Origin of the sequence: Streptomyces sp. NPDC001848 (assembly GCF_042891915.1) — a bacterium.
Classification (GTDB): domain Bacteria; phylum Actinomycetota; class Actinomycetes; order Streptomycetales; family Streptomycetaceae; genus Streptomyces.
Map to the genome: position 1 here is coordinate 62,936 of NZ_JBIATP010000022.1, position 57,671 is coordinate 120,606.

A 57,671-nucleotide genomic window follows, 5' to 3' on the forward strand; every position below is an offset into this window, starting at 1 on the left:
CCTGCGGCTGGTCCCGCCCGGGGAGGTGCGGTCCGTGGGGACGGCGCCGGACGGGGAGGGGCACGTACGGCTGCGGGGGGCGGAGGCGGCGGGAGCGGAGCCCACGGATCCGGCGCGGGCGGCGACCGTGGGGCACGCGCGCGGCGAGAGCGCCGCGGCCGGGGACGGCCGCACCGGCGGTGAGGCCCACGGCGACGGGACCGCGCCGGACGGACCCGGCTCGGGTCCCGTTCCCCGGGACGGGCGCCCCTCCCCCGACGGCATCCCCGCCGCCGACACACACCACGGCTTCGGCGTCACCGGGTGGGGCGCCTCCGGCGGAGTGATCCCCGGGGCGCAGGAACACGATTCCACGGAGCCGCTGGAGCCGCCCCTTCCGGCACAGGCCGAGAGCTCACGCAAGGGCACCCCGCTGCGCGGGACGGACGTACCGCCCGGGCTGCGCAGGCGCGGCGGGTTCACGGCATGGGCACGCCGGCTGACCGGTGGCCGCGGCGAGCAGGGCGGCACCGGACGGGACGCGTACGAGGAGCGCGGGGACGCCTCCGCGCCGTCCCCGGCGCGGGCGCCCGAGAAGTGGCCGGACCCGGCGGCACTGCTGCTCACCGCGCTCGGCCCCGGTCCGCGGCTGTGGGAGCGCGGCCCGGGGCACCCGGAGGCGCTCACCGTGCGGCTGGGCACGGCGGACCGGGCGGCGCCGGACGGGTCGGGACTGCTGCCGTCGGTGCCGGTGACCGCGGGGTTGCGCGAGGTGGGCGCGCTGGGACTCGCGGGGCCGCGCGCCCGGCTGGCCGGGCTGACGCGCGCGGTGGTGGCGCAGCTCGCCGCGCTGCACTCCCCCGACCTCCTGGAGCTGGTCCTGATCAGCGCCGACCGCGCGCGCCCGCTGACGGAGCGCACCGCCGACTGGTCCTGGCTCGGCTGGCTCCCCCATCTCCGTCCGGCCCACGGCCAGGACTGCCGCCTGCTGCTGGCCTATGACCGCGAACAGGCGACGGCCCGCACTCAGGAGCTGCTGCGCCGCCTGGAGGACCAGCTGACGGACCAGGACGGCCCGCTGGCCGCCCCACCGGAGGACCCCTCGCCACGGGGGGCCGCCCACCGCCCCTCCTGGGCGCGGGACGACGCCCACGCGGGGCCGTACTCGGTGGTGGTCGTGGACGGTGACCCCGGTGGCGCCGACGTGCGGGCGGCCGTGGCCCGGCTGGCCCGGGAGGGGGCGCGGGCCGGGATCCATGTGGTCTGTCTGGCCGAGGCGCCGGCGGCCTCCCCCGCGTCGCCGGTGGCGGAGACGTACGAGGCGGCGTGCGCCGCCTCGCCGGTGTTCCGGGAGTGCGGGGCCGTCGCGCTGCTGAGCGGTGATGTGGCCACGGCGCTGCGATTGCTGCGGGTGGCGACGGGGCAGGGCGCGGACGGCGCGCGCGCACCCGTGGGGCACGGCACGGTCGCCGCCGTGGACGCGGTGTCGGCGGCGTGGGCGGAGCGGTTCGCCCGGGCGCTCGCCCCGGTGCGGACGGACGGCGGCGGTGAGCGGCACCCGCGCGTGTCGGCCCCGTTGCCCCGGACGGCCCGGCTGCTGGACGAGTTGGGGCTGGCCCGGGCCACTCCGGCGTCGCTGATGGCGCGTTGGGCGGACGCGGCGGACGACACCGCGTCACCGGGCGGGCGCGCCTGGGCGGTGCTCGGCGCCGGTCCACGCAGTCCGGTGAGCGTGGACCTCGCCGCCGAGGGACCGCATCTGCTGGTGGAAGGGCCGCCCGGCAGTGGTCGTACGGAACTGCTGCGTGCGGTCGCCGCCTCGCTCGCGTCGGCGGAGCGCCCGGACCGGCTGAGCATCGCACTCGTCGACGGCCGCGACCGCGCGGCGCACGGCGGCACGGGCGGTGACGGTCTGCGGGTCTGCACGGATCTGCCGCATGTCACGACGTATCTGGCGGCCAACGACCCGGTGCGCATGCGGGAGTTCGCGCAGTCGCTGAGCGCCGAGCTGAAGCGCCGGGCGGAACTGCTCGGGCGGCTCGGTTTCGCCGAGTGGCACATGCGGCAGGAGGTGTCGAGGCGGATCGGACCGCAGCGGTCGGGGAGCACGGAGTCGGGGGACCTCGACAGCCCGCCGAGTGTCACGCTGCGGCTGCGGCCGGGGGCGGCACGGCAGCGGGCGGAGGCCGGTCCACCGTTGCCGCGCCTGGTGGTGCTGGTCGACGACCTGGACGCGCTGCTGTCCCCCGCGCTCGGCTCGCCGGGCCGTCCGGCGGCCGGATCGGTCGTACGGGCGCTGGAGGCCGTGGCCCGGGACGGGGAACGGCTGGGTGTGCACCTGGTGGCAGCGGCGGAGCCCGGTGAGCGGACGGCTCAGTGGGAGCCCGCCCGGGCGGCCTCGCTGCGGATCGGGCTGGAGGAGGTGGCCGCGGGCGCGGACGAACCGGGCCCGGGGCGTGGGCGGTTGACACGGGCGGACGGCGGGGCGACACCGTTCCAGGGCGGCCGGATCACGGGGCGGATTCCCCGGACGGCAACCGTGCGGCCGACGGTCGTACCGCTGGAGTGGCACCGCATGGGCGATCCACCGGCCCGGCGCCCGGTGCGGGAACTGGGCAACGGGCCGACGGACCTGGCGTTGCTGGCGAGCGCGCTGGAGCGGGCGGCGCGATCGGTGTCGGCGGTGGAGGTGCCTTCGCTTCTTTGACGCCGTCTCACCCGCACCCGCCGGCCGCCGGGCCGGATCGACGTGGTAGCTGACCGTACGTCACGACGCGATCACAATCGGCCAGTTGACAGTGCAGGCGCTCTTGCCGCCCCGAACCACCCCGCGTAGACCAGAGCGCACGGACAGCAGCTCGAACGTTCGACGAGGGACGGAGAACGGGGCAGTGATGCGCAGCACGAGCAGCACCATCCGGACACTCACAGCCGCCAGGACCGCGGCCGCTGTCATCGCGGGGGCACTGGCACTCACGCTCACCGCGTGCGGCGGGAGCAACGACGACAAGGGCAGCAGCGACAAGAGCAGCGGAAGCACACAGACCGGTGGCGCGACCGTCACCCTCCCGAAGCTGGACGGGCAGAGCCTGGAGGTCGCCGCCGTCTGGACCGGCGGCGAGCAGAAGAACTTCAAGACGGTGCTCGCCGAGTTCGAGAAGCGCACCGGCGCCAAGGTCACCTTCGTGCCGGCCCAGGACCCGATCATCAACTTCATCGGGTCGAAGATCGCCGGCGGTCAGCCGCCGGACGTCGCGCTGCTCCCCCAGCCCGGCGCCATCAAGCAGGCGGTCGAGAGGAAGTGGGCCAAGCCGCTCGGCGCCGAGGCGCAGGCGGAGCTCGCCAAGAACTACTCGCAGGGCTGGCAGGACATCGGCAAGGTCGACGGCAAGCAGTACGGCGTCTACTACAAGGCCGCCAACAAGTCCCTGATCTGGTACAACGCGAAGGTCTTCGAGGGGGCGAACGGCAAGGAGCCGAAGACCTGGCAGGACCTGCTGACGGCGGCGCAGAACATCTACGACTCCGGTGTCACCCCGTTCTCCATCGGCGGCGCCGACGGCTGGACCCTCACCGACTGGTTCGAGAACGTCTATCTCTCGCAGGCGGGCCCCGAGAAGTACGACCAGCTCGCCCAGCACAAGATCAAGTGGACGGATCCGTCCGTCAAGCAGGCCCTGACCACGCTCGCCCAGATCTGGGGCAAGAAGGACTACATCGCGGGCGGCCCGGACGGCGCCCTGCAGACCGAGTTCCCGGCCTCGGTCACCCAGACCTTCACCGGCGGCGACCAGCCGAAGGCAGGCATGGTCTTCGAGGGCGACTTCGCGCAGGTCAACATCGGTGAGACCAAGGCGAGGATCGGCACGGACGCGAAGGTGTTCCCGTTCCCGGCCGTGGGCGCCCAGGCACCCGTCGTCACCGGCGGTGACGCGGCCGTCGTCCTCAAGGACTCCAAGGCGGCCCAGGCACTGGTCACCTTCCTGGCCTCGCCGGACGCGGCGACCATCCAGGCGAGGCTCGGCGGCTTCCTCTCGCCGAACAAGAACGTCGCGGACGCCGCGTACCCGAACGCGGTGCAGCAGAAGATGGCCAAGGCGCTGCTCGCGGCCGGTGACAGCTTCCGCTTCGACATGTCGGACCAGGCGCCGCAGGCGTTCGGCGGCACGCCCGGCAAGGGCGAGTGGAAGGACCTCCAGGACTTCCTGAAGAACCCGACGGACGTGGCGGGGACGCAGGCGAAGCTGGAGAAGGACGCGGCGGCGGCGTACGGGAGCGGGAGCTGATCCGGCGATGACGTCGGCCACGGCGGCAGGGGCCCCGCCGGCCCCTGCCGCACCGAAGAGTCGCAAGAGCGTGACCGGCACCCGCCGGGCCGTGGCAGCGCTGTTCCTGCTGCCCGCGCTGGTGCTGCTCGGCGCGCTCGTGGTCTACCCGATCGGGTACTCGGTGATCCGCAGCTTCCTCGACCGCTCCGGCGGCTCCTTCGCGGGAGTCGACAACTACAAGGCCCTGTTCACGGACGACGGTATCCGCACCGCGCTGAAGAACAACATCATCTGGGTGGTGTTCGCGCCGACGGTGTCGACCGCGCTGGGGCTGGTCTTCGCGGTGCTCACCGAACGGGTGCGCTGGGGGACGGCGTTCAAGCTGGTCGTCTTCATGCCGATGGCGATCTCGATGCTCGCGGCCGGGATCATCTTCCGGCTGGTGTACGACCAGGACCCGGACCGGGGCGTCGCCAACGCGGTGTGGGTGGGCGTCCATGACACCTTCGCCCCGTCGTCGGCGTTCCCGAAGGCGCACCCCGGCCGCGAGTCGCCCCTGAAGCCGGACCGGGGCGGCTTCCTCACCAGGACGACCGTGCACACGGGCGAGTGGGTCGCGCTGCCGCTGGTCGGTGTCGCCCCCGACCAGATGCCGAAGAGCGCGAAGCGGGCGGTGCGGGCCGCGCCTGAGCCGGGGAAGGTCACCGGCACGGCCTGGCAGGACTTCACGCGCGGCAAGGGCGTGGGGAGGCTGGGCGCGGTGGACCCCTCCGAGCAGGGCTACGCGGGCATGCGGATCGAGGCGGTGAAGAACGGCAGGGTCGTCGCCTCCACCAAGGCGGCCGACGACGGCACGTTCGCGCTGCCCGCAGCCGCGGACGGAGCACAACTGCGCCTCCCGGCGAGCAACTTCAGGGAGCCGTACAACGGCGTCGACTGGCTCGGCCCGGCGCTCGTGACCCCGGCGGTCATCGGCGCGTACGTGTGGATGTGGGCCGGTTTCGCGATGGTGCTGATCGCGGCGGGGCTCGCGGGCGTGCCGCGGGAGCTGCTGGAGGCGGCGCGGGTGGACGGCGCGAACGAGTGGCAGGTGTTCCGCCGGGTGACCGTGCCGCTGCTGGCGCCCGTGCTGGCGGTGGTCACCGTCACGCTGATGATCAACGTGCTGAAGATCTTCGACCTGGTCTTCATCATTCCGCCGGGCTCCTCGCAGGACGACGCGAACGTCCTGGCCCTGGAGCTGTACCGCAAGGGCTTCTCGGAGGACCAGCCGGGCATCGCGAGCGCGATCGCGGTGTTCCTGCTGCTGCTCGTCATCCCGGTGATGCTGTTCAACATCCGTCGGCTGAGGCGGGAGGTGCGGCGATGACCACGCAGGTCGGACGTCTGCCCGAGGCGGCCCCGGTCACCGTCGTCAGGGCCAGGCGGTCCCTCGGGGCGCGGCTCGCGGAGGGGGTCGGCGGCGGGCTGCTGCGCGTCTTCCTCATCGTCGTGGGGCTGTTCTGGCTGGTGCCGACGATCGGTCTGCTGCTCGCCTCGCTGCGCGCACCGGAGGACATGAACGCCTCCGGCTGGTGGACCGTCTTCAGCAAGCCCTCCCAGCTGACCTTCGACAGCTACCAGAAGCTGCTGGAGAACGGCGACATCACCAACTCGCTGCTGAACACGGTCCTGATCACCGTCCCCGCGACGGTCCTCGTCGTCGTCATCGGCTCCCTCGCGGGTTATGCCTTCGCCTGGATGGAGTTCCCCGGTCGCGACTGGTGGTTCCTGGGTGTGGTCGGCCTGCTGGTCGTGCCCGTGCAGGTGGCGCTGATCCCGATCGCCGAACTGTTCGGGAAGATCGGCCTGTTCGGCACGGTGTTCGGCGTGATCCTCTTCCACACGGGCTTCGGCCTGCCCTTCGCGGTGTTCCTGCTGCGGAACTTCTTCGCGGAGATCCCTCGCGAGCTGCTGGAGGCGGCCCGTCTCGACGGCGCGGGCGAGCTGCGGCTGTTCGCCCGGGTCGTGATGCCGCTCGGCGGCCCGGCGATCGCGAGCCTCGGCATCTTCCAGTTCCTGTGGGTGTGGAACGACATGCTGGTCGCGCTGGTGTTCACCAAGTCCGGCACACAACCGATCACGGTCGCGCTGCAGACCCAGGTGCGCCAGTTCGGCAACAACATCGACGTGCTGGCGCCGGGCGCGTTCATCTCGATGGTGATCCCGCTGGCCGTGTTCTTCGCCTTCCAGCGGCAGTTCGTGTCCGGTGTCATGGCCGGTGCGGTGAAGTAGCCCGATCGGTACGGCGGTTCGCGGGGTGGACCGGCAGCGCGGTCCACCCTTCGTCGTTCAGCGGAGGTTTGCCCAGTCGGTCCCCCACATGCCGCACGGCGCGTAACCAAACCACTCCATCGGACGTTTTCGGGCAGGTTGTCCGCGCCGATCACCATGGATGCTCTTTGCCCAGGTTCAGTGTCATCGTCCCCGCGTACAAGGTTCAGGCGTACCTGGAGGAATGCCTCACATCCGTGCTGGAGCAGTCGTTCACCGACGTCGAGGTGATCGCCGTCGACGACAGCTCGCCCGACGCCTGCGGGGCCATCATCGACGAGTTCGCCGCCCGTGACGCCCGCGTCCGCCCCCTGCACCTGCCCCGGAACACGGGTCTGGGGCCCGCCCGTAACGCCGGCCTGAGGCAGGCGACCGGCGACTACCTGCTCTTCCTGGACGGCGACGACACCCTGACTCCGCACGCGCTGAGGGACATCGCCGACCGGCTGAAGGAGACCTCCGACCCCGACGTCCTGGTCTTCGACCACGCCCGCACCTACTGGACCGGGAAGACCGTCCGCGACCAGCTCGCCGGTCTTCTCACCGAGCGGGGCCCGGCCCCCTTCCGCCTGGACGACCGCCCGGGCCTGCTGTCGATGCCCACGGTGGCGTGGAACAAGGCGTACCGCCGGGAGTTCGTCGAACGCGAGGGCTTCACCTTCCCGCCCGGCCACCACCAGGACACGCCGTGGACGTACCCGGTGCTGCTGACCGCCGAGACGATCGCCACCCTCGACCGGGTCTGCGTCCACTACCGCCGACGCCGCCGGGGCGGCGTCCCGGTGCCCCACCAGGCGGCCTCCGCCCCGTCGCGACGCCCGGTGCGCCTTGATGACGGGCACACGTTGCCCGCCGGTGCACCGGGCACCGGCAGCCGCCGGCACTTCGACGTCTTCGACCAGTACGACCGGGTCTTCGCGTACCTGGACGCGCACCCGGAGCTGGCCCGCTGGCGGCCGGTGCTGTTCCACCGGATGGCCGACCAGCTGGCCGCGATCCTCGCCCGGCGCGGCCGGTTGCCGGGCGCCTGCCGCGCCGAGTTCCTGCGCCTGGCCCGCGCCCACTACCGCCGCCACCGCGTCCCGGGCGCCCCGTTCCGGCTGCGCCACCTGCTGATCCGCCTGGGCAGCCACCGCACCCACCGCCTGCTGTTCCTGGCCTCCCGCCTGGCGCGCGGGGTGCGGCGCACGGTCGCCAGGTCGAGCCGCCGCCTGGCCGCCGCCGCGCTCCTCGCGCACTACCGCGTCCAGCTGTGTCTGCCGCTGCGCGCCGACCGGGCCGTCTTCACCCGGGACGCGGGCGGTTCCTACGGCTGCAACCCGGCCGCCCTGGAGTCCGCGTTCCGCAACCTTGTCCCGCAGATCCGCACCGCCTGGATCGCCCGCCCCGAGCACCACCACACCGTCCCGGTGGCCACCCGTCGGCTGCGGCCCGGCTCGGCCGCGTACTGGACGGCGCTGGCCCGCTCCAAGTACCTGGTCCACAACGCCGACTTCGACCCCCGCATGGTCAAGCGCCCGGGCCAGGTCCTCGTCCAGACCCGGCAGGGCACCCCGCTCAAGCGCATGGGCCTGGACCTGCAGGACCGTCCGGCCGCCGCCCGCGACACGGACTTCGCCCGGATGCTCCGCACCGCCGACACCTGGGACTACGTCGTCTCCGGCAACCGCCACTCCACCCTCGTCTGGGAGCGCGTCTTCCCGTCCGGCTTCACCACGCTGGAGTACGGGCAGCCCCGCAACGACGTCTTCGCCCGCGCCACCTCGGCGGACGTGTCCCGGCTGCGGCAGACGTTCGGCATCCCCGAGGGCTCGGTGGCGATCCTGTACGCGCCGACGTACCGCGACTACCGCCGCGGCCACCAGCCCTCCCTGGACCTGGAGCGTGTCCTGCGCCGGCTCGGCCCGCGGTTCGTGCTGCTCACCCGCGCGCACCCGGCCTGCGGCGAGCCGCCGGCGCGGACGGTCGAGGGGCGGGTCATCGACGTCACCGGCCACCCCAGCGTGGAGTCGGTCTGCCTGGCCTCGGACGCCCTGGTCACCGACTTCTCCGCGTTGATGTTCGACTACGCCAATCTGGACCGGCCGATCATCGTGTACGCGGACGACTGGGAGGCGTACGAGGCGGCCCGCGGCACCTACTTCGACGTCCGCGCCTTCCCGCCGGGCCCGGTCGCCCGCGACGAGGACGACCTGATCGACATCTTCGCGACGGGCCACTGGTGCGGCTCGCGCTCCGAGCAGCGGCGGGCCGCGTTCCGCGAGCGGTTCTGCCCGTACGACGACGGGCGCGCCGCCGAGCGGATCGTGCGCCGGGTGGTGCTCGGGGAGAACGCCTGGCAGCCGGCGGTCGTACCGCTGTCGCACCGTCATCCGGTCCCGTCCGCCGTCGCCGGCCTGCCGGCCCCGCCGCTCGCCTCGGTCCCGGTGCCCAGCCACGGCGTACCGGTCGAAGAACGCCTCTGATCCCCTGCCCGGCCCCGGAGGCCCGCGTGCCGCGCAGGCCCACCCCGGCAGGATCCGGCCCGAGAGAAAGAGCAGAATGCCCCGCTTCAGCATCATCGTCCCCGCCTCCGGTGTCGCCGGCCGTCTGTCCCAGGCGCTGGACTCGGTCCTCGCCCAGTCCTTCGGCGACTTCGAGCTGATCCCGGTCTGCGACGCGCCCGACTCACCCGCGGGGGTGGTCGCCGCCGCGTACGCCGAGCGGCACAGCAGGGTGGCCCCGCTCACCTCGCCGCCCTCCGGCGGCGCCGGCGTGGCCCGCACCGCCGGGATGGGGGCGGCGACGGGGGCGTATCTGCTGTTCCTGGAGGGCGACGACGTCCTGGTGCCCGGGGCGCTGGCGGCGATCGACGCGCGGCTGAGGGCGACGGGCGACGTGGACGTCCTCTACTTCGCCCACGAGCGGGCGCACTGGTGGGACCCCGAGACCTCCACACCACCGCTCGGCCCGACGCCGGACGGGGCGTTCACTCCCGGGCAGGCGCCTGGGCTGACGGGGGTGGCCGTGCCCGTGTGGAGTGCCGCCTACCGGCGGGCGTTCGTCACCGGGCACCGGCTCGCCTTTCCCACCGGCCACTGCGCCGACGTCGGCTGGGGTGGCCTGGTCACCCTCACCGCCGAGCGCCTGGCGGTGCTGCGCACGGTGTGCGTACGGCATCTGGTGAGCCGGCAGGGCAGCCCACTGCACACCCCCGGCGAGCACCAGTTCGATCTCCTCGACCAGGTGGAGCGCGTCCTGGTACGGGCCGCCGAACTCCGCCTGCCGGCCCACCGGGCGCGACCGCTGTTCGAGCAGCTGTTCTCCGCGGTGCTGCGGACGGCCGCGCATCCGGAGCTGCTGCCCGCGCACCGCCACCGGGCGTTCTTCCGACGAGCCGGCCGCCTCCACCGCCGCCACCGCCCGGCCGGCTTCCGGCCGCCGGCGGGCAGCCTCGGTGTGCAGCACCGGCTGCTCGCCTCCGGCGCCTACGGCGCGTTCCGGGCGCTGCGGGCCGCCAACCAGGGCGCGGCGAAGGCGGCCAGGAAGGCACCCCTGCCGCACATGCCGCGCACCCGCGCCCGCTACACGCTCCAGCTGCACCGCCCGCTCGACGAGAACCTCGCCGTGTACTGCGCCTACTGGGGCCGCGGCTACGCGTGCAACCCGGCCGCCATCCACGCCAAGGCCCGTCAACTCGCCCCGCACCTCCGCTCCGTGTTCCTGGTGGAGCCGGACGCGGTGGGCAGTGTGCCCAAGGACGTCGAGTACGCAGTGATCGGCAGCCGTGCCTCCTGGGACGTGCTGGCCCGCGCCAAGTACCTGATCAACAACGCCAACTTCGCCGACGGCGTCGTCAAGCGCCCCGGCAGCGTCCACCTGCAGACCCAGCACGGCACCCCGCTGAAGAAGATGGGCGTCGACCAGTCGCCGTACCCCGTGGTGGCGGCGTCGACCGGCAGCTTCGCCAGGCTGCTGGCGCGTGTGGACCGCTGGGACTACAACCTCTCCTCCAACCGGCACTCCACCGAGATGTGGGAGCGCGCGTTCCCGGGCTCGTACGAGACGCTGGAGTACGGCTATCCGCGCAACGACGTCTATTACACGGCGACCGCCGACGACGTGGCCCGCATCCGCCGCGAACTCGGCGTCCCGGAGGGGAAGACGGCCGTCCTCTACGCGCCGACGCACCGCGACCACAGCACCGGCTTCGAGGCGGGGCTCGACCTGGAGGCGTTCTGCGACGCGGTCGGCGACGACTTCGTGGTGCTGCTGCGCGCCCACTACTTCTACGACCGGGGCGCCGCCCGGGCCGCCGGCCGCGTCATCGACGTCACCCGGCACCGCTCCTCGGAGGACGTCTGCCTGGCCGCCGACGCACTGATCACCGACTACTCGTCGATCATGTTCGACTACGCCAACCTGGACCGGCCGATCGTCGTGTACGCCGAGGACTGGGACGTCTACCGGGAGATCAGGGGCGTCTACTTCGACCTGATGCAGGCGCCACCGGGCCGGGTGGTGCGCACGGAGGAGGAGCTCGCGGCCGTCTTCCGCGACGGCTCGTTCACCGACGCGGAGGCCGGGGCCGTGCGCGCCGCCTTCCGGCAGCGTTTCTGCCAGTTCGACGACGGGCGCGCCGCCGAACGCGTCGTGCGCCGGGTGCTGCTGGGCGAGCCGCCCGCGTCGATCCCGGCCGTGATCCCGCTCGCCGAGCGCATCCCGGCCCCGGCCCCTGCCCTGGTGAGGAGCTGACCGCCGTGCCCCGCTTCAGCATCGTCGTGCCCGTCTTCAAGGTGCAGGGCTTCCTGCGCGAGTGCCTGGACTCGGTCCTCACGCAGTCGTACACCGACTTCGAGATGATCGCCGTCGACGACCGCTCCCCCGACGGCTGCGGGGCGATCCTCGACGAGTACGCCGCCCGCGATCCGCGTGTGCGGGTGCTGCACCTGCCGGAGAACGTCGGCCTCGGCCGGGCCCGCAACGCCGGACTGCCGCACGCCGGTGGGGACTTCCTGCTCTTCCTCGACAGCGACGACACGCTCACCCCGGGGGCGCTGCGCGCGATCGCCGACCGGCTGGAGGAGACCGGGGACCCGGACGTGCTGGTCTTCGACTACGCCCGCACCTACTGGTGGGGCGGCATCCGCCGCAACGTGCTGGCCCGGGTCCTCGCCGAGAGCGGCGAGGGCACCTTCACGGCGGCCGAGCGACCGGAGATCCTGGACCTCCTGATGGTGGTGTGGAACAAGGCGTACCGCCGGGACTACGTCACCGGGCACGGCCTCGCCTTCCCGCCGGGCTACTACGAGGACACGCCCTGGACGTTCCCCGCCCTGCTCAGCGCCCGGCGGATCGCGACCCTGGACCGGATCTGCGTCAGCTACCGGCAGCGCCGCCAGGGCAACATCCTCTCCACCACCAGCCGCAGGCACTTCGACGTCCACGACCAGTACGAGCGGGTCTTCGCATACCTCGACGCCCATCCGGAGCTGGCCTCCTGGCGGCCGTACCTGCGCCGCAAGATGGGCGAGCACTGTCTGGACATCCTCGCCAAGCCGGATCGGTTGCCCGCCTGCGACAAGGGTGAGTTCTTCCGCCGCACCGCCGATCTCTTCCGCACCCACGGCACGGGGGAACCGGTCCCTGCGGAGCTGCGCGTGCTGGAGGGGGGGTACGCCGGCTACCTCCTCCGGCAGCGGGCCGCCACCGTCGCCGGCGCGCTCGGCCGGCGGCGTCGGCAGGCACGCGCGGTGGCGGCCGGGCAGGTCAAGCGCGGCTGGTCCTGGGCGCACGAGCGGCGGCCCCTGGATCCGAACCTGGCGGTCTACTCGGCGTTCAGGCACCGCGGCGTCCTCGGCGACCCGGCCGCGATCCACCGCGCGGCACGCGACCTCGCCCCGCACATCCGCGGTGTGTGGGTGGTGCGCCCGGACCAGGCGGAGCACCTGCCACCGGACATCGAGTACGTGTTCCCGGGCTCCCTCGGCTATCTGCGGGTCACCGCGCGGGCCACCTACTTCGTCAACAACGTGAACTGGCCCGGCACCCTGGCCAAGCGCCCCGGGAGCGTCCACATCCACACCCACCGGGGCACCCCGCTGAAGTACATGGGCGCCGATCTGCGGGACAAGCCGGGCGCCCGGCTGGGGGTCGACGTGCCGCAGATGCTGCGGCGCGCCGACCGCTGGGACTACAGCCTGGTCGCCAACCGCCACTCCGAGCTGGTGTGGGACCGTGCCTACCCCTGCGACTTCACCTCGGTGCGCAGCGGCAGCCCCCGCAACGACGTCCTGGTGGACGCCAAGCCCGGCGACGGGGCCGCCTTCCGGTTCCGGCACGGCATCCCCGAGGAGCACACGGTGGTGCTGTACGCGCCGACCCTCCGGGACTACGTGCGCGGCGGTCACATCGACCGCTTCGACCTGACCCGGTTCGCGGAGGACCTGGGCGAGGGCCACACCCTCGTCGTACGGCTGCACCCCTCGCTCGCGGACGGTCCGGCGCGCGGGATGGGCCTGGCCGAGCTGCACCGGCGGGGCGTGCTGGTCGACGCCACCGACGAGCCGCACGTCGAGGAGGTGATACTCGCCTCGGACGCCCTGGTCACCGACTACTCGGCCCTGATGTTCGACTACGCCAACCTGGACCGGCCGATCGTCGTGCACGCCGACGACTGGGGCGCGTTCCGGGCGGCGCGGGGCGCCTACTTCGACATCACGGAAGAAGCGCCGGGGCACGTCTCGCGCTCGTACCGGGAGCTGGCGTGGCTGTTCGCCTCCGGGTGCTGGCGGGACGAGGAGTCCGCGCGGCTGCGGGCGGGGTTCCGTGCGCGGTTCTGCGCCTTCGACGACGGGCGGGCGGCCGAGCGTGTGGTGCGCACCCTGATGCTGGGCGAGCCGGACGTCCGGACGTCGGTGCCGGCACCGGCGGCGGGCCACAGCGAGGCGCTCGCGCCGTCGCCGTGAACGCGCACGGCCTCGTACGCCGGGAAGGGTGCGTACGAGGCCGTGGGCCGGGCGGGCGTTACTCGATGACGAGCTCGACCGGGACGTTGCCGCGGGTGGCGTTGGAGTAGGGGCAGACCTGGTGGGCCTGCTCGACCAGCTTGCGGCCGGTCTCCTGGTCCACGCTGTCCGGGAGCTCGACGCGCAGGGTCACCGCGAGCGCGAAGCCCTCGCCCTGCTTGCCGATGCCGACCTCGGCGGTCACCGCGGCGTCGCTGACGTCCACCTTGGCCGCCCGGCCGACGAGGCCGAGCGCGCTGCCGAAGCAGGCCGCGTAACCGGCGGCGAACAGTTGCTCGGGGTTCGTGCCCTTGCCGTCGCCGCCCAGCTCCACCGGCAGGGACAGCCCGAGGTCGAGCTTGCCGTCGGAGGTGACGGCGCGCCCGTCACGGCCGTGGGTGGCGGTGGCGACAGCGGTGTAGAGCGCGTCCATGGAAAACCATCCCTCTCGAAGTCACACGGCGGCCGGTCCCTGACTGACCGGCGCCGTTTCACGTGGATAAGTAGAGCACACAATTCAGTTGTGCACAACTAAATGGCGGACAGGAGCTACCCTGTCCGCATGACGACCACGCCGACCCCCCGTACGGAGGCGACCTCCGCGGCCGAGGAGTACCTGCGCCTCGACCGCCAGATCTGCTTCTCGCTGCACGCCGCGTCGCGCGCCTTCAACGGCGTCTACCGCGTCGTCCTGAAGGACCTCGGGCTCACGTATCCGCAGTACCTGGTGATGCTCGTGCTGTGGGAGTACGGCGAGCTGCCGGTGAAGAAGCTCGGCGAGCACCTGCGACTGGACTCCGGGACGCTCTCCCCGCTGCTGAAGCGGCTGGAGGCGGCGGGCCTGGTGCGGCGGGAGCGCAGCAGGCGGGACGAGCGGTCCGTGCACATCCACCTGACGGACGAGGGCACGGCACTGAAGGAACGCGCGCTGCTGGTGCCGCGCCGGATCGCCGCGGCGACGGGCTTCGACCTGGCGGAGATCACCGAACTGCAGAACCGCATCGACCGCCTGACCCGCGCCCTGGACGCGGCGGCGCTGGACGAGACCCCCGGCTGCGGCTAGGGCTTGTGCCGGCGCACGTAGAGTCGAAGTGTGAGGTGGGGCCGTACATACTCCTCACGGGTGAGGAAGTCCCGCTTCACCACCGCCAGTTTGGCGCGTTCCGTGGCGTTCCAGGGAATCCAGGAGGGGTCCAGCGCATAGCGCTCGCTGACCACCCAGACGTACCTCAGCCCCTCGAGCCGCCGCCGCAGCTCCTCGGGCCCGACCTCCCGTCCGTAGAGCGTTCCGCTCTCGGCGGCCGGCACGGCCAGCGCCACGTCCCGGACGCCGCGGAACCCGGCCGGATAGGCGAGCGCCGACCGCCGCTCCAGCGAGGGCAGGAACAACACGGGATCCCCGGCCCGCACCCGCCGCGCCACGGCCGCGGACACGGCCCCGAGATCATCGGGCCGGTGCGCGGCCCGCCGATCGGCCCGCAGCAGGGGCAGCTGTGCGAGGAACCCACAGCAGACGGCGACGACCCCGAGCAGGGCGACACCGGTGCCGGGCACACACCGGCCACCCGGCCGCAGCCGCCCGACCACCCCGGCCATCCGCTCCGCCCCGGCCGCCGCCAGCAACGGCACCCCGGCCAGCGAATACAGCACATACCGGTCGTCGTACAACGGCCGAAGCTGCGACACCCCCATCAGTACCGCGGGCGGAATCACCAGCAGCGGCCCCGCGACCCCCACCAGGGAGACCCTCCGCGGCAACGGTGCCGCCACCGCCAAGACCGCCAGCCCCAGGCACGGCAGAAGCACCCGGTGCGACGGGCCGAAGAACTGTCCCACCAGCCTCTCCACGCTCCGCCCGTCCGGCGCCGTCAGCCACGCCACCTGCTCGGCCTGGCCCCGGGACACCAGCACCAGAGGCAACAGCACCACCACAGCGGCCCCGGCCGCACTCCCCCACCCCCGCCACACGCGCCCCGGCACCCGCGCCAACGCCAACGTGCCGGCGTGCGCAGGCAGCGTCAGCACCGCGAACTCGTGCAGGACACACGTGACGGCGACCACCAACCCGTACGGCCACCACCTCCCGCCCTCCACGGCCCGCACGAGCAGCAGCGTCGCCCCCGCCACCCCGGCCGCGACCAGCGCGTAGGAACGCCCTTCCTGGGCGTAGTGCCCGACCATCGGCGTGACCGCGTACAGCAGCCCGGCCCACAGCCCCACCCGCGGCCGCCCGAGCCGTACCCCCAGCGCGGCGACCAACCCCGCCGCCGCGGCCGCCCCGCACACGGAGGGCAGCCGCAGCAGCACCTCGCCGGGGTGGAGCGCCAGGACCGGGTGCATCAGCAGGTAGTACAGGCCGTGCACCGCGTCCACGCTCCGCAGCAGATGCCAGATCTGCGGCAGCGAGCGGCGCGCCACCTGGAAGGTGGCCGCCTCGTCACGCCACATGCCGTCGCGGTCCAGCCCCCACAGCCCGAGCGTGGACATGACCGCCACGGGTACGAGGACGGCGATACGCTCCCTGCGCCTCAACGGTGACCGGCTCATGCCCGCATTCAACATGCGCGGGTTTCGTACGATTAAATAACTTTTGCCCTGTGTTGACGCCGTATCCACCACACACGCCATACAGACGGCCTACCATCCGGGCTTGATGAGTGCCTTGAAGACTGCCCTGGAACGCCCGGCGACCAGACCGGCACCCTTTTTCCCGCCGCCCTTCTGGAAGAGGGTGCGCCGGACACATCGGTTGCTTCTGCTCGCCGCCGGCTGGCTCGCCACCCGTGCCCTGATGCTCTGGCTGCTCGTCCACGACCAGTACGCCCTGCTCGGCCGGGGCGGCGTCGCACGCGAGGTCTGGAAACTCTACTTCCACTGGTACGGCGTCCTGCGGCACGGCGCCTTCCCCTCCGGCGACCACCTGTGGCAGTACCCACCCGGCGCAGGCGCGGTGCTCCTGTCACCCGCGCTCCTGCCGGGACTGACCTACTTTCAGGCGTTCGTGGTCATCACGTTGTTCACGGACGCCTTGGTCACCCTCGTCCTCGCGTACGCCGGCACCCGCCGGGGCCGCTCCCTGCGCGGCGCGGCGCTGTGGATCGCCGGTCTGCCGCTGCTGTGGCACATCCCGCTCGTCCGGTACGACGTCCAGGTCACCGCGTTCGCGGTGATCGCGCTGCTCACGATGTCGCGCTCCCCACGCATGGGCGGAGTGTTCGCGGCCCTCGGCGCCCTGGTGAAGGTGTGGCCGGCGCTGGCGCTCCTCGGCACACCGCGGGGCCGCGGCACCCGCCAGGCGTGGACGGCGGCGGTCGTCACCGTGCTGACGCTGCTCGCCGTGGTCGCGGTCCTGTTCCGCAACCCGTTCGACTTCCTGCGCCAGCAGGGCGGCCGGGGCGTGCAGATCGAGTCGCTCGGCGGCACGGTACTGATGTTCGCGCGCCACGCCGGGTGGTCGGGCACCACCCGCTACCAGTACGGCGCCGTGGAGTTCGTCGGCCCGCATGTGCACGCGGTCGCCGTCTGCTCGCTCGCGCTGACCGCGGTCGCCTTCGCACTGCTGCTGCTGTGGCGGCTGCGCGCCCGCCGCTGGACGCCGGCGACCCCGTACGACGCGGCGCTGACGGCCGTGCTGCTGTTCACGGTGACGAGCCGGGTGATCAGCCCCCAGTACATGATCTGGCTGGTCGGGCTGGCCGCCGTCTGCCTGACCACACGGCACACCACGCAGCGCCCGGTGGCCTGGCTCATCCTCGCGGCGACCGCGATCAGTGCGGTGGTGTACCCCGCCTTCTACGGGTATGTGATCAGCTCCACCTGGAGGGGCTGTCTGCTCATGCTGGCCCGCAACGGGCTGCTGACCACCGCGGCGATCGTGTCCTTCGTCCGTCTGTGGCGTTCCGGACGCGCGGTCCCGCGGCGAGAGAATTCGGACGCCACAGTGGGGAACCAGGAGCAGGTACCCGTCACTCTTCCCCGCAGGAGGTCGATGGCCTCTTAACAGATAATTACCAGGTGTCCGTATTCTCAGCTCGTGGATGCGATGGGTCACCCTCATGATGCACAGGTCAGCGTCGTCGTCATCGGATACGACGACGCCGCCCATGTGACAGACGCGGTCCGTTCGGCCCTCGCGCAGGGCGGGGTCGTCCGCGAAGTGATCGCGGTCGACGACTGTTCGTCCGACGGCAGCGCCGAGCTGCTGCATGCCCTGGCGGCCGAGGAGCCGCGCGTGCGGGTGATCAGCCGGACCGCCAACAGCGGCGGCTGCGGGACCCCGCGCAACGACGGGATCGACGCGGTGACCGCCCCGTACCTGATGTTCCTGGACAGCGACGACGTGCTGCCGCCCGGCGCGGTGGACGCGCTGCTCATGGCGGCCGTCGCGCACGGCACCCAGCTCGCCGCGGGCCTGTGTGTGCGCCGTGAGCTGCCCTCGGGCCGGGAAGTCCCCTGGCAGCCCGAGCTGTACGAGCAGGCCGCCGTGGTCTCCCACCCCTCCCGGCGCCCCCGCCTGGCCCACGACACGCTGTGCGTCAACAAGCTCTACCGCACCGACTTCCTGCGCGAGCACGGCATCCGCTTCCCCGACGGCCGCTTCCCGTACGAGGACTTCGTCTTCGGCGCGCGCGTCCTGGCCGCCGGCCCGAGCATCGCCGTGATCCCGGACACCGTGTACATCTGGCACGTGCGCCGCTCCGCCCAGCGCCTGTCCATCTCCCTCGACCGCGCCGACATCGACAACTGGAAGGCGCGCATGGAGGCGAACCGGCAGTCGTACGAGATCCTGCTGGGCTCCGGCGAGAAACAGCTGGCGCGGGCGGCACGCACCACCTTCCTGGACCGGAGCCTGCGCATGTACGCGCGGGAACTGCCGTTGCGCGACGACGGGTACCGCAGGGAGTGGTGGCGGCTCACGCGCACCTACCTCGAGGATTTCGACCCGGACGACTACGCGCAGGCGTCCGTGTCGGGGCGGATCCTCGCGCAGGTGGTGCTCGCCTCCGAAGCGCCGCGCGATCTGCACCGGCTCAAGGAGCTCGCGGCCCGTCCGGCGCGGCTGACCCCGCCGTACGCGAGGACGGCGGACGGAACGCCCATCTGGTCCGACGACCTGCCGCAGGTCCAGCTCGAGCACCTGCTGCACCGCCCCATGCAGGAGCTGCCGGTCACGGTCGACGCGGAACTGCGCCCACGCGCGCGTGCCGGCCGGCTGCGGCTGCGCCTGCACGAGCTGTACGGGCGGGTGGAGAACGCCCGTCCGGCCCGGGTGGACGTGGAGTTCGTGCTCCGGGAGGACGAGAAGCGGGTGGGGCTGGCCCGCACGGCCCCGCTCCGGAAGGAGCCGGGCTCCGACGGCTGGACCGCCGAGACACCCGTGGACCTGGCGGCGCTCGGGGCCGGCACCTGGGACCTGAAGCTGACACTCCGCTTCGATGACGGAACGAGCCGTGAGACCGCGCCGCACGCCGTCACGGGCGCCGGCCTGCTGCGCCGCCAGGCGGTGCCGAGCCCGAGGCACGGTGTGCTGCTGGTACAGCCGTACGCGACGCACTCGGGGGCCCTGGCGCTCCGGGTGGCGTCGGGGGCACGGGGAGTGACCTCGGTGGTGCGGCGCAGGCTCCGGCGCCTGCTTCACTTGAGGTGACGGGTGACGGGCAGGGACGCGCCACCTGCTTCACTGGGGTGGCAGCAAGAACACGACAGGCCAACGAGCAAGGAGACGGCCGCATCATGACCTGGCTGATCACCGGCGGTGCCGGTTACATCGGGGCGCACGTCGTCCGCGCGATGACCGAGGCGGGCGAGCGCGCCGTGGTGTACGACGACCTGTCCACGGGGATCGCCGAGCGCGTGCCCGCCGAGGTGCCGCTGGTGGAGGGCTCGACCCTGGACGGCGCACTGCTACGCCGCACGCTGGCCGCGCACTCGGTCACAGGGGTCGTGCACCTCGCGGCGAAGAAGCAGGTGGGCGAGTCGGTCGAGCTGCCGCTGCACTACTACCGGGAGAACGTGGAAGGGCTGCGCGTCCTGCTGGAGGCGGTGACGGAGTGCGGGGTTCCGTCCTTCGTGTTCTCCTCGTCCGCCGCCGTGTACGGCATGCCGGACGTGGACCTGGTGACGGAGGAGACGCCGTGCGTCCCGATGTCGCCCTACGGCGAGACCAAGCTGGCCGGCGAGTGGCTGGTCCGGGCGACGGGGAAGGCGACCGGTCTGTCCACGGCGTCCCTGCGCTACTTCAACGTGGCGGGCGCGGCGAGCCCCGAGCTGGCGGACGTGGGCGTGTTCAACCTGATCCCGATGGTCTTCGAGAAGCTGACGCAGAACGCGGCCCCGCGCATCTTCGGCGACGACTACCCGACGCCCGACGGCACCTGCATCCGCGACTACATCCATGTGGCCGACCTGGCGGAGGCCCACGTCGCCGCCGCTCGCGCGCTCCAGGCCTCCCCCGGCACGGACCTGACCCTCAACATCGGCCGCGGGGAAGGCGTGTCGGTACGCGAGATGATCGACCGCATCAACGCGATCACCGGCTACGACATCGCGCCGACGGTCACTCCGCGCCGTCCCGGCGATCCGGCCCGCGTCGTCGCCTCCGCCGACCGGATCGGCCGGGAACTGGGCTGGACGGCGAAGCGCGACGTGGAGGACATGATCTCCTCGGCGTGGGAGGGCTGGGTCCGCAGGCATCCGGAAGCGGCGCGGCGCTAGGGTCATTCGTTCGGATCAGGCCGTCGCGTTCCTCGGGAGCGCGGACAGTTCCGGGAACGCGACACCGGTCAGCTCCTCGGAGACGGTCCACAGACGGCGGGCCGTCTCCGGGTCGCCGGCCGCCTGGGAGCGGCCGACCAGGGCCGGGGCGCCGCGCATCTCACCGAGCCCGTCGGGGCCGACATAGCTCGCGCCGGGCAGGTCCTGGGTCGCGGCGTACAGGGTGGGCAGCGCTCCCGCCTTGTCGTCCTGGGCGAACAGCCGGTTGCCGACCTTCATCGCGATCCGGCGCAGAGCGCTCGCGTCATGGCCCTGGAGGTTGGTCGCGGCCCAGCCCGGGTGCGCGGCCAGCGCCCGTACCCGTGAGCCCGCCTCGGTCAGGCGGCGCTGCAGCTCCAGGGTGAACAGCAGGTTGGCCAGCTTGGACTGGGCGTACGCCGCCATCGGGGAGTACGCGCCGGTCAGGTTCAGGTTCTCGAAGTGGATGCATGCACCGGGATACCGGTGCATGCCCGAGGACACCGTGACCACCCGGCCCCTGACGTGCGGCAGCAGCAGGTTCGTCAGGGCGAAGTGGCCCAGGTGGTTGGTGCCGAACTGGGTCTCGAAGCCGTCCTTGGTGGTGCCCTCGGGGACGTTCATGACACCGGCGTTGTTGACGAGCACGTCGATGTCGCCCTGCCACTCGCCGGCGAACTCCCGTACGGACGCGAGGTCGGCCAGATCGAGACGGCGCACCTCGAGGCGTCCCTTCGCACCGCGCACGGTGGCGGCTGCCGCCTCGCCGCGCCGGGGATCGCGCACGGCGAGCACGACACGGGCGCCGGCCCGGGCGAGGGCGTCGGCGGTGGCGAGGCCGAGGCCGCTGTTGGCGCCGGTGACGACGGCGGTGCGGCCGGTCTGGTCGGCCATGTCACCGACATTCCACTTGGTCTTCTTCCTGCTCTGTGTGCTCTGCGTCGTGGGCATGCGGGCCAAAGTAGGCGCTGACAACAATGCTGTCAATGTCAACAATGTAGGCGGCAACCACTTGGCCGATACACTGACCGGCATGCACACTCGCCGCCGCTACCACCACGGAGACCTCCGCGCCGCGCTGCTCACCCGGGCCGAGGAGACCCTCCGCGAGAAGGGGCCCGCCGCGCTGTCCCTCCGCGAACTCGCCCGCGACCTCGGCGTGAGCCACGCCGCGCCGAGCCGCCACTTCAAGGACAAGCAGGCGCTGCTGGACGCCCTGGCGTTGGCCGGTTTCCACCGGCTCGCACAGACGATGACGGCGGCCCTGAAGGAGACGGGCGAGTCGTTCGCCGAACGACTGAGGGCCGGGGCCCATGCGTACGTGGAGTTCGCCACCGCCAACGCCGAGTTGCTGGACCTCATGTACGCGATCAAGCACACCCCCGAAGCCTCCGAGGAGCTGAGCGCCGCGTCCCGGCGGTGGATCGAGCAGATGGAGAGCCTGATCATCGAGGGACAGCACCGCGGAGAGGTGCGCGACGGCCCCCTGGAGAGCGTGGGCACCGGGGTCTTCTCCACCCTGCACGGCTACGCCTCACTCGCGGCGAGCGACTCCTTGCCGGCGGAGGTGCGCGCACAGGACCTGGAGGAGCTGGTCGCGTTCATCCTGCGGGGCTGCGCACCGGAGAAGACCGGATGAGACGCCCGGGACCCGAAGGCGGACGGTGAGGGGCGGACGGTGAGGGGCGGACGGTGAGGGGCGGACGGTGAGGGGCGGGTTCGTCCCACGTCCGGCCTGCGAAGTACCCGGTGGCCGCGGGCGGAGTCGGCGCGGATCCCGCGAACGCCGATCGCCGTGCGGGTCCGTCACGCCGGCCCCGCGATCCGGCACACCGCGTCTCACAACGCCCTGAGCGCCCCCGCGGTGGCCCGGGCCAACCCGGCCAGGTACCCCTTCGGCAGCTTCGGGCCCCGTACCACCACCGCTCGCCAGTACAGCGGGCCCGAGATGAGGTCCAGGGCCAGGTCCGTGTCGATCGTTCCGCCGATCTCGCCGCGGGCGACCGCCGCCGCCACGATGCCGCTCGCCACGCTCTCCTGGCCCTCGCGCAGCGCCTTCTGCATGGCCTCGGCGATGTCGGGGTTGCGGGCCGCCTCCGCCTGGAGGTCCGGGATGATCTGGCCCGCCACCGGATGGCGCAGGGCCCGGGACGTGACCTCGTAGAGGAGACGGAGGTCACCTTCGAGGGAGCCGGTGTCGGGGGCCGGCAGGCCCTGGACCGCGATCGCCGAGACCAGGTCGAGGACCAGGTGCAGTTTCGAGCGCCACCGGCGGTACACCGCCGTCTTGCCGACACCGGCCCGGCGCGCGATGCCCTCGATGGACATCCGGGCGTAGCCGACGGCCGCCAACTCCTCGAAGACCGCCGAGCGAATGGCTTCGGTCACGTCCTCCCGCAGGACGGCCGCACCCGCGGGCGCCCTGCGGCGCCGTTTCACCTGGGCAGTGTCGGCGTTCGTCGTCATGCGGACCAGCATAGGGCGTGACGACGAAACGGTTGCGTTCCGACGTCGGATCGGCTTACCCTCGCGTTGCGACGATACGGTCCCGTTCCGACGTAAAGGACGGCAGTCCGGACCCCCGAGAGCGGTACAAGAGCCCTAGAGCCGAGCAAGACCCCGGCAAGAAACGTGAGAAACGCAGGGCGGCGGTACCAGAGGGGGTAACGCGACGGAACACTCGGTACCGGTTGTGCACCCGACCCCCCCGAGCGAAAGCAGCGGATGTGAGCCAGGTCCTCCACACACCGCCCCCGACGGCCACCGACCCGGCCGAGACCCCGGCGCAGCTCGCCGCCCGGTACGGCCTCGCGGTCAGCGGTGCCCGCCCCTCCCTGCCGGAGTACGTCCGCCAGCTGTGGGCGCGCCGCCACTTCATCACGGCCTTCGCCACCGCCAAGCTCACCGCCCAGTACAGCGAGGCGAAGCTCGGCCAGGTCTGGCAGGTGATGACGCCCCTGCTGAACGCGGCCGTGTACTACTTCATCTTCGGTGTGCTGCTCGGCACCAAGCACGGTGTGCCGGACTACGTCCCGTTCCTGGTCACGGGCGTGTTCATCTGGACCTTCACACAGAGCTCGATCATGGCGGGCACCCGCGCGATCTCCGGCAACCTCGGCCTGGTGCGCGCCCTGCACTTCCCGCGGGCGGCGCTGCCGATCTCCTTCGCGCTGCAGCAGCTCCAGCAGCTGCTGTTCTCGATGGCCGCCCTGGTCGTGATCCTGCTCTGCTTCGGGGTGCCCGTGGCCGCCTCCTGGGTCCTCGCGGTCCCGGTCCTGGTCCTGCAGTTCATGTTCAACGCCGGCGTGTCGATGATCGTGGCCCGGATGGGCGCCAAGACGCCGGACATCGCGCAGCTGATGCCGTTCATCCTGCGCACCTGGATGTACGTCTCGGGCGTCATGTGGAGCATCGACAAGACGCTGAAGCACAGCGGCATGCCGCACTGGGCGAAGCTGCTGCTGGAGTCGAACCCGGCGGCCGTCTACATCGACCTCATGCGCTTCGCGCTGATCGACAGCTTCAAGGCGCACCAGCTCCCGACCCACGTGTGGGCGTACGCGACGGGCTGGGCCCTGCTCGCCGGCGTCGGCGGCTTCATCTACTTCTGGAAGGCTGAGGAGACGTACGGCCGTGGCTGATCTCGTGAACGACGGACTGAACGACGGGCCGAACGACGAGCCGGTCCCCACCGTCATCTGCGACGGCGTCGACATCGTCTACCGCGTGAACGGCACCGGCGCGGGCCGTGGCTCCGCGACCGCCGCGCTCAACCGCATCCTGCGCCGCAAGCAGGCGGAGAAGGCGGCGGGCGTGCGCCGGGTCCACGCGGTGAAGAACGTGTCCTTCACCGCGTACAAGGGCGAGGCCATCGGCCTGATCGGGACCAACGGTTCCGGCAAGTCCACGCTGCTCAAGGCCATCGCCGGGCTGCTCCCGGTGGAGAACGGCAAGATCTACACCAATGGCCAGCCGTCCCTCCTCGGCGTCAACGCGGCCCTGATGAACGACCTGACCGGCGAGCGCAACGTCTACCTGGGCGGTCTCGCCATGGGCATGTCCCGGGAGCAGATCAAGGAGCGCTACCAGGACATCGTCGACTTCTCCGGCATCAACGAGAAGGGCGACTTCATCACACTTCCCATGCGCACGTACTCCTCCGGCATGGCCGCCCGGCTGCGCTTCTCCATCGCCGCCGCCAAGGACCACGACGTGCTGCTGATCGACGAGGCGCTCGCCACCGGTGACCGCGCCTTCCAGAAGCGGTCGGAGGAACGCATCCGCGAGCTGCGTCAGCACGCGGGCACCGTCTTCCTGGTCAGTCACAACAACAAGTCCATCCGGGACACCTGTGACCGGGTGCTGTGGCTGGAGCGCGGTGTGCTGCGCATGGACGGCCCGACCGAGGAGGTCCTCGAGGCGTACGAGGCGTTCACGGGCGGCGCCGACAAGGTGAAGGGCGCGGGCGCCGCGGGGCAGGCCGGCGCGCAGAAGAAGGAACCCGCGAGGGCGAAGTAGCATTCTCCTTCACCAGGGCGCGAAACGAGAGCTGTTGTTCGCCTCTCGTACGTGTCTCTTACCTATCTCGTATACGCCTTATACATGTTGTTCCATCAGCAGCAGTGCCGCCGTGGGCGTCTGAAAAGCAGGGAGGCCACGTGCAACCAGGGCTGAGCGTGATCGTTCACGGCCCCGAGACCCAAGGCCACCTGGGCGAGCTTCTCGACGCCCTCACCACCCGGCCCTTCGCCGAGGCCGAGGTGGTGATCGCGGCCGTCGGCGACTGGGCCCGGCAGGAGGCCGAGCGGCGCGCCGCCGACGACCCGCGGATGGTGGTGCTGCCGCTGCCCGAGGGCACGAGCGACGCCGTGGCCCGGGCCGCGGGCGCCGAGCGGGCCACCGGCCGCTGGCTGCACTTCGTGCACGCCAAGGACGGGCTGCCCGTGGGCGCCGTGCGCACGGTCGCCGACCGCACCGCGGAACTCGGCGACTCGGCCGACGTCCTGGTCGTGGACCATGTCCGCTCGACCTGGCAGACCTCGGGGGAGCCCAGCGAGGACCACCGGTTCCTGGCCCGGGCGAGCCGCCGCGGCGTCCCGCTCGCCGACTTCCCGCAACTGCTGCGGCTGACCCCCGTACTGGGCAACCGCGCCATACGCGCCGAGTTCTGGCGAAACCAGGGCATTGCAGACATCGCGGGCGATGACTTCCGTGATGACGAGGCGTACACCGCCCTCGCCGTGCTCCTGCAGGCCGACCGGATCGCCGCCCTCGACCACGCCGCGTACGAGATAAGGGAACTGCGCGAGGAGAGCCTGCCGCCGGTGACCGCCACCCAGCGGTACACCGTGATAGAGCGGTACGAGCGCCTGCACCAGATCCTGGCCGAACAGGGTGCGCCCGAGGGGCCGCGCGCCGTCCTCTACGACGTCATGGTCCGCGACCTGCTGCGCACGTTCGCGCGCAGCAGGATGCCCGACCAGGTGGCGCGGGAGTTCTTCGCCCGCGCGTCCCGGGCCGCCGTGCGCTGGCGGCCGGAGCACCACCAGCGCCCGGGTGGTTTCGAGGGCATCCGCCACCAGCTCCTGGAGGAGAACGCCTACACCCGTTACCGCGCCTTCCAGGCCGCCAACCAGAAGCGGCGCGAGGTGAAGTCGGTGGTCGCCACCGGCAAGCGCGAGGTGGGTGCGAAACTGCGCGACCACCGCTACCGGCGCGCGCTGAGCGAACCCGTCGACCCGAACCTGGCCGTCTTCTCGGCGTACTGGGACCGGGGCGTGGCCTGCAACCCGGCCGCGATCGCCGCGAAGCTCTCCGAGCTCGCCCCGCACATCCACCAGGTGTGGGTGGTCGCCCGCGCCAAGGCGGCGCTCCTGCCGCCGGGCACCGACCACATCATCGCGGGCACCCGCCGCTACTGGGACGTGATGGCGCGGGCCAAGTACCTCGTCAACAACGTCAACTTCCCCAACTCGGTGGTCAAGCGCCCGGACGCGATCCACCTGCAGACCCACCACGGCACCCCGCTCAAGCGCATGGGCCTGGACCAGCTGGACTTCCCGGCCGCCTCCAAGGGCCTGGACTTCGACGCGCTGCTGGCCCGGATCGACAAGTGGGACTACAGCCTGTCGTCCAACAGCCACTCCACCCGGATGTGGGAGCGGGCGTACCCGTCGCGGTACACGAAGCTGGACTACGGCTACCCGCGCAACGACGTCTTCTACTCGGCGACGGCCGAGGACATCCGCCGGATCCGTCAGCGCCTGGGCATCGCCCCGGGCCGCCGGGCCATCCTGTACGCACCCACCCACCGCGACTACGAGGCCGGCTGGACCCCGCGTCTCGACCTCGCCTCCCTCGCCGACCGGCTCGGCGAGGACACGGTCCTGCTGGTCCGCGGCCACTACTTCTACGGCGGCGCGGCCTCCCCGCTGACCGGTCTGCGCCGCTCGGGACGGGTGATCGACGTGTCGTCGTACGACCCCGTCGAGGACCTGTGCCTGGCGGCGGACGCGCTGGTCACGGACTACTCGTCCATCATGTTCGACTACGCCAACCTGAACCGCCCGATCGTGATATACGCCGACGACTGGGAGACGTACGCGAAGACGCGCGGCGTCTACTTCGACCTGATGGCGGAGGCGCCGGGCCAGGTGGCGCGCAGCCAGGAGGAACTGGCGGCCGCGTTCGAGACGGACGCCTGGCGGGACGAGGCCGCGCTGAAGTCGCTGGCCGCCTTCCGGCGCCGGTTCTGCGAGTTCGACGACGGGCGGGCCGCGGAACGGGTGGTGCGCCGGGTGTTCCTGGGCCAGAGCGAGGAGTCGCTGCCGCCGGTGATCCCCGTGGACGAACGCACCCCGGCCCCGACCCCCAAGGAGGCGAACGCGTGACGACGGCCGTGACCGCCGAGTCCCGAACCCCCGATGTGACGATCACGGTCATCGTCTACAACGACGCGGAACGCCTTCCGCGCGCGGTGGAGTCGCTGCTGCGGCAGACGCACACCAACATCGAGGTGATCATCAGCGACGACCACTCGACGGACGACACGCCGTCGGTGGCGCGGCGGCTGGCCGCCCAGGACGAGCGGGTGCGTTATCTGCGCCTGCCGGAGAACAGCGGCGGGTGCAGCGCACCGCGCAACCGGGCACTGGAGATCGCCCGGGGCCCGTATCTGATGTTCCTCGACAGCGACGACGAACTGCCCGAGAACGCGGTCGAGTTGCTGCTGGCGGCGCACCGCGAACGCGAAGTGGACTTCGCGATGGGCGCGGTGCAGCGCGTCCGTGTCGACACCGGACGGCGCACGACCTGGATGGCGCACCTCGTCGCCGAGCGGCGCACCGTGGAAGGCATCGACTCCGAGCCGGAACTGCTCTTCGAGCACCTGTCGACGAGCAAGATGTACCGGCGGGAGTTCCTGGACCGGCACCAGCTGCGCTTCCCCGAGGGGATCCACTACGAGGACCAGCTCTTCTCGGCGCAGGCGTACTGCCTGGCCCGGTCCTTCACGGTCATCCCGGAGCACGTGTACCGCTGGTACATAGCGCCGTACGTGGCGGCCGAGGCGGCCTCGATCTCCAACCAGCGGCACAAGCTGTCGAACGTCAGCGACCGCATCCACGTGCAGAAGCTGATCGACGAGTTCCTGACGGAGAGCGGGCACGAGGGGCTGCGCGAGCACAAGGACTACAAGTTCCTCAAGCACGACTTCCGGATGTACGCCGGTGACCTGCCCTACCGCGACGAGGAGTGGCTGGCCGGTTTCGCGGAGATCGTGACCCCGTATCTGGAGGGGCTCGCTCCCAGCGCCTACGCCCGGCTGCCGCGGGTGGAACGCGTGGTGATCCAGCTGATCCGCGACCGGCGGCTGGCCGAGGCGCAGGAGGCGGCGCGTGGGCTGGGCCACGGGGTGGCTCCCCGGGCGACGTCCACGGACGACTCGGGGGTGTACTGGGGCTCGCAGCTGCCGGCGTCCTCGTGGGCGCGGCGGGAACTGGACGTCTCGGACCTGGAGTTGGAGTACCGGCCGTTCCCGAGCGCGCTGTTCCGGCATGAGATCACGTCGATCGAACCGGGCCCGGGTGCGTCGGTGAACCTGTCGATCCGGACGTACGACCCGGGCCTGCGACTTCCCGTGGGCCCGCAGCGGGCGAGCATCGTGGTCGCGCCGGGGCGGCGCCGCCTGGTGACGGCGTTCCGCCTGGACCCCGTGCGTCCCGGTGTCTTCGAGGGCCGGGTGCGGGTGGACCTGGCGGCGGCGCAGCTGCCGGTACAGGGGTTCCAGGGCATCCGCCATCCCATGCTGCGCCTGGAACAGCAGGGCCTGTTCAACACGGGCGTACTGCTGGCGCCGCTGACGTTCCCGGCACTGACGGCCACGCAGGTCGGCACGCTGCCGCACGAGGTGACCGTGGAGCCGGAGGGCCGCGGGGCGGGACGCCTGCAGCTGCGCTGGCGGCCGGTGGGAGTCACGGCGAAGGTCGGTCCGGTGGTCCGACGGGTCGCGGGGCCGCGCGTGCGGCGCGCTGCGCGGCTGGTACGGAGCGCATTGCGGTAAGGGTGCGGGGCGGCGGGGGCGAGCGGGGATTGCTCGCCCCCCCCGCCCCTGCCCGTCGCGTCCTCCAGGGGCTGGGCCCCTCCAGAGCTAGGCCCTGGAGGGGCCTTTTCAACGCCGGTCGGCCACAACCAGCCCGTCCGGCGATTGAGGACGAGGCCGTTCAGGCCGAAGGGGGGTCTGGGGGCGCAGCCCCCAGGGAGGGGAAGGGTAAGGGCGGCGGGGGCGAGAACCCCCCTAGCGGGCCGCCACCTCGTACAGGACCTGTCCCCCAGGCCCCGAGGCCACCTTTCGCAGCGCCCCGTCCCCCGCCGGCAGACCCCCGTCCGACCGCCGCTGGACCACCCACCGCACCCCGTACTTCCGCAGCACCCCCAGCCGCTCGGCGCGCGAGGACCCGGCCGCGAAGTACGTCCGTACCGCCGCGTCCCGCCGCGCCTCGTCCGGCAGGAAGAAGTCCGGGTAGCCCGGCGCCACCGTGTAGGCCCCGTACGCCGGGATCTGCCGTGCGGGGTTCGTCTTGGCCATCACCACGTCCCCGTATCTCACCCACGGCGTGATCCAGTGGTATCCCACCCAGGGGTCCCGGTACCTCTCCGCGACGGCCCCGGGCAGCGCGCTCCGCCCCGTCACGTACCCGACCGTCTGGATCTGCGTCCACGCCCCCACGGCCAGCGCCACGGCCAGCACCCCGGCCGCCACGTTCCGCAGTGCGCCCCGCGCCGCCCCGGCGACCTCCACGGCCGCCGCCAGCTGCGCCGGGATGAGCACCGCCGGCAGCGCCCGCCCCCAGGAGTAGTGACCGGTCAGGCCGCCCAGGCCGAACACCAGGACGCCCAGGGCGAAGAACAGCACCAGGGGGTCCAGACGGTCCCGCCGCGCCCGTACCCCGAGCGCCACCACCCCGAGCAGCACCAGGCAGAACCGCGGGAACAGGTGCTCGTAGAGCGGACGGTGGATCTCCTCGAGGCCGCCCACCCCGAACAGGGCGAAGAAGTCGTAGTACGGCCACAGCGCGAGGATCACGGCGCCCAGGACCAGCCCGGCGCCAAGACGCAGCCACGTCCTGAGTCCGGCCCGCGCCCCGATCACCGTCGCCAGCGCGCCCAGTGTCGCGACCACGCCGGTGAACTGGTGGCTGAGCAGGATCACCGCCCACAGCGCGCCAAGACCGAGGAACGCCACCCAACCGCCCCGGCCGCCCTCGCTCTTCGGCATCCGCGTCAGCAGCGCCCAGAAGTGGAAGGTCAGCCCCAGTGCGAACACGCTCGGGTACGCCACCGTCAGCGCCAGCGAGTTCAGCCCGATGAAACCGCTCCAGTTGAAGACCTGCGTGCCCCACAGCAGCACCAGGCACAGCAGCGCGAGCGGCGGGGCGAGACGGTGCCGGCTCAGCGTGCGGACGTACCGCCACACGCCCGTCACCAGCAGCGTCAGGCTGATCAGCGCACCGATGCGCAGGACCACCCAGACGGACAGCCCGGTCACCCGGGCCACGACGCCGAGGAAGAGCATCCACGGCGAGTAGTACGGGCTCGGCGTCTTCTCGTCGACCAGTGGATTGCCGGGATCCAGCAGCCGGTGCCGCAGCCGTTCCACGGTCGCCGCGTGCATGCCGAGGTCACCGACCCACGGCAGCCGCACGATGACGAGCAGCATCAGCACCACGAGCAGTGCCACCACCGCCCACAGCGCCACGCCGACCGTGCCGTTCGGCGTCCTCACGGCCGCGAGCGGGCCCCAGGGCCGCCCGAGCCGCTTGCCGTCGGCCCGGTCTCGGGCCTCGTCGGTCCCTCCGGTCCCCTGCGCTGCGACGCTCATCGCGCTCCGGTGCCCCGCTTCGCAGCACCGTGCTGGAACACCCAGGTCCGGTACACCAGGAAGCGGAACGCCGACGCCAGCACGATCGACAGCGCCTTCGCCACGTTGGAGCCGATCGGCCCGTTCATGCCGAGGCCGTGGAAGCCGGCGTAGAACAGGATGGTCTCCATCGCCACGCCGACCCCGCTGAAGACGAAGAACAGCACGATCTGCTGCCGGGTGCGCGAAGCCCGGTCGCGGTAGGCGAAGAAGCGGAAGCCGACGTAGTTGGTGCCCATGGCGATGACGCTGGCGAGCACCGTCGCCGGCGTCGGCCACCACGCCAGGCCGTGCAGGAGGGCGTTGAAGACGAGGATGTTGACCGCGACACCGCTGCCGCCGACGACCCCGAACTTGATCACCTCGGCCGCCAGCCGCCGGACCCGGGAAAGCGCCGGGACGGGGGCGGCAGAGACGGTCTCGGCAACCGGGCGAGCGACCTGGGGCCGCTGCTCGGTGAGGTTCACAGACACGGGTACGGGTCCTCCACTCGTCCGACGATCACGCCAAACCTATTCCGAACGTCCCGTCTAACAGGGGCGAGTAAAACGAAGGGGTGGATTCCCCTAGGTCTTGGCAAGAAAGCGTCAGACTACGTTAGCGGACGAGCGAGTGTGGGCAGGATTCCGGGATACCCAAATGGGGGCGCCCCTCAGCGAAGGGCGCCCCCATCGTCGTACCGGTCCTAGCTGTGCGTCCTCAGCAGGGTCCGCATCGTGCGCATCGCCACCGACAGGTTCGCGAGGTCGAACGAGTCCGAGTTGGAGATCTCGTCCAGCGTCGTACGCGCCCGGGCGAGGATCGGCGCGTTCTTCTCCTGCCAGGCCTTGAAGCGCTGCTCGGGGGTCGAGGTGCCGTTGCCCGCCGCCAGGACCTCGGCCGTCAGCGCCGCGTGGGCCGCGTACAGGTCCTCGCGGATCGCGGCGCGGGCCATGGACTGCCACCGGTCGGCGCGCGGCAGTTCGATGATGCGGTCCATGAGCTGGGTGATCCTGAGTCGGTCGGCGAGGTCGTAGTAGACCTCGGCGACGTCCATGGGGTCCTTGCCCATGCGGTCGGCCACCGAGACGATGTCGAGCGCCGGGAAGGCGGAGGAGAAGCCGGCCACACGCGTGGCGAGCTCGTCCGGGACGCCGGCGCCGGTCAGTTCGTCGTAGATCTTCTGCCACCACTCCAGGTCCGCGCCGCGCAGCAGCTTCGGCAGTTCGCTCCAGACCTGCTCGACGCGCTCGGCGAAGAACGCGACGGTCTCGGTGAGCTGCAGCGGCTGCGGCCGGTTGTTGAGCAGCCAGCGCGTGCCGCGCTCGACCAGCCGGCGGGAGTGCAGCCGGATACGGGTCTGCACGGCGGCGTCGACCTGGGTGTCCAGCGCCTCGACCGCGTCCCACACCGGCGCGGAGCGGAAGATCGCGCGGGCCGCGGTCTGCGCCCGGACGATCTCCTCCAGCGAGGCGCCGGTCTCCTCGCGCATACGGTGCAGGTACGTCGTACCGCCCGTGTTGACCGTGTCGTTGACCAGGACGGTCGTCACGATCTCGCGGCGCAGTGCGTGGTTGTCGATCTGCTCGGCGAACTTCTCGCGCAGCGCGGTCGGGAAGTAGGCGTGCAGCAGGCCGCGCAGGTACGGGTCGTCGGGCAGCGGCGTGTCCAGCAGCTCCCGAGCGACCGTGATCTTCGTGTACGCCAGCAGGACGGCCGTCTCCGGGCCGGTCAGGCCCTGTCCGGCGGCGAGGCGCTCGCGGATCTGCCGGTCGGTGGGCAGGAACTCCAGCGCCCGGTCGAGGTGGCCCTCGCGCACCAGGTAGCGGATGAAGCGCTGCTGCGCGTGCAGCATGTCCTTGGACTGGAACAGGGCGTTGGCGATCGCCACGTTCTGCGCGTAGTTGTTGCGCAGCACCAGGGCGCCGACCTCGTCGGTCATCTCGGCGAGCAGCTGGTTGCGCTGCTTGACCGTCAGGTCGCCGTTCACGACGACCGAGTTGAGCAGGATCTTGATGTTCACCTCGTGGTCGGAGGTGTCCACGCCCGCGCTGTTGTCGATCGCGTCGGTGTTGATCTTGCCGCCGTGCTGGGCGAACTCGATCCGGCCGAGCTGGGTCAGGCCCAGGTTGCCGCCCTCGCCGACGACCTTGACCCGCAGGTCCTTGCCGTCCACGCGGATCGCGTCGTTGGCCTTGTCGCCGACGTCCGCGTTCGACTCCGTGGAAGCCTTGACGTAGGTGCCGATGCCGCCGTTCCACAGCAGGTCGACCGGGGCCTTGAGGATCGCCCGCATCAGGTCGGCCGGGGTCATCTTGGTGACCTTGCCCTCGATGCCGAGCGCCTCGCGGATGTGCGCGTTGATCTGGATCGCCTTGGCCGTGCGCGGGAACACGCCGCCGCCCGGCGACAGCAGCTCGGTGTCGTAGTCGGCCCAGGAGGAGCGCGGCAGCTCGAACAGGCGGCGGCGCTCGGCGTAGGAGGTCGCCGCGTCCGGGTTCGGGTCGATGAAGATGTGCCGGTGGTCGAAGGCCGCGACCAGGCGGATGTGCTCGCTCAGCAGCATGCCGTTGCCGAACACGTCACCGGACATGTCACCGATGCCGACGACCGTGAAGTCCTCGGACTGGGTGTCCAGGTCCAGCTCCCGGAAGTGCCGCTTGACGGACTCCCAGGCGCCGCGGGCGGTGATGCCCATCTTCTTGTGGTCGTAGCCCGCCGAGCCGCCGGAGGCGAAGGCGTCACCGAGCCAGAAGTTGTACTTCTGGGCGACCTCGTTGGCGATGTCGGAGAACGTCGCGGTGCCCTTGTCGGCCGCGACCACCAGGTAGGTGTCGTCGCCGTCGTGCCGCACCACGTCCACCGGCGGCACGACCTCCCCGGCCACCATGTTGTCGGTGATGTCGAGCAGCGCCGAGATGAACGTCCGGTAGCTGCGGATGCCCTCCGCGAGCCAGGCGTCGCGGTCCTTGGCGGGGTCCGGCAGCTGCTTGGCGACGAACCCGCCCTTGGCGCCCACCGGCACGATGACGGTGTTCTTCACCATCTGCGCCTTGACCAGGCCGAGGATCTCGGTGCGGAAGTCCTCACGCCGGTCGGACCAGCGCAGACCACCACGGGCGACCTTGCCGAAGCGCAGGTGCACGCCCTCGACGCGCGGCGAGTACACCCAGATCTCGTAGGCCGGGCGCGGCGCCGGCAGGTCCGGGATGGCCTGCGGGTCGAACTTCATGGAGACGTAGTCGTGCGGCTTGCCGCCGGGCGCCTCCTGGAAGAAGTTGGTGCGCAGCGTCGCCTTGATGACGGTGAGGAAGGAACGCAGGATGCGGTCCTCGTCGAGCGAGGCGACCTGGTCGAGGGCCGCGTCCAGCTCCTCCAGCAGGGCATCCGTCAGCTCCAGGCCGGCCCGCTGCCGCTCCGGCGACATCCGCGCCTCGAACAGGGAGACCAGCAGCCGGGTGGTGTGGACGTTGTTGCGGAGGGTGTCCTCCATGTAGTCCTGGCTGAAGGTCGAACCGGCCTGGCGCAGGTACTTGGCGTAGGCGCGCAGCACCATCGCCTGCCGCCAGGTCAGTCCGGCGCTCAGCACCAGCGCGTTGAACCCGTCGTTCTCGGCCTGCCCGGTCCACACCGCGGCGAACGCGTCCTGGAACCGCTCGCGGCCGTCGTCGCCGAGGTAGTCGCCGTTGCCGGCCACCTCCTTGGGGAGCCGGAGACCGAAGTCGTAGATCCACGCGGTCGTACGGTCCTGGCAGCGCAGCTCGTACGGCCGCTCGTCGATGACCTCGACGCCGATCCGCTGGAGCACCGGGAGCACGGCGGACAGGGAGACCGACCCGCCCCGGCGGTAGATCTTGAAGCGGCGCTCGCCGGGGCCGACGCCGACCGGCTCGTACAGGCTGAGCGCGAAGTCCTTGCCGCCCTCCTCGTCGGTGAGCTGTTCGAGGTGGACCAGGTCGGCGACCGCGGCGCGCGGCGTGTGGTCGGCCTTGTAGCCCTCGGGGAAGGCGTTGCTGTAGCGGCGCTGGAGCTCGGCGGCACGCTCCTCGCCGAGCTCCGCGGTCAGCGCCTCGTTGAAGGCGTCGGTCCAGGAGCGGGCGGCCTCCACCAGGCGGGCCTCGATGCGCTCCTTGTCGGCGTCGGACAGCTGGGGCAGCTCGGTGCCCTGCGGGACGCGGACCACGAAGTGCAGCCGGGAAAGGATCGACTCGGTGTTCCAGGCGGTGAAGTCGACGCTGGTCCCGCCGAGCTCCTCCTTCAGGATGTCGATGATGCGCAGCCGGACGCCGGTGGTGTAGCGGTCGCGCGGCAGGTAGACGAGGGCCGAGTAGTAACGCCCGTACTCGTCCTGGCGCAGGTAGAGCCTCAGCCGGCGGCGCTCCTGGAGGTACAGGACGGAGGTGACGATGGAGCGCAGCTCGTCGGCCGGGGTCTGGAACAGCTCGTCGCGAGGATAGGTCTCCATGATCTGGAGCAGGTCCCGGCCGTCGTGGCTGTTGGGCGAGAACCCGGCGCCCTTGAGGACCTCGTCGACCTTGCGCCGGACGACCGGCACGCGCAGCACGGACTCGGTGTAGGCGGCGGACGAGAACAGGCCGAGGAAGCGGCGCTCGCCGACCACGTTGCCGTTCTCGTCGAACTTCTTCACGCCGACGTAGTCGAGGTACGACGGCCGGTGCACGGTGGCGCGGCTGTTGGCCTTGGTGAGGACCAGCAGCTTGTGCTCGCGCGCCTTGGCGCGGGCGTCGGCGGGCAGGCGCTCGAAGGACGGGCTGACCGGGTGCTGGTCCTTGCCCGCGTGGTGGGGGTCCGCTCGCAGTATGCCGAGCCCGGTGCCGGGGACGGCGGCCAGCGTGTCGTCCTCGCGCAGCTGGTACTCGCGGTAGCCGAGGAAGGTGAAGTGGTCGGCGGCCAGCCAGCGCAGCAGCTCGCCGGCCTCCTCGATCTGCGCCTGCGGCAAGTCGTCGGGGACGGGCTCCTTCTGCAGGCCCTCGGCGATGCGCAGCGCGCAGTCGCGCATCTTCTCCCAGTCCTCGACGGCCTCACGGACGTCGGACAGGACGCGCAGCAGGTCGGAGGTGATCTGCTTGAGGTCCGAGCGGTCGGTCTCACGGTCGATCTCGACGTGGATCCAGGACTCGACGTGCGCGTCGTGCGGCAGCTCGCCGCCGGGCGCGTCGGGCAGCACCTCCAGGAGCCTGCCGGTCAGGTCGCGGCGGACGACGAACTGCGGGTGGATCACGACGTGGATGCCGCGGCCCTGGCGCGACAGCTCGTTCGTCACGGAGTCGACGAGGAAGGGCATGTCGTCGGTGACGACCTCGACGACGGAGTGGCTGCACGTCCAGCCGTTCTCCTCCACGGTCGGGGTGTGCACGCGCACGTTCGCCGTGCCCTGCGGACGGGTCTCGGCCAGCCGGTAGTGCGAGAAGGCGGCGCCGAAGACGTCCACCGGGTCGCGGTCGGTCAGGTCTTCGGGGGCGGTGTGCAGGTAGTAGCGCTGGAGGAACGCGAGCACGGTCTCCCGGTCCGGGGTGCCCTCGTCCGTCGTCCCGGTCGGTAGGTGCCCCCCGACCGGACTGTTCTCAGCTACCCGGGCGGCCCTCTCGAGCAGCTCGGCCTTGGCTTCGTCCAGCTTGGTCTGCATTGTCCTCTGGCTCCTGTCGCGCGCCGTTGCGTGACGTAGAAGGAAGTACGGTCTCTTCTCCGACGTAGCGCCGCGACGCGGGGTGTCCGGTCTGCTTCGACGCTATGCCGCACGGAGAGATGTGCGGGTGGTTATCGGCCATTCCCGGCGCCCGCGGCGACTGTGACGCTGCTCTCGGCGCGCTCGGCGCCTTCCGCGTCCCCGGCGCCCCGGTTGCCCCGGCGGGCGCCTGCGGCGCCCTGTCCGACCGGCTCCGCCTGCGAAGACCAGCGACCGCCGCCCGGTCACGGAGGTGGTCCGTGCTCACCGGGCGCGGGGCAGGGACGACGACGTCCCCGCGAGCTATCGCGCTGATCACGCCACAAGGCTATCGCTCCCCGTGGGGGCCACGTCATGAGCCGTATGTGTACAAAACAGGGGGTCGAACTTTGACGTTCTGCACAGGGGCATCAGGAGCGATGCCGTGCAGGGCGTGCGGTGCGAGCATGGCTGTACCGGCTGTGTGAGCTGTCACGGGGCGGTGCCGGGCCGTGCGCGGCCCCTTGGCAAGCGCCCCCGGCTGAGGCACGTTGCCAGGAGCAACCCGACGCAGCCGTCCGCACCACCGAGGGGAGCGCGGCCACCATGACGCAGAAGATCCTGATCGTCACCGGCGACGCGGCGGAATCACTGGAGGTCCTGTACCCGTACCAGCGCCTGCGAGAAGAGGGGTACGAGGTCCACATCGCGGCCCCGACCCGCAAGCAGCTCCGTTTCGTCGTCCATGACTTCGAACCCGGCTTCGACACCTACACCGAGAAACCCGGCTACAGCTGGCCCGCCGATCTCGCCTTCTCCGAGGTCGACCCCGGGGACTACGTCGCCATTGTCATCCCGGGCGGGCGTGCCCCGGAGTACCTCCGCAACGATCCCGAACTGCGCAAGATCCTCAAGTCGTTCTTCGACACGGACAAGCCGGTCGCCCAGATCTGCCACGGTCCCCTGCTCACCGCGGCGGTGGACGCCCTGCGCGGACGGCGCGTCACCGCCTATCCGGCCCTGGAGCTGGACATGCAGGCGGCGGGGGCCGACTTCCAGGACACCGAGGCGGTCGTCGACGGCACGCTCGTCTCGTCCCGGGCCTGGCCCGACCACCCCGGCTGGATGCGGGAGTTCCTGACCGTCCTGCGCGCCAAGGCGCCGGTGACCTGAGCCCGCTCCGGGTGCGGCGCCCGCCGGGGGCACCGCACCCCCTCCGGCGTTCAGGCCGCCAGCCGCTCCGCCTCCGCGACCGCCTCCTGCAGCGTGTCCACCACCGGCACGCCGACCTCTTCGAGGCTGGCGCGGCTGTGGGAGCCGCCGGTGTACAGCACGGCCCGCGCCCCGACGTGGTGGGCGGCGACCGCGTCGTCGGCGGCGTCACCGATCACCACCGTGCGCGCCGGATCCACGCCGTCGAGGGCCCGTATGTGGCGGACCATGTGCTCCGCCTTGCTGCCGCCGGACGGCCCGGTACGCCCCTGCACCCGTACGAAGTGCGCCTCGATCCCGAGCGACCGGACCATCGGGACCAGTTCCTCGTGCCCGTACATGCTCAACAGCGACTGGCTGCGGCCCGCCGACCGCCATCCCGCGAGCAGCTCCACCGCACCCTCGGTGAGCCCGCAGCGGACGCGGTGCTCCGCGTAGTACCGGTGGAAGACGACGTCCATGAGCTGCCACTCGGCGTCCGTGGGCAGCCGCCCCATCAGCCGCTCGTAGAACCTCGGGACCGGCACGCAGTACAGCGCCCGGTACTGCTCCAGCGTGATCGGTTGCAGACCCAGCTCGGCGAACGCCGCGTTCGTCGCCCCGATGATCGCGTCATTGTCGTGGAACAGTGTCCCGTTCCAGTCCCACACAATGTGCGCGCTTCCGTACGTCCCCATGCCATGAAACGTACCCGGCGGCACTGACAATCACCCGGGACGCGAACCGGCGGCACCGGAAAACGGCAGGTCAGTCGACGGAGCCCAGCAGGTTCGGGATCTCCTGTGTGGCGTACCAGAGCAGTTCGTGGTCCTCGGCGCCGTCCACGACGAACTGCGCGTCGTCGTCCCCCCGGTCGGCCGCCTCGAGCGCCTCCGCCGCCGCGGCCACGTCCGCCTCCGCGTCGGACAGGTCGACGTGCACGGCGGCCGCCTCGGCCAGCGGCACGCGTCCGGCGACGCGCACCTCGCCGAGCGCCGCCGGGTCGAGTCCGCGGTCCGGATCGGTGGTCGCCGCGCCGTCGGGGACGTCGACCGCGACCACGACCCGCCGCCGCGGCGCCCCCGGGTCGGCCGCCAGCAGGCGGAGGGAGGCGAGCGCGGCCCGGCCCAGCGCCGCGTACTCCAGTTCCTCGATGTCGTCGGAGAGGTACCACTCGCGCAGTGCGGGCGTGACGGCGTACGCGACGAACTCTGCGGCGCCCAGCTCACCCGTCTTGTACGCCTCGGCGAGACCGGAGAGGGTCAGGGGGACGTAGACGCGCATGGCGAGCCGCTTTCGTAGTCGGTCAGGGGTCGGTCAGGGGGTCGGTCGGGGGTCGGTCAGGGTCACCTCAGGATACGTGCGGGCGTCCCCCTTCGGGCCCCGTCCGCAGCCCTCGGCGGCGTCAACCGGGGTCGGCACGGCTCACCCTGCGCGCCCGGGCCGTCACCGGGGCTTCGACCAGCCCCTCACCCTGATAGGTGAACTCTCCGGTCCGCCCGCCAGGCTTCCGACTTCGTTGCGAGCGGGTCCCACGCCCCGTACAAGATCCCCAAGAAGTTACCGACCGGTACTCACCGGCCTCGCGAAACGGGGATCCGCCATGCACAAGGTGATGACCAGGAACCAGGCGATCAGCAGGAACCAGGCGATGACCAGGACGACGCCCGCCCCGGGCGCCCGCCCGCCGGTCCGCCACGACACACGCCGCCCGGGCACCACGCCACGCCGCACGGCACCGGGCCAGGGCCCGTCGCGGACGAGGACCCTCCAGCGGCCGTACGGGACGGCGGCGGAGGCCGCGCCGGCGGAGGCCGCGGCGGCGGGCGCCACACCGGCGGGCGCCCTCTCGTCGGCCGAGCAGGCCGCCCACGGGCCGCTCAGGCCCGTGCCACAGGTGCGGCCCACCGATGTGTTCGCCGACCGCCTCCTGTCCGTGCTGAGCGGTCAGCGCCCGGTGCACAGCATGCTCCGGCACACCGTCGGCCGGGCCTACGACGACCTGGCCCGGCTCGCCGAACGGGGCCCGCTGCGCACCCGCGGCACCCGTCCGGTCGTACGCGACATCGGCTACTACGTCCCGCGCCCGGGCGCCATCGAGGCCTTCGCCCGGATCGGCGCGGGTGACCAGCTCCGCGCGATGGCGTTCCGCCTGGAATGCGGCCGGGACCACCGCTGGCGCTGCACGGCGGTGGAACTGGGCGGGCCGCGCATGCCGCGCGGGGACGACGCGTGACCGCACGAACAGGGAGGGGCCGGGCACCCTCGGGTGCCCGGCCCCTCACCATGGGACGCTGCTACTTCTTGCGGCGCCGCCCGCCCTTCGCCTGCTTGCGGCGCTCGGCACGGGTCAGGCCGTCCGCCTCCGAGCGGACCGGCTCGCCGTCGCTGGAGAAGTCGCCCTCGACGATGCCACCCTCCCCGTCCACGGTCGGCGCGGAGAAGTGCAGCCGCTCGCGGCGCTGCGGGGCCTCCAGGCCCTTGGCGCGGATCTCCGGGCGGGCCGCCTGGGCCGCCACGGCCTCCTCCTTCTCCAGGGCGGGCTGGGCGTCCTCGACGGGGACCTCCTCGACCTGCTGCTCGACCTGGACCTCCAGGTTGAACAGGTAGCCGACGGACTCCTCCTTGATGCCCTCCATCATGGCCTGGAACATGTCGAAGCCCTCGCGCTGGTACTCGACCAGCGGGTCCTTCTGCGCCATTGCGCGCAGGCCGATGCCCTCCTGGAGGTAGTCCATCTCGTAGAGGTGCTCGCGCCACTTGCGGTCAAGGACCGACAGCACGACCCGGCGCTCCAGCTCACGCATGATCTCGGAGCCGAGCTGCGCCTCACGCTGCGCGTACTGCTCGTGGATGTCGTCCTTGATGGACTCGGCGATGAACTCGGCGGTCAGACCGGCCCGGTCGCCGGCCGCCTCCTCCAGTTCCTCGATGGTGACCTTCACCGGGTAGAGCTGCTTGAAGGCGCCCCACAGCCGGTCCAGGTCCCAGTCCTCCGGGAAGCCCTCCTCGGTCTCGGCGGCGACGTACGCGTCGATCGTGTCGTCCATGAAGTGCTTGATCTGCTCGTGCAGATCCTCGCCCTCCAGGACGCGGCGCCGCTCGCCGTAGATGACCTCACGCTGCCGGTTGAGCACCTCGTCGTATTTGAGGACGTTCTTCCGGGTCTCGAAGTTCTGCGTCTCGACCTGCGACTGGGCGGACGCGATCGCGCGCGTGACCATCTTGTTCTCGATCGGCACGTCGTCCGGGACGTTGGCCATCGACATCACGCGCTCGACCATCTGGGCCTTGAACAGGCGCATCAGGTCGTCGCCCAGGGAGAGGTAGAACCGGGACTCGCCCGGGTCACCCTGACGGCCGGAACGACCGCGCAGCTGATTGTCGATCCGGCGGGACTCGTGGCGCTCGGTGCCGAGGACGTAGAGGCCGCCGAGGGCCTCGACCTCCTCCTTCTCGGCCTTGACCGCCTGCTCGGCCTTCTCCAGGGCGGCCGGCAGCGCCGCCGCCCACTCCTCGATGTGCTCCTCGGGGTCGAGCCCGCGCTGGCGCAGCTCGGCCTCCGCGAGGTCCTCGGGGTTGCCGCCGAGCTTGATGTCCGTACCACGACCGGCCATGTTCGTGGCCACGGTCACGGCGCCCTTGCGGCCCGCCTGGGCGACGATCTGGGCCTCACGCTCGTGGTGCTTGGCGTTCAGCACCTCGTGCTGGATGCCGCGCTTGCTGAGCTGCTGCGAGAGGTACTCGGACTTCTCGACCGAGGTGGTGCCGACCAGGATCGGCTGGCCCTTCTCGTGCTTCTCGGCGATGTCGTCGACGACCGCCTCGAACTTGGCGACCTCGGTGCGGTAGATCAGGTCCGACTGGTCCTTGCGGATCATCGGCTTGTTGGTCGGGATCGGGACCACGCCGAGCTTGTAGATCTGGTGGAACTCGGCGGCCTCGGTCATCGCCGTACCGGTCATGCCGGAGAGCTTCTTGTAGAGGCGGAAGAAGTTCTGCAGGGTGATCGTGGCGAGCGTCTGGTTCTCGTCCTTGATGTCCACCCCTTCCTTCGCCTCGATCGCCTGGTGCATGCCCTCGTTGTAGCGGCGGCCGGCGAGGATACGGCCGGTGTGCTCGTCGACGATCATGACCTCGCCGTCGATGACGACGTAGTCCTTGTCGCGCTTGAAGAGCTCCTTGGCCTTGATCGCGTTGTTCAGGTAGCCCACCAGCGGGGTGTTCACCGACTCGTAGAGGTTGTCGATGCCCAGCCAGTCCTCGACCTTGGCGACGCCGGACTCGTGGATGGCGACCGTGCGCTTCTTCTCGTCGACGTCGTAGTCGCCGGTCTCCTCGATGCCCTTGAGCGGGTTGCCCGCCTCGCCGCGCTTGAGGCGCGTCACCAGCTTGGCGAAGTCGCCGTACCACTTGGTGGCCTGGTCGGCGGGGCCGGAGATGATCAGCGGCGTACGGGCCTCGTCGATGAGGATGGAGTCGACCTCGTCGACGATGGCGAAGTTGTGGCCGCGCTGGACCAGTTCGTCCTTCGACCATGCCATGTTGTCGCGCAGGTAGTCGAAGCCGAACTCGTTGTTCGTGCCGTACGTGATGTCGCACGCGTACTGCTCGCGACGCTGGGCCGGGGTCATGTTGGCGAGGATGCAGCCGACGGACAGGCCCAGGAACCGGTGGACGCGACCCATCATCTCGGAGTCACGCTCTGCCAGGTAGTCGTTGACCGTGACGATGTGGACGCCGTCTCCGGAGATGGCGTTCAGATACGCGGGGAGCGTGCCGACCAGGGTCTTGCCCTCACCGGTCTTCATCTCCGCCACATAGCCCATGTGCAGGGCGGCGCCGCCCATCATCTGCACGTCGTAGTGCCGCTGGCCGAGGACGCGCTTGGCGGCCTCGCGGACGGTGGCGAAGGCCTCGGGGAGCAGGTCGTCGAGGCTCTCACCATCGGCGTACCGCTGCTTGTACTCATCGGTGAGGGCCCGCAGCTCGGCGTCGGAGAGGTCGACGAAGTCCTCTTCGATGGAGTTGACCTGGTCCGCGATGCGGTGCAGCTTGCGCAGGATCTTGCCTTCGCCTGCACGCATGATCTTCGAGAGGACGGACACGGGGGTTTGTCTCCTTGCCGGTCGGGCCTGGGACGGTCGGTTAAATGACATCTTGAGCAACGGCCATCGTAAGCGAGGACCCCGCCGCGCCGGGAGGTCTGCCACCGACAGCCACTAGGACAACGGACGGGCGTGGCGGAAGGTGCCGCGCCCGTGCCACGAAAAGTAACCGGGTGGTCACGGGTGGCGAGGCAGGAGCGGACGACGGCGTGGCGGTTGCGGACGCGGGCGGCCGCGGCCCCCGTGACACGGGAAAGTCATGGCGACCGGGCGTGGGCCCGAGCAGAATCAAGCGATGGACCCCGTCACGCTGACCACCGAACGCCTTCTGCTGCGCACCGTGGGACCGCAGGACACCGACGCGGTGTACGCGGCCGCCCAGGACCCCGACATCCAGCGCTGGACCACCATCCCGTCGCCGTATCTGCGCGAACACGCGGAGCTGTTCGTCGGGCGGATCGCGCCGGACGGGTGGGCGGCCGCCTCCATGTTCACGCTCGGCGTCTTCCTTCCCTCCGGAGGACTGGTGGGCATGCTCGGCTTGACGATGCGCTCGCCGGGCGTCGCCGAGGTCGGTTTCTGGACGGCGAAGGAGCACCGGGGCAACGGCTACATCACGGAGGCCACGCTCCGCGCGGCGCACTGGGCGTTCACCCGCCTGTCGGTCGACCGGGTGGAGTGGCGCGCCGAGGTCGGCAATGCGGGCTCGCGGGCGGTCGCGGAGCGCGCGGGCTTCACCATCGAGGGTGTGCTGCGGTCCGCGATCGACAACAAGGGGGTGCGCCGGGACTGCTGGGTCGGCTCGCTGCTGCCCTCGGACGTGGGCCTGCCGTCGACGGCGACGTATCTGCCGGCGCCGGTGCCGGCCTCGTAGGCGCGGACCCTCACAGCTCATCCCGTGTTGTCAGTGCCGCCCCCTACGGTGTGACCATGCCGAGTCTCCCCCGCCCCACCATCGAACTGACCGCCGACGAAGCCCGCCGTATCGCCCTGCGGGCACAGGGCTTCCTCGGTGCTCCCGACCGCAGGGCCGGCGTGCGTGGCCTGCTGCGCCGGCTCGGCGCCGTCCAGCTCGACACCATCTCGGTCCTGGCCCGCTCGCACGAACTCATTCCGTACGCCCGCCTCGGAGCCATAGGCCGCAAGGCGGTCGACTCGGCGTACTGGACGCGTTCGTCCGACGGCCGGTCCTCGGCCGGGCCGCACGCGTTCGAGTACTGGTCGCACGCCGCCTGTGTCCTGCCCATCGAGGAGTGGCCCCACTTCGCCTTCCGCCGCCGCACCTACCGCTCCCGCCCGCACTGGAGCCACACCCTGCCGGACGGTGCCTACGACCAGGTCATCAAGCAACTGCGCGCCGAGGGCCCGCTGACGGCCACGGATCTGGGTGGCGCGAAGAAGACCAGCGAGTGGTGGGACTGGTCGGGCACGAAGGTCGCCGTGGAGCGCGCGCTGATGTACGGAGAGGTGGTGTGCGTCGAGCGCCGCGGCTGGAAGCGGGTGTACGACCTGGCCGAGCGCGCCGTCCCCGAGGCGCTGCTGCACGACGAGCTGGACGACACCGAGTGCCTGCGCCGCCTCGTCTCCCTGGCCGGCCGCTCCCTGGGCGTCGGCACGCGCGCGGACATCGCGGACTACCACCGTCTCAAGGGTGAACAGGTCGATTCCGTGATCGCGGACTCGGGCCTGGTCCCGGTGACGGTCGAGGGCTGGGGCAAGCCCGCCTGGGCGGACCCGGAGGCACTGCGGACCCCGCCGCGCGGCCGCCACCGGACGACGCTGTTGTCGCCGTTCGACTCGCTGATCTGGGAGCGGGCGCGCACGGAGCGGATCTTCGGCTTCACCCACCGCCTGGAGGCGTACGTCCCCAAGCAGAAGCGGGTGTACGGCTACTTCGCGATGCCGGTTCTGTCCGGTGGTCGGCTGGTCGGCCGGGTGGACCCCGCCCGCGAGGGCCGCACGCTGGTCGCCCGGCAGGTCACGCTGGACGGCGCGAAGGCGGTCCCGTCGGTGGCGCTGGCGCTGCTGGAGGCGGCGAGCTGGGTGGACTGCACCAACGTCCGCGTGGAGCGGGTGGACGCCCCGGAACTGCGTGAGCCGCTCGTCCGGGAGCTGGCCCGTGCCCTGGGCTGAGACCTGGCTTGCCCGTCCCGCCGCGGGCCCGTCCCGCTAGCGGATCTCGAGGATCTTCTCCCGCATCGCGTAGACCACGGCCTCCATCCTGGAGTGCAGCTGCAGTTTCTCCAGGATGTTGCGCACATGGTTCTTCACGGTGTTCTCGGAGATGAACAGCTCCTTGGCGATGTCCCGGTTGTTCATTCCGGTGGCGACGAGCTTGAGGACCTCCAGCTCCCGGTCGGTGAGTCGCGGCGCGGGGACCAGGCGGCGCTCGTCGGTCTTCTGGATCATCGACTTGAACTCGGTGAGGAGCTTGGATGCCATGGAGGGGCTGATCTGCGACTGCCCGTCGGCGACCGCGCGAATGGCGGTGGCCACCTCGTCGGTGGAGATCTCCTTGAGGAGGTAACCCGTGGCGCCCGCCTTGATCGCTTCGTAGAGATCGGCCTCTTCGTCGCTGATCGTCAGCATGATGATCTTGGCGCTGGGCGCCACCTCCTTGATGGAGGTGCATGCCTCGATGCCGCCCCGCTTGGGCATCCGCACGTCCATCAGCACGATGTCGGGCAGCAGGTCGGCCGCCTTGTCGACCGCCTCCGCGCCGTCCCCGGCCTCACCGACGACCTGGATGTCCTCCTCGGCCGCCAGCACGATCTCCAGGCCGCGGCGGAAGAGGGCGTGGTCGTCCACGACGAGAACGCGGATCGGCTCGTTGTGTGCAGAGCCCGCCTCCGGGACCGTGCCGGCTACGCCGTCGTCGGCATCCTCGTCCTGCGTCGGTCCGAAGCTGTCCGCCATGTTCCTCCCCCTGAAGGCTGTGGCCTGTGGTGCTGTGCCATCGCCAACCCAAGGCAACGGCCCACCGGTTGAGCCGTTGCGGCCATGATTCCATGCCCGGGCGACAGTCAGGTGACAGAGCGCGGCGCGAAGTGGCGGCACACCGGTGCCCCTGGGGGCGCATCGGCTCACCAGGGGCACCGGGTTCAGCCATCACCCGGCGGGCTCAGCCGCCGAGCGTTCCGCCCGCGTCCGCCGACTGTGCCTCGGCCACCATCTGGTCGGTGCTGAGGTGGATGACGCCGTAGTCGTAGGCGTGCCGCCGGTAGACGACGCTGGGTTGCTTGGTCTCGGAGTCGACGAACAGATAGAAGTCGTGCCCGACCAACTCCATTTCGTAGAGCGCCTGGTCGAGCGACATCGGAGACGCGACGTGGGTCTTCTCGCGGACGACGAGGGGGCCTTCGCCCTTCACCTCGAGCGATCCGATCTTCTTGGTCGGCACGCCGTCCGATTCTTCTTCCGGTACGAGGCCGCCATTGCCGTTGAGCGTCGCGGCACCCGGGACGTGGTCGGGCACCTCGGCTGCCGTGAGCCTGCGGACCCCGCGGCGGGTGTGGCGCTTGTCGTGCTGCTTGCGCAGCCGGGCCTCGAGTTTCTCCGCCGCCAGGTCGAGTGCCGCGTACGGATCGCTTGCCGCTGCCTCCGCCCGGATCACCGGCCCTCGGGAGCGGAGGGTGATCTCCACTCGGTCACAGCGGTCGGCCTGTCGGGGGTTGGGCTCCTTGGACACCTCGACATCGAGGCTGATCACCTTGGCATCCAGCTTCTGGATCTTGTCCAGCTTCAGCTTCTCGGCCACGTGCTTCCGGAACCGCTCGGGCACCTCGGTCTTGCGGCCCTTGACGACGATGTCCACGCAGAACTCCGTTCCCGGATCGCTCCGCATTCCTGGCGGAGCATCTCCCTTGTGCACCAGGCTCCGGCGAGTACCGGAACCTCGGACTCGGTGACGTCCACCTCCTCCTCCCCCGGGGGCGAGCTCTCCACCCCACCGCTACGGGTGATTCAGAGAACCCGCAGCACGGCATTCGGACAAGGGAGGGACGACCTGCGCCTTTCCCTCTCAACCGAACATATCTCGCCCGGACGGATGTCGTCACCCTCTACTGCGGCGTACCTCCGTTCAGGTGAATTGACCTGCTCATTACCTGCAACGAGGAAAGTTCTCGGTCAGTTCCGGTTCATGTCGAAAGACTCCGGCGAAGCGGCGACCACAGCCGCGCCGAGCCCGTCTCGGAGGCCGTTCCCAGCGGCCGTCACGCACGGCCTCCGGGGCCGGTGCACCGGGGCCGTAGTCTCCATGGCTCTTCGTTCCCCCCTTGCTTCCCCTGCCACGCGCGCATACACCTCCGTCTCCCCACCGCCGGCGTCCGCGACTGCCACCCGTAGCGCGCGGGCCGCCTCCGCCAACGAAGCGCCCGTCGTCATCAGGTCGTCGACCAGGACGATCCGCCCGCCGACCAGCAGCCGGGCGCTGCCGGCGGCCACCTCCAGGGCGCCCGCGAGATTGCTCAGCCGCTGACGAGAACCGAGCCCCGCCTGGTCCGCGACGGCCCGCCGCTGCCGCAGCACGGACACCACCCTGGCCGGCGTCCCGACCCGGCGCAGCTGTCCAGCCGCCGCGAGCGCGATCCGCCGCGTCGGATCATGCCCTCGCGCCCGCACGGCCCGCCGCGCGGAGGGGACGGGCACGAGCAGCACGGGCACCGAACCGCCACCGACGCGGGAGGCCACCGAGCCGCAGCCGGCCAGCACCGCCCCCGCCAGAGCCGTCCCCAGCGGTCCCGCGAGGGTGAGCGCGCCCCGTTCCTTGTGGGACAGGAGCGTGGCACGGACCGAGCCCTCGTAGGGCGCCGCGGCGTGCACCGGGGGCAGGCCCGCCGGCTCCGGCACCGGCCGCACCCGGCGCGGCACGGTGCCGTGGAGGGCCGCACGGCACTCCGGGCAGAGCACCGTGCGCGGCCTGCCACAGCCTCCGCACTCGGCCGGCAGCACCAGGTCGGTGAGGTCCTGCCACCACCCCCGCATGGCGACCACTGTGCCAACGTCCGCAACGGCCTGCCACCCCTGTGGAAAACTCCCCTGTGGACAACCGGGCCACGCTCGTCGAACGCCGGCGGACGGTCCTGCGCGGGGCGGGCGGCGTCACCCGGGGTAGACCGGCGCCGTCCCCTCCTTGACCACCTTCTGCCACTGGGCTCCGGCCGACAGGCGCACGATGCCGTCCTCCGAGTACGCCACCAGCGGCAGCCGCTCGTCCTCGGACGCCGCTATCTGCTTCACGCCCGTGAGGGAGGCAGGCGGGTTGCCCGCCGGCGTCGAGCCGTCGACCTGCACGTACCGGATCTGCTGCACCCCTCCGGCCTCGCTGCCGACCACCACGAGCCGGCTGTCACCGGCCCACGACATGGCGGTGACCTCCTCCAGCTGCGGGGTCACCGAGTGCAGTTCCAGGATCGACACGGCAGGCTGTCCGCCCCTCCCGCTGTCGCGCTCGATGCGCCCGATCTGCAGGGACGTCTTGCCGTCCTTCTCCACGATCAGCGCGATCCGCACACCGTCGGCCGCCACCCGCACCGCGTCGACCCGCCCGTCGAGCCCCGGTGTGCGCACTTCCACCGGCGCGCCCGCGCCCTGCTGCAGCATCACCAGCCGCGGGTGCCTGGGGTCACGGTCGGCCACCCACAGGTCGCCGCCGCCGTCCCAGCTGGGAGTCGTCAGCCGGTCGTTCCTCGACGCGCCGCCGCTGGTCAGGACCGCGTTCCCCAACGGGGCGCCCGACGCCAGCGAGCCCACATACAGGGACTGGCCGTCCGCCGAGACACCGGCCGCGGTTTCCTCGTCCCGCGAGACGGCGGCCGCGCGCAGCGGCCTCGCGCCCTCGCCCAACGCGCCCGGCACCGGTTCCGGCAGCTTTGAGCCGCTGCCGCTGGGCAGGCGGACCAGCCGCTGCCTGCCGTCGATGAAGTACTCGTACTCGGGTCGCCGGCCCGTGCCGTGCGAGGCGATGGCCTCGGCCCGGTCCCCGTTCAACGAACACAGCTTCGTGCCGTTCGACCCCCGCAGCTCCACCTGGCTCACGCCCGTGGGCGTCAGGTCCTGCAGGGTGAACAGCAGCTGCGCCGCCATCCTGTCGCACTGCGTCGCCCCGACCCGGTCGGCCTTGTCGTTGAGCGGCACCGTCAGCTTGTTCTGGTCGTCGGGCGACAGGGAGGTGACGTCCTTCCGCAGTGCCGTACCCGAGGGGAAGCTCGAGGTCGCCACGGGGTCAAGCCAGCGTGTGGGGCCCTTCAGCAGCGCGCGGACCGTCGACGTCACCGGATCCACCTTGCTGCGCACGTACACCGGGTCGGCGACGGTGCTCAGCTGTCCGCCCTGCCCCGCCGGCACGTTCACGGCGTAGTAGTACTTGTTGACCGACACGTAGTTGCGCTGGAAGTCGGACTTGCCCATCACCACGCCCTGCGGCAACGCGTCGATGCGCCACTGACCGGTCTTCTTCACCAGCGTCAGGTGCACCGTCGCGCTGTACGTCCCCGAGTCGGGCGTGTACGCGTGCTGCTCGTCCACCGTCGCGAGCTTGGTGCCGGTCAGCGTGTACGCGTAGTCCTCGCCCGCCTCCCGGCTCCTGGTGCGATCGGGCACCGTGTTCGGCCCGTCGGAGAGCACCGTGGTGGACGCGTCGGGTTCCCACCCGCGTGACGCGGCGGCCGTCAGGTACTTGCGTGCCGTCTCGTATTGCGGGTCGTCGCTGGTCAGCGCCTCCAGGAAGCCCTGCACGATCTCCGTGGGCCCGGCGTTCTCCCGCGGCGGCATCGCGAAGACGCGGACCTGGGTGTCCTGCCGGGGCGTCGACTCGACCCCCCGCAGATCCCCGCTGTCCGGCATCGAGGCGCACCCGGCCAGCAGTACGGCACCACAGCCGGCGTACACCCCCCTGAGCAGCGCACGCCGCCGGCCGCCCCCCTCAGCGCCCACGAAACGCCTCCCCTTGCTCACGCTCGTCGGAGCCGCCGCCATCCCGCAGCGGCTCCTGTGTTCTGTCGTCCGACAGTCGCGCTCCCCCGGCGGGCCGGGGCACCACGCGCGCCCCGTTGCCGGGCATCGCGGTCGGGTCCGCGGTCGGCGTCACGGCCGGCCGCGCCGCGATCGGGTCACGTGCCGCCGCCTTCTCACCCGTCGACTGCGCCGGGACCGTGGCGCGCTTTCCGGAGCCTTGCTGCGGCAGTCCGGCGTCGCCGATCCCGCGATTGCGCCGTGAGTCCAGCGGCTCCAAGGGGATCGGAGAGCCCCGCAGCGGCTCGTCCGCCGTCCGCGGCAACGTCAGCCGGAACTGCGAACCGCCGCCCGGCTCACCCCACGCCTGCAGCCAGCCGCCGTGCAGCCGCGCGTCCTCCAGGGCGATGGACAGCCCCAGGCCCGTACCGCCGGTGGTACGCGCGCGTGCCGGGTCCGCCCGCCAGAAACGGCTGAACACCCGGGTCGCCTCTCCGGGCTTGAGCCCCACACCGTAGTCGCGCACCGCGATCGCGACCGCGCCGCCCGCCGCGGCCAGCTTGACGACGACGTCCTTGCCCTCGCCGTGCTCGACCGCGTTGACGACCAGGTTGCGCAGCACCCGCTCGACGCGCCGGGCGTCCGCCTCGGCCACGACCGGCTGCTGGTCGCCGACGACGCGGATCTGCGTGCCCTTGCGCTCGGCGAGCGGCTCGGCCCCGCTCACCACCCGGCGCACCACGTCCCGCAGATCGATCGGCTCGGCCTCCAGCGCCGCCGCACCCGCGTCGAACCGGCTGATCTCCAGCAGGTCCGCGAGGAGCGACTCGAACCGGTCCAGCTGGTCGGCGAGCAGCTCCGCCGACCGCGCGGTCACCGGGTCGAAGTCGACGCGCGCCTCATGGATGACGTCGGCCGCCATCCGCACGGTCGTCAGCGGAGTCCTCAGCTCGTGCGACACGTCCGACACGAACCGCCGCTGCATCCGCGACAGGTCCTCCAACTGCTGGATCTTCAGCTGCAGGTTCTGCGCCATCTTGTTGAAGGCCTCGCCGAGACGCGCGATGTCGTCCTCGCCCGTGACCTTCATCCGCTCCTGCAGACGGCCGGCGGACAGCCGTTCCGCGATGCCGGCGGCCATCCGTACGGGCGTGACGACCTGGCGCACCACGAGCCAGGCGATGGCGCCGAGAAGTACGACGACGAAGAGCCCCGCGGTGGCGAGTGTCCCCTTGACCAGGCTGAGGGACTTCTCCTCCTGGGTGAGCGGGAAGAGGTAGTACAGCTGGTACGGGTCGCCGTTCGGGTCGTTGATCTGCTTGCCGATGATCAGCGCGGGCTGCGGCGCCCGGCTGCTGTCGGTGTAGACGATGCGGGTGTAGCTCTGGGCCACCCCCATGCCGGCGTCGACGCGCTTGCGCAGGTCCTCCGGCACGCTCTGGCTCGGGTCCACCCCGCCCGACGCGCGCGGCCCGAGGCCGCGGTTGTCGTTGTCCGCTGCGGTGGTGCTGAGCGTGACCACGTCGAAGGCGCCCTGGCCACCGCTGGACAGGGACTCGACGAGGTCGCTCATCCACCCGCTGACGTTCTGCACCGGGTTGTTGCCCGTGCCGGAGTTGTCGTTGCCGTCACTGGCACTGGCCGCGTTGTCGGCCCGCTGCCCGGCGACGGTGAACCCACCGACGGCCTGGCTCTGCGACGCCTTCACCTTGGCGTCCAACAGGCCGTTGCGGACCTGTCCGATGACGACGAAACCCAGCAGCAGCACCACGCCCAGCGACATCAGCAGGGTCGTGACGACGATCCGCAACTGGATGTTGCGCCGCCACAGCCGCATCATCGGCAGCAGCGGGCGGCGCACCCAGCGCATGACGAGCCGGAGGACCGGGCTGCCGTGGACTCCGCCCTGCAGCAGCCCGCCCTCGAAGAACCGCTCCCACCCCGTCGTCCGCCGACCGACAGGCCGCCCCGCGTGGGCGCCGGGCCGGCCGGGCGCCGGAGCGGCACTGTCCTGGGTCATGCTCAGCTCGGCCCGGCCTTGTAGCCGACGCCACGGACGGTCACCACGATCTCCGGCTTCTCCGGGTCCTTCTCGACCTTCGAGCGCAGCCGCTGGACGTGCACGTTCACCAGGCGGGTGTCCGCCGCGTGACGGTAGCCCCACACCTGCTCCAGCAGGACCTCGCGGGTGAACACCTGCCACGGCTTGCGCGCGAGCGCCACCAGCAGGTCGAACTCCAACGGGGTGAGCGCGATCGACTGCCCGTCACGCTTCACCGAGTGACCGGCCACGTCGATGACGAGGTCACCGATGGCGAGCTGCTCCGGCGCCGGCTCCTCCGACCTGCGCAGCCGCGCCCGGATGCGCGCCACCAGCTCCTTCGGCTTGAACGGCTTGACGATGTAGTCGTCCGCGCCGGACTCGAGGCCCACCACCACGTCCACGGTGTCGCTCTTGGCGGTGAGCATCACAATCGGCACACCGGACTCCGCCCTGATCAGACGGCAGACCTCGATGCCGTCCCGGCCCGGCAGCATCAGGTCGAGCAGCACCAGGTCGGGCTTGGTCTCACGGAAGGCGGCCAGCGCCTTGTCACCGTCGGCTACGAAAGACGGCTCAAAACCTTCACCACGCAGCACGATGCCGAGCATCTCGGCCAGTGCGGTGTCGTCGTCGACGACAAGGACTCGTCCCTTCATGGACCACATCATCCCATTAACTAAATCGTTACCTGGCGTGACCTGTCACACAGCGCAGCGAGTGAATCGGCCGTCACAGGGGACGCGACGCCCTCCTCGGTGACGATCGCCGTCACCAGATCCGGAGGCGTCACGTCGAACGCCGGGTTGTACGCCTGGGTCCCGAGGGGTGCCACAGGTATCCCGCCTCCCGCTTCCGCTCCCGCCACCGGCACCTGAGGTGCGGTGAACTCCGTGACCTCGTGCCCGGGCCGCTGCTCCACCTCGATGGACGCCCCGTCCGGTGTCTCCGGATCCACCGTCGTCACCGGCGCCACCACGATGAACGGCACGTGGTGGTACCGGGCCAGCACAGCGAGCGGGTAGCTCCCCACCTTGTTCGCGACCGAGCCGTCGGCCGCGATCCGGTCCGCCCCGATGAGTACCGCGTCCACCTCGCCCGCGGCGAACAGCGAGCCCGCCGCGTTGTCCGTGAGCAAGGTGTACGCCATCCCGGTGCGGGCCGCCTCGTACGCCGTCAGTCGAGCACCCTGCAGCAACGGACGCGTCTCGTCCACCCACAGTTTGCGCAGCCGCCCCGCCCGGTGTGCCGCCAGCGCCACCGCGAATGCCGTGCCCTCCCCGCCGGACACCAGCGCGCCCGTGTTGCAGTGCGTGAGGAGCCGGTGCCCGCCGGCCGGGAGCAGCTCGTCCAGCAGCGCCAGACCGTGCCGCGCCATCCGCGCGCTGGCCTCGGCGTCCTCACGGTGCAGTGCCCGCGCCGCGGCGAGCGCCGCCTCGGCGGCCTGCCGCAGGTCACCGCCGTCGGCGAGCGCTGCCCGGTACGCGGCCCGGGCCCTGCGCACGCCGACGGCGAGGTTCACCGCGGTGGGCCGGGCGCCCGCGAGCGCGGCGGCGGCGTCGTCCACGTCGAAACCGCGCGCGGCGGCGAGCGCGACCCCGTACGCCCCGGCGATCCCGAGCAGCGGTGCCCCGCGCACGGCGAGCGTACGGATCGCGTCCACGAGCGCGGGCGCGTCCGTGCACACGAGCTCGACCTCCTCGGCCGGCAGCCTTCTCTGGTCGAGAAGGGCCAGTACGGGGCCTTCGGGCGGCTCGTCCCAGCGGATCGCCGGTATCGCAGCCGCCTCGTCTTCCTCGCCGGATCGCGCGTACTGATCAGCCATGCGGTCAGTCTGCCCCGTACCGCGCCGACTATTGAAGGCGTGCGCGCACCACCGCTGGTTCCTTGGTGGGCGCAGCGTGGCACGATGGCTGCCAACCTGCCGCCGCGACCGCGGACGGGCACCGTGAAGGAGCGACGATGAACGACACTCCGGGCTGGGCCTCGCCCGGATCTGCCCCCTCCGACGGGCAGCAGCCGGGCGCCTCCGGCGCGCAGACCCCGGAGCAACCCTCGGACCGGAGCGGTACCGATCAGCCGCAGCCGTCGGGCAAGTGGTCCCAGGAGCAGCCGCCACCCGGGCAGTGGACCGCTCCTCAGCCTCCTCAGGGCCCCGGCCAGGCCCCGCCACCGCCTCCGCCCGGCCCGGGCTGGGGTGCCCGTCCTCCCGCCGCTCCCGGCGGCCACGGAGGGGCTGGCGGCTGGGGCGCTCCCCAGCCGGGCTTCGGCGGCCACGGAAGCTGGGGCGGTGCCTGGGGTCCGCCGCCCGCGGCCAAGCCCGGTGTCATCCCGCTGCGCCCGCTCGGCGTCGGCGAGATCCTCGACGGCGCGGTCTCCACCATGCGCACCTACTGGCGCACGGTCCTCGGCATCTCGCTGACCGTCGCGGTCGTCACGGAGACCGTCGTCATCCTGCTGCAGGGCCTGGTCCTGAACGACACCACCGACGCGGACACCCTCAAGAACCCCAGCGCCTCCCTGAGCGAGGTGAGCCGCGCCCTGGGCGACACGCTGCTGGGCTCCGCGGCGGTCCTGGTGTTCGTGCTGCTCGGCACCATCGTCGCCACGGCCCTGCTCACGGCCGTCACCAGCAGGGCGGTGCTCGGCAGGCCGGTCACCGCCGGCGAGGCCTGGCGTGACGCCCGCCCGCAACTCGCGCGGCTCGGCGGGCTCACGATCCTGCTTCCGCTCATGGCCATGGCGATCGTCGCCGCGGGCACGCTGCCCGGCATCCTCATCGCCTGGTCCGGGTCCACCGCGGCGGGCGTGTCGCTCGCCGTCCTCGGCGGCCTCGGCGCCGGCGTGGTCGCTCTGTGGATCATGATCCGTTTCTCCCTCGCCTCGCCCGCGCTGATGCTGGAGAAGCAGGGGATCGGCAAGGCGATGAGCCGCTCCGCGAAGCTGGTGCGCGGCTCGTGGTGGCGGGTGTTCGGCATCCAGTTGCTCGCGCAGATCATCGCGAGCATCATGGCGTCGATCGTCGTGCTCCCCTTCACGTTCCTCGCCGGGGTGTTCAGCGGCGACGGTCTCGGCAGCCTCTTCGGCGGCTCCACCGGCAGCCCCGGTTGGACGTTCCTCATCGTCAGCGGGATCGGCTCGGTGATCGGACGCATGATCACGTTCCCGATCACGGCGGGCGTCATCGTGCTGCTCTACATCGATCAGCGCATCCGCCGAGAGGCCCTCGACCTCGAACTGGCTCGCGCCGCCGGCCTGCAGGGCTACGGCTCCGACGTCCCCGGCACCACCGCGGGGGGCTGACGGGGTGAGACTGACGGGGGGAGCGCTGAGAGCCGCAACGGTGCTGTTGCGCTCGGGCGACGGGCCACCGGTGACGATCCCGCGCGACCCCGCGCGGGAGGCGGCCCGGCGTGAGCTGTCCAAACGGATGTACCACGAGAACGACCCGGGCCTGCTGCAGCGCGCCCTGAACGCCTTCTGGGACTGGCTCGACCGGCTCTTCGGCGAGGCCGCCACCGCTACGCCCGGCGGCTCGGTCGGCCTCCTCGTCATCGTGGTGGCGGTCCTGGCGCTCGTCGCGGCCCTGTGGTGGCGCCTGGGCACGCCCCGCCGCCCGCCCACCTCGTCCGCGACTCTCTTCGACGACCGCCCCCGCACCGCCGCCGAACACCGCGCGGCCGCCGAGGCGCACGCCGCCCAGGGGCACTGGAACCAGGCCGTCCAGGAACGCATGCGCGCCGTCGTCCGCTCCCTGGAGGAACGCGCCCTCCTCGACACCCGGCCCGGCCGCACCGCCGACGAGGCGGCCTCCGAGGCCGGCCGCACCCTCCCCGACCACGCGGACCGGTTGCGGGCCGCCGCCCGGGACTTCGACGACGTGACATACGGCGGCCGGGCCGCCGGCGAAGCCATGTACCGCCGGCTCGCCGCCCTCGACGACGACCTGCAGCGCGCCAAGCCCCAGCTCGCCGGCAAGGCACCCGGCGCGGCCCACGACACCCGCCAGGGAGCCACCGGATGACCGCCGACGCCACGGTCGCGTCCACGTCGGCCTCGCCCACCGCCCGGCAGATGTGGACCCGGGCACGCGGTGTCCTGCTCGCCGTCGTACTGCTGCTGATCGGTGCCGTCGTGATCGCCTTGATCCGATCCGGCGACCGGCACGGCCGCCTCGACCCCCGCTCCGCCGACCCCTCCGGCAGCCACGCCGTCGCCCGGCTCCTCGCCGACCGGGGCGTGTCCACGCGCGTGGTCACCACCCTTGAGCAGGCGCGGACCGCTGTCGGCACAGACACCACGCTTCTGGTCGCCGCGCCCGAGCAGTTGACGCACCATCAACAGCGCCTGCTGCACCAGGCGACGCAGAAATCCGGCGGCCGGACGATCCTCGTCGCTCCTGAGACGTCCACCGACACGCTCGCTCCCGGCGTCTCGGCCGACCCCGCCATCAGCTTCGAGTCGACACTGGCGCCCGTCTGCGAGCTGTCCGAGGCCCGGCGAGCGGGCACCGCCGACACGGGAGGGGTCCGCTACCGTACGAGCGACGCCCGCGCCGACCGCTGCTACCCCAGCGACGGCCTGCCCACCGTCGTCCGTGTCCCGGCCGCATCCGGGGCCGGCGACACCGTCGTCCTCGGCGCGCCCGACATCCTCTACAACAACCGTCTCGACGAGCGGGGCAACGCCTCGCTCGCCCTGCAACTGCTCGGTTCCCGCACCCATTTGGTCTGGTACCTCCCCTCGCTCTCCGACACCTCGGCCACCGACTCGGGCGGCCGGAGTTTCCTCGACCTGCTTCCCTCGGGCTGGCTGTGGGGCACGCTCCAGCTCTTCATCGCCGCAGCGCTGGCCGCCCTGTGGCGAGCACGGCGATTCGGCCCGCTCGTCCCCGAAAAACTCCCCGTCGCGATCCGCGCCTCCGAAACCGTCGAAGGCCGCGCCCGCCTCTACCGCAAAGCCGACGCCCGCGACCGTGCGGCCGCCGCTCTGCGCTTCACCACCCGCACCCGTCTCGCCCCCCTCGTAGGCATCCCCCTCGCCCAGGCACACACGCCCGAGGCCCTGCTCCCCGCGCTGTCCGCCCACCTGCACGGCGACGGACAGTCCCTGCACCCGCTCCTCTTCGGCCCGCCGCCCGGCGACGACGCGGCCCTGATCGCCCTCGCCGACCAACTCGACGCCCTCGAAAGAGAGGTACGCCGTCCATGATGGACCCGACCACTGACAACGCCGGGATCGCCGGGGATCCGGGCGCAGCCCGCGCCTCCCTGGAGTCCCTGCGCGCTGAGATCGCCAAGGCCGTGGTCGGCCAGGACCCCGCCGTCACCGGCCTCGTCGTCGCCCTCCTGTGCCGTGGACACGTCCTGCTGGAAGGGGTCCCCGGCGTCGCCAAGACACTGCTGGTCCGCGCGCTCGCAGCGGCCCTCGAACTCGACACCAAGCGCGTCCAGTTCACGCCGGACCTGATGCCCAGCGACGTCACGGGCTCTCTCGTCTACGACGCCCGCACAGCGGAGTTCTCCTTCCAGCCCGGCCCGGTCTTCACCAACCTCCTCCTCGCGGACGAGATCAACCGCACCCCGCCCAAGACCCAGTCGTCCCTCCTCGAAGCCATGGAGGAGCGCCAGGTCACGGTCGACGGCAGTCCGCGCCCGCTCCCCGAGCCGTTCCTGGTCGCCGCGACGCAGAACCCGGTCGAGTACGAGGGGACGTACCCCCTCCCCGAAGCCCAACTGGACCGGTTCCTGCTCAAACTGACGATCCCTCTGCCGTCCCGCCAGGACGAGATCGACGTCCTCACCCGCCACGCCGCGGGCTTCGACCCGCGTGACCTGCACACCGCCGGCGTACGCCCCGTCGCGAGCGCCGCGGACCTCGAGGCCGCACGCGCCGCCGTCGCCAAGACGACCGTGTCCCCCGAAATCACCGCCTACGTCGTGGACGTCTGCCGGGCCACCCGCGAATCTCCGTCCCTCGCGCTCGGCGTGTCACCACGCGGTGCCACGGCCCTGCTCGCCACCTCCCGAGCCTGGGCC

The 57,671-nt window shown here is 71.6% G+C and carries 41 protein-coding genes (2 of these 41 running past the window's edge); 24 read left to right on the forward strand and 17 right to left on the reverse strand.

The genetic code is table 11. From position 1 onward, the window contains the following. From ACFYZJ_RS34100 to ACFYZJ_RS34130, 7 genes are all read left to right on the forward strand, one after another. A protein-coding gene (locus ACFYZJ_RS34100; protein WP_388574848.1) for an FHA domain-containing protein crosses the window boundary here: on the forward strand, positions 1 to 2,686 show its 3' portion. It extends 602 nt beyond the left edge of the window; the window shows 2,686 of its 3,288 coding nt (coding positions 603–3,288); its start codon lies off the left edge, out of view; it ends in the stop codon at positions 2,684 to 2,686. A gap of 187 nt (positions 2,687 to 2,873) precedes the next feature. Beyond that, a complete protein-coding gene (locus ACFYZJ_RS34105; RefSeq protein WP_388574747.1) occupies positions 2,874 to 4,265 on the forward strand; it encodes an ABC transporter substrate-binding protein in 1,392 nt (463 codons plus the stop codon). Positions 4,266 to 4,272: 7 nt separating this feature from the next. After that, positions 4,273 to 5,616 carry a carbohydrate ABC transporter permease gene (locus ACFYZJ_RS34110; protein WP_388574750.1) on the forward strand — a complete coding sequence of 448 codons (1,344 nt, stop codon included), beginning with the start codon at positions 4,273 to 4,275 and terminating at the stop codon, positions 5,614 to 5,616. After that, positions 5,613 to 6,521 (forward strand): carbohydrate ABC transporter permease, encoded by a 909-nt coding sequence (locus ACFYZJ_RS34115; RefSeq protein ID WP_388574753.1) that lies wholly within the window; start codon positions 5,613 to 5,615, stop codon positions 6,519 to 6,521. The genes ACFYZJ_RS34110 and ACFYZJ_RS34115 overlap by 4 nt, the downstream gene beginning before the upstream one ends. Positions 6,522 to 6,688: 167 nt before the next feature. After that, entirely contained in the window at positions 6,689 to 9,025 is a 2,337-nt protein-coding gene (locus tag ACFYZJ_RS34120; RefSeq protein ID WP_388574756.1) for a CDP-glycerol glycerophosphotransferase family protein, read from the forward strand. 76 nt (positions 9,026 to 9,101) lie between these two features. Continuing rightward, positions 9,102 to 11,294: a CDP-glycerol glycerophosphotransferase family protein gene (locus ACFYZJ_RS34125; RefSeq protein ID WP_388574759.1), complete on the forward strand. Its 2,193-nt coding sequence runs from the start codon at positions 9,102 to 9,104 to the stop codon at positions 11,292 to 11,294. Between the two features lie 5 nt (positions 11,295 to 11,299). Further along, positions 11,300 to 13,507 carry a CDP-glycerol glycerophosphotransferase family protein gene (locus tag ACFYZJ_RS34130; protein WP_388574761.1) on the forward strand — a complete coding sequence of 736 codons (2,208 nt, stop codon included), beginning with the start codon at positions 11,300 to 11,302 and terminating at the stop codon, positions 13,505 to 13,507. A gap of 58 nt (positions 13,508 to 13,565) precedes the next feature. On the opposite strand, the gene ACFYZJ_RS34135 is transcribed toward ACFYZJ_RS34130, so the two are convergent. Further along, positions 13,566 to 13,979: an organic hydroperoxide resistance protein gene (locus ACFYZJ_RS34135; RefSeq protein ID WP_388574763.1), complete on the reverse strand. Its 414-nt coding sequence runs from the start codon at positions 13,977 to 13,979 to the stop codon at positions 13,566 to 13,568. A gap of 129 nt (positions 13,980 to 14,108) precedes the next feature. On the opposite strand from ACFYZJ_RS34135, the gene ACFYZJ_RS34140 reads away from it, so the two are divergent. Continuing rightward, complete coding sequence (locus ACFYZJ_RS34140; protein ID WP_388574766.1) at positions 14,109 to 14,609, forward strand: MarR family winged helix-turn-helix transcriptional regulator; 501 nt, start codon at positions 14,109 to 14,111, stop codon at positions 14,607 to 14,609. Here the strand turns inward: ACFYZJ_RS34140 and ACFYZJ_RS34145 are convergent. Then, positions 14,606 to 16,093, reverse strand: a complete 1,488-nt coding sequence (locus ACFYZJ_RS34145; RefSeq protein ID WP_388574769.1) for a hypothetical protein — start codon at positions 16,091 to 16,093, stop codon at positions 14,606 to 14,608. The two genes, ACFYZJ_RS34140 and ACFYZJ_RS34145, sit on opposite strands and share 4 nt — an antisense overlap. 244 nt (positions 16,094 to 16,337) lie before the next feature. Between ACFYZJ_RS34145 and ACFYZJ_RS34150 the strand changes: the two genes are divergently transcribed. The 3 genes from ACFYZJ_RS34150 to galE all read left to right on the forward strand — a co-directional run bounded on the left by ACFYZJ_RS34150 (position 16,338) and on the right by galE (position 20,260). Next, on the forward strand, positions 16,338 to 17,546 hold the full coding sequence (locus ACFYZJ_RS34150; protein WP_388574851.1) for a glycosyltransferase 87 family protein: 1,209 nt from the start codon (positions 16,338 to 16,340) through the stop codon (positions 17,544 to 17,546). 42 nt (positions 17,547 to 17,588) lie between these two features. Beyond that, positions 17,589 to 19,193 (forward strand): glycosyltransferase family 2 protein, encoded by a 1,605-nt coding sequence (locus tag ACFYZJ_RS34155; protein WP_388574853.1) that lies wholly within the window; start codon positions 17,589 to 17,591, stop codon positions 19,191 to 19,193. A gap of 86 nt (positions 19,194 to 19,279) precedes the next feature. Then, on the forward strand, positions 19,280 to 20,260 hold the full coding sequence (gene galE / locus ACFYZJ_RS34160) for a UDP-glucose 4-epimerase GalE (RefSeq protein WP_388574771.1): 981 nt from the start codon (positions 19,280 to 19,282) through the stop codon (positions 20,258 to 20,260). A 15-nt stretch (positions 20,261 to 20,275) separates the two neighbouring features. Here the strand turns inward: galE and ACFYZJ_RS34165 are convergent, their stop codons facing one another. Then, complete coding sequence (locus tag ACFYZJ_RS34165) at positions 20,276 to 21,229, reverse strand: oxidoreductase (protein WP_388574774.1); 954 nt, start codon at positions 21,227 to 21,229, stop codon at positions 20,276 to 20,278. A gap of 82 nt (positions 21,230 to 21,311) precedes the next feature. Between ACFYZJ_RS34165 and ACFYZJ_RS34170 the strand changes: the two genes are divergently transcribed. Further along, positions 21,312 to 21,917, forward strand: a complete 606-nt coding sequence (locus ACFYZJ_RS34170) for a TetR/AcrR family transcriptional regulator (protein ID WP_388574777.1) — start codon at positions 21,312 to 21,314, stop codon at positions 21,915 to 21,917. A 200-nt stretch (positions 21,918 to 22,117) separates the two neighbouring features. Here ACFYZJ_RS34170 and ACFYZJ_RS34175 read toward each other — a convergent pair whose 3' ends face one another. Continuing rightward, entirely contained in the window at positions 22,118 to 22,744 is a 627-nt protein-coding gene (locus tag ACFYZJ_RS34175; RefSeq protein ID WP_388574780.1) for a TetR/AcrR family transcriptional regulator, read from the reverse strand. 260 nt (positions 22,745 to 23,004) lie between these two features. Between ACFYZJ_RS34175 and ACFYZJ_RS34180 the strand changes: the two genes are divergently transcribed. The 4 genes from ACFYZJ_RS34180 to ACFYZJ_RS34195 all read left to right on the forward strand — a co-directional run bounded on the left by ACFYZJ_RS34180 (position 23,005) and on the right by ACFYZJ_RS34195 (position 28,838). Further along, positions 23,005 to 23,919 carry an ABC transporter permease gene (locus ACFYZJ_RS34180; protein ID WP_388574783.1) on the forward strand — a complete coding sequence of 305 codons (915 nt, stop codon included), beginning with the start codon at positions 23,005 to 23,007 and terminating at the stop codon, positions 23,917 to 23,919. After that, positions 23,912 to 24,796, forward strand: coding sequence for an ABC transporter ATP-binding protein (locus ACFYZJ_RS34185; RefSeq protein WP_388574786.1), 885 nt, complete (start codon positions 23,912 to 23,914; stop codon positions 24,794 to 24,796). Before ACFYZJ_RS34180 ends, ACFYZJ_RS34185 begins: the two co-directional genes overlap by 8 nt. Before the next feature lie 140 nt (positions 24,797 to 24,936). Next, complete coding sequence (locus ACFYZJ_RS34190) at positions 24,937 to 27,168, forward strand: CDP-glycerol glycerophosphotransferase family protein (RefSeq protein WP_388574789.1); 2,232 nt, start codon at positions 24,937 to 24,939, stop codon at positions 27,166 to 27,168. Continuing rightward, complete coding sequence (locus tag ACFYZJ_RS34195; RefSeq protein WP_388574792.1) at positions 27,165 to 28,838, forward strand: glycosyltransferase family 2 protein; 1,674 nt, start codon at positions 27,165 to 27,167, stop codon at positions 28,836 to 28,838. The genes ACFYZJ_RS34190 and ACFYZJ_RS34195 overlap by 4 nt, the downstream gene beginning before the upstream one ends. A gap of 234 nt (positions 28,839 to 29,072) precedes the next feature. On the opposite strand, the gene ACFYZJ_RS34200 is transcribed toward ACFYZJ_RS34195, so the two are convergent. The 3 genes from ACFYZJ_RS34200 to ACFYZJ_RS34210 all read right to left on the reverse strand — a co-directional run bounded on the left by ACFYZJ_RS34200 (position 29,073) and on the right by ACFYZJ_RS34210 (position 36,321). Next, positions 29,073 to 30,656 (reverse strand): hypothetical protein, encoded by a 1,584-nt coding sequence (locus tag ACFYZJ_RS34200; RefSeq protein ID WP_388574794.1) that lies wholly within the window; start codon positions 30,654 to 30,656, stop codon positions 29,073 to 29,075. Further along, positions 30,653 to 31,168, reverse strand: coding sequence for a GtrA family protein (locus ACFYZJ_RS34205; protein ID WP_388574796.1), 516 nt, complete (start codon positions 31,166 to 31,168; stop codon positions 30,653 to 30,655). The genes ACFYZJ_RS34200 and ACFYZJ_RS34205 overlap by 4 nt, the downstream gene beginning before the upstream one ends. Positions 31,169 to 31,380: 212 nt before the next feature. Then, positions 31,381 to 36,321 (reverse strand): NAD-glutamate dehydrogenase, encoded by a 4,941-nt coding sequence (locus ACFYZJ_RS34210; protein WP_388574799.1) that lies wholly within the window; start codon positions 36,319 to 36,321, stop codon positions 31,381 to 31,383. A gap of 624 nt (positions 36,322 to 36,945) precedes the next feature. Between ACFYZJ_RS34210 and ACFYZJ_RS34215 the strand changes: the two genes are divergently transcribed. After that, on the forward strand, positions 36,946 to 37,512 hold the full coding sequence (locus tag ACFYZJ_RS34215; protein WP_388574801.1) for a DJ-1/PfpI family protein: 567 nt from the start codon (positions 36,946 to 36,948) through the stop codon (positions 37,510 to 37,512). Positions 37,513 to 37,562: 50 nt separating this feature from the next. Here ACFYZJ_RS34215 and ACFYZJ_RS34220 read toward each other — a convergent pair whose 3' ends face one another. Then, positions 37,563 to 38,228 (reverse strand): HAD family hydrolase, encoded by a 666-nt coding sequence (locus tag ACFYZJ_RS34220; RefSeq protein ID WP_388574804.1) that lies wholly within the window; start codon positions 38,226 to 38,228, stop codon positions 37,563 to 37,565. A 70-nt stretch (positions 38,229 to 38,298) separates the two neighbouring features. After that, complete coding sequence (locus ACFYZJ_RS34225) at positions 38,299 to 38,814, reverse strand: DUF6912 family protein (RefSeq protein WP_388574807.1); 516 nt, start codon at positions 38,812 to 38,814, stop codon at positions 38,299 to 38,301. Between the two features lie 331 nt (positions 38,815 to 39,145). Between ACFYZJ_RS34225 and ACFYZJ_RS34230 the strand changes: the two genes are divergently transcribed. Further along, positions 39,146 to 39,766, forward strand: coding sequence for an Rv3235 family protein (locus tag ACFYZJ_RS34230; protein WP_388574809.1), 621 nt, complete (start codon positions 39,146 to 39,148; stop codon positions 39,764 to 39,766). A gap of 61 nt (positions 39,767 to 39,827) precedes the next feature. Here the strand turns inward: ACFYZJ_RS34230 and secA are convergent, their stop codons facing one another. Beyond that, a complete protein-coding gene (secA, locus tag ACFYZJ_RS34235; protein WP_388574812.1) occupies positions 39,828 to 42,638 on the reverse strand; it encodes a preprotein translocase subunit SecA in 2,811 nt (936 codons plus the stop codon). A gap of 295 nt (positions 42,639 to 42,933) precedes the next feature. Between secA and ACFYZJ_RS34240 the strand changes: the two genes are divergently transcribed. Both ACFYZJ_RS34240 and ACFYZJ_RS34245 read left to right on the forward strand, forming a co-directional pair. Continuing rightward, on the forward strand, positions 42,934 to 43,512 hold the full coding sequence (locus tag ACFYZJ_RS34240) for a GNAT family N-acetyltransferase (RefSeq protein WP_388574815.1): 579 nt from the start codon (positions 42,934 to 42,936) through the stop codon (positions 43,510 to 43,512). Positions 43,513 to 43,568: 56 nt separating this feature from the next. Further along, entirely contained in the window at positions 43,569 to 44,771 is a 1,203-nt protein-coding gene (locus ACFYZJ_RS34245; RefSeq protein WP_388574817.1) for a winged helix-turn-helix domain-containing protein, read from the forward strand. Positions 44,772 to 44,807: 36 nt separating this feature from the next. Here the strand turns inward: ACFYZJ_RS34245 and ACFYZJ_RS34250 are convergent, their stop codons facing one another. From ACFYZJ_RS34250 to mtnA, 7 genes are all read right to left on the reverse strand, one after another. Further along, positions 44,808 to 45,554, reverse strand: a complete 747-nt coding sequence (locus tag ACFYZJ_RS34250) for a response regulator (protein WP_388574819.1) — start codon at positions 45,552 to 45,554, stop codon at positions 44,808 to 44,810. Between the two features lie 205 nt (positions 45,555 to 45,759). Continuing rightward, positions 45,760 to 46,452: a ribosome hibernation-promoting factor, HPF/YfiA family gene (hpf, locus tag ACFYZJ_RS34255; RefSeq protein ID WP_388574822.1), complete on the reverse strand. Its 693-nt coding sequence runs from the start codon at positions 46,450 to 46,452 to the stop codon at positions 45,760 to 45,762. Positions 46,453 to 46,766: 314 nt separating this feature from the next. Beyond that, positions 46,767 to 47,624, reverse strand: coding sequence for a ComF family protein (locus ACFYZJ_RS34260; protein ID WP_388574824.1), 858 nt, complete (start codon positions 47,622 to 47,624; stop codon positions 46,767 to 46,769). A gap of 117 nt (positions 47,625 to 47,741) precedes the next feature. Beyond that, the gene (locus ACFYZJ_RS34265; protein WP_388574827.1) at positions 47,742 to 49,574 is read right to left on the reverse strand and encodes an LpqB family beta-propeller domain-containing protein; all 1,833 of its coding nucleotides are present in this window, start codon (positions 49,572 to 49,574) and stop codon (positions 47,742 to 47,744) included. Further along, complete coding sequence (mtrB, locus tag ACFYZJ_RS34270) at positions 49,564 to 51,612, reverse strand: MtrAB system histidine kinase MtrB (protein ID WP_388574830.1); 2,049 nt, start codon at positions 51,610 to 51,612, stop codon at positions 49,564 to 49,566. Before mtrB ends, ACFYZJ_RS34265 begins: the two co-directional genes overlap by 11 nt. 2 nt (positions 51,613 to 51,614) lie before the next feature. After that, on the reverse strand, positions 51,615 to 52,304 hold the full coding sequence (gene mtrA / locus ACFYZJ_RS34275; protein WP_200417736.1) for a two-component system response regulator MtrA: 690 nt from the start codon (positions 52,302 to 52,304) through the stop codon (positions 51,615 to 51,617). An 8-nt stretch (positions 52,305 to 52,312) separates the two neighbouring features. Further along, positions 52,313 to 53,458, reverse strand: coding sequence for an S-methyl-5-thioribose-1-phosphate isomerase (mtnA, locus tag ACFYZJ_RS34280; RefSeq protein ID WP_388574832.1), 1,146 nt, complete (start codon positions 53,456 to 53,458; stop codon positions 52,313 to 52,315). Between the two features lie 137 nt (positions 53,459 to 53,595). Between mtnA and ACFYZJ_RS34285 the strand changes: the two genes are divergently transcribed. The 4 genes in view from ACFYZJ_RS34285 to ACFYZJ_RS34300 are tightly spaced (at most 4 nt apart) and all read left to right on the forward strand, a layout consistent with a single transcriptional unit that may run on beyond the window. Further along, on the forward strand, positions 53,596 to 54,936 hold the full coding sequence (locus ACFYZJ_RS34285) for a glycerophosphoryl diester phosphodiesterase membrane domain-containing protein (RefSeq protein ID WP_388574835.1): 1,341 nt from the start codon (positions 53,596 to 53,598) through the stop codon (positions 54,934 to 54,936). Positions 54,937 to 54,940: 4 nt separating this feature from the next. After that, entirely contained in the window at positions 54,941 to 55,657 is a 717-nt protein-coding gene (locus tag ACFYZJ_RS34290; protein WP_388574837.1) for a DUF4129 domain-containing protein, read from the forward strand. After that, positions 55,654 to 56,844, forward strand: coding sequence for a DUF4350 domain-containing protein (locus tag ACFYZJ_RS34295; RefSeq protein ID WP_388574840.1), 1,191 nt, complete (start codon positions 55,654 to 55,656; stop codon positions 56,842 to 56,844). The genes ACFYZJ_RS34290 and ACFYZJ_RS34295 overlap by 4 nt, the downstream gene beginning before the upstream one ends. Further along, positions 56,844 to 57,671 carry the 5' portion of an AAA family ATPase gene (locus ACFYZJ_RS34300; RefSeq protein ID WP_388574856.1) on the forward strand. 162 nt of this gene lie beyond the right edge of the window, so 828 of the gene's 990 nt are visible here — the first part of the coding sequence; the start codon lies at positions 56,844 to 56,846; the stop codon falls past the right edge of the window. Before ACFYZJ_RS34295 ends, ACFYZJ_RS34300 begins: the two co-directional genes overlap by 1 nt.

Coding starts and splice junctions, on each gene's coding strand:
- ACFYZJ_RS34215 (WP_388574801.1), top strand. CDS start 36,946: ATGACGCAGAAGATCCTGATCGTCACCGGCGACGCGGCGGAATCACTG.
- ACFYZJ_RS34115 (WP_388574753.1), top strand. CDS start 5,613: ATGACCACGCAGGTCGGACGTCTGCCCGAGGCGGCCCCGGTCACCGTC.
- ACFYZJ_RS34135 (WP_388574763.1), bottom strand. CDS start 13,979: ATGGACGCGCTCTACACCGCTGTCGCCACCGCCACCCACGGCCGTGAC.
- ACFYZJ_RS34175 (WP_388574780.1), bottom strand. CDS start 22,744: ATGACGACGAACGCCGACACTGCCCAGGTGAAACGGCGCCGCAGGGCG.
- mtrB (WP_388574830.1), bottom strand. CDS start 51,612: ATGACCCAGGACAGTGCCGCTCCGGCGCCCGGCCGGCCCGGCGCCCAC.
- ACFYZJ_RS34240 (WP_388574815.1), top strand. CDS start 42,934: ATGGACCCCGTCACGCTGACCACCGAACGCCTTCTGCTGCGCACCGTG.
- ACFYZJ_RS34245 (WP_388574817.1), top strand. CDS start 43,569: ATGCCGAGTCTCCCCCGCCCCACCATCGAACTGACCGCCGACGAAGCC.
- ACFYZJ_RS34295 (WP_388574840.1), top strand. CDS start 55,654: ATGACCGCCGACGCCACGGTCGCGTCCACGTCGGCCTCGCCCACCGCC.
- ACFYZJ_RS34125 (WP_388574759.1), top strand. CDS start 9,102: ATGCCCCGCTTCAGCATCATCGTCCCCGCCTCCGGTGTCGCCGGCCGT.
- ACFYZJ_RS34250 (WP_388574819.1), bottom strand. CDS start 45,554: ATGGCGGACAGCTTCGGACCGACGCAGGACGAGGATGCCGACGACGGC.
- ACFYZJ_RS34145 (WP_388574769.1), bottom strand. CDS start 16,093: ATGAGCCGGTCACCGTTGAGGCGCAGGGAGCGTATCGCCGTCCTCGTA.
- ACFYZJ_RS34225 (WP_388574807.1), bottom strand. CDS start 38,814: ATGCGCGTCTACGTCCCCCTGACCCTCTCCGGTCTCGCCGAGGCGTAC.
- ACFYZJ_RS34165 (WP_388574774.1), bottom strand. CDS start 21,229: ATGCCCACGACGCAGAGCACACAGAGCAGGAAGAAGACCAAGTGGAAT.
- ACFYZJ_RS34140 (WP_388574766.1), top strand. CDS start 14,109: ATGACGACCACGCCGACCCCCCGTACGGAGGCGACCTCCGCGGCCGAG.
- ACFYZJ_RS34155 (WP_388574853.1), top strand. CDS start 17,589: ATGGGTCACCCTCATGATGCACAGGTCAGCGTCGTCGTCATCGGATAC.
- galE (WP_388574771.1), top strand. CDS start 19,280: ATGACCTGGCTGATCACCGGCGGTGCCGGTTACATCGGGGCGCACGTC.
- ACFYZJ_RS34220 (WP_388574804.1), bottom strand. CDS start 38,228: ATGGGGACGTACGGAAGCGCGCACATTGTGTGGGACTGGAACGGGACA.
- ACFYZJ_RS34150 (WP_388574851.1), top strand. CDS start 16,338: ATGCTCTGGCTGCTCGTCCACGACCAGTACGCCCTGCTCGGCCGGGGC.
- ACFYZJ_RS34210 (WP_388574799.1), bottom strand. CDS start 36,321: ATGCAGACCAAGCTGGACGAAGCCAAGGCCGAGCTGCTCGAGAGGGCC.
- ACFYZJ_RS34105 (WP_388574747.1), top strand. CDS start 2,874: ATGCGCAGCACGAGCAGCACCATCCGGACACTCACAGCCGCCAGGACC.
- mtrA (WP_200417736.1), bottom strand. CDS start 52,304: ATGATGTGGTCCATGAAGGGACGAGTCCTTGTCGTCGACGACGACACC.
- ACFYZJ_RS34170 (WP_388574777.1), top strand. CDS start 21,312: ATGCACACTCGCCGCCGCTACCACCACGGAGACCTCCGCGCCGCGCTG.
- ACFYZJ_RS34285 (WP_388574835.1), top strand. CDS start 53,596: ATGAACGACACTCCGGGCTGGGCCTCGCCCGGATCTGCCCCCTCCGAC.
- ACFYZJ_RS34200 (WP_388574794.1), bottom strand. CDS start 30,656: ATGAGCGTCGCAGCGCAGGGGACCGGAGGGACCGACGAGGCCCGAGAC.
- ACFYZJ_RS34260 (WP_388574824.1), bottom strand. CDS start 47,624: ATGCGGGGGTGGTGGCAGGACCTCACCGACCTGGTGCTGCCGGCCGAG.
- mtnA (WP_388574832.1), bottom strand. CDS start 53,458: ATGGCTGATCAGTACGCGCGATCCGGCGAGGAAGACGAGGCGGCTGCG.
- ACFYZJ_RS34110 (WP_388574750.1), top strand. CDS start 4,273: ATGACGTCGGCCACGGCGGCAGGGGCCCCGCCGGCCCCTGCCGCACCG.
- ACFYZJ_RS34230 (WP_388574809.1), top strand. CDS start 39,146: ATGACCAGGAACCAGGCGATCAGCAGGAACCAGGCGATGACCAGGACG.